Genomic DNA, 57,671 nt, shown 5'->3' with positions numbered 1-57,671 from the left:
GATGGTCGAGCGCAACAATGTCGCCGTCGAGGTGAGGGAGTTGCGCAAGAAATATGGCGAGCAAAGCGTGCTCGATGGATTGGGGCTGACCGTCCGGGTCGGCGAAGTCGTGGCCCTGATGGGGCCGAGCGGCTCGGGCAAGAGCACGCTTTTGAGATGCATCAACCACCTCGAAAACTGGGATTCCGGCACGGTGCGCGTCGGCGGGCGTCGTCTGGGACTGCGCGAAGATGGCCGGCCGTTGTCGCCGCGCGAGATCGCCAATGAACGCGCCAGCGTCGGCGTCGGCATGGTGTTCCAGCAGTTCAATCTGTTCAGCCATCTGACTGCGCGGGAGAATGTCGCCGGGCCGTTGCGCTGGGTGCACGGCATGACTCGCGTCGACGCGGATAGGCGCGCCCGCGAGTTGCTGGAGCGCGTCGGGCTCAGCCACCGCGCAGACGCGTTGCCACGTCATCTTTCCGGCGGCCAGCAGCAACGCGTCGCGATTGCGCGGGCACTGGCGCCCAATCCGAGCGTTTTGCTGCTGGATGAGCCGACGTCCGCGCTCGATCCCGAACTCGTCAACGAGGTGCTGGAAGTGATCCGGCGGTTGGCGGTCGATGACGGGCTGACCATGATTATCTCAACGCATCAAATCAGATTCGCCGATGAAGTCGCCGACCGCGTCGCGTTCCTGTCCGGGGGCAGAATTCTGGAAGAGGGACCGGCGCATGAGGTTCTGACCAATCCGCGCAATCCGGTCACCGCGCGCTTCCTCAGCCTGATGGAAGCCGACAAGATGCCGGAGCGGACGGCATGATCCACTTGCCGACATCTGCCTCGGCAGAAAACGGACCTCATCCTGAGGAGCTTGCGCAGCAAGCGTCTCGAAGGATGGCTGCAACGCACGAACGCGCCGCCATCCTTCGAGACGCGCGTAAGAACGCGCTCCTCAGGATGAGGGCGGTGATACGTCATTCTTTCGCTATTCGCTCGCTTTCCCAGGAGGCACTTGCATGAAGCACTTTACGCTACCGGTCTCGCCGGCCTCCGTTCACTGGGGCTACTTCAGCAAGAAAGTCTCGCCCGCCCTGACGCTGCGCTCCGGCGACCGGGCGACCATCGAGACACTGACCCACCACGCCAATGACGATTACGAGCGCATGATCGCCAACGATCCCGGCGCCGAAAGCGTGTTCCACTGGACCCGCGAGCATAAAGCCGTGGTCCGCCGCGGCGCCGGCCCGACGGAGGGGCCGTTCATTCGTGGCTCGGGCGAGGGCGTCGGCGTTCACCTGTTGACCGGGCCGGTGGCGGTCGAGAATGCCGAGCCCGGCGATGTGCTGGAAGTGCGCATTCTGGATGTGCGGCCACGCCCGAGCTGTCACGCCTGTCACGCCGGACGCTGTTTCGGTTCGAACGCTTCGGCGAATTGGGGTTTTCACTACCACGATCTGATCGAGGAGCCGAAGCCGCGCGAGGTCATCACCATCTTCGAGCTTGATACATCGGGCGAACCCTTTGCGAAGGCCGTCTACAATTATGTCTGGACGCCGCAGACCGATCCCGACGGTATCGTTCATCCCACGATCGACTATCCCGGCGTACGGGTCGATCACACCACGATCAAGAAACGCGAGAATATTCTGACCAACGTCAAGGTGCCGGCGCGGCTGCACTTCGGCACCATGGGGCTGGCGCCCTCGGAGTCGGATTTCGTCAGCTCGATACCGCCGAGCTATACCGGCGGCAACATCGACGACTGGCGGATCGGCAAGGGCGCGCGGATGTATTATCCGGTCGCGGTGCCCGGCGCGTTCTTTTCAGTGGGCGATCCCCATGCGGCGCAGGGCGACAGCGAACTTGGCGGCACCGCGATTGAGACTTCGCTGACCGGCGATTTCGAGTTCATCCTGCACAAGCATCGCGATCTCGGCGGAACCCCGCTGGAAGGGCTGACCCATCCGCTGCTGGAGACCGACAAGGCCTGGTCGGTCTATGGCTTCACCTATCCGAATTACCTCGCTGAATTGGGCGCCGATGCGCAGACCGAAATCGCCAACCATTCCAGCCTCGACCGCGCCATGCGCGATGCCTTCCGCAAGCTGCGCCGGTTTTTGATGACGGTGCACGGGCTGAGCGAGGACGAGGCGATCTCATTGATGTCTGTGGGGGCGGATTTCGGCGTCACTCAGGTGGTCGACGCCAATTGGGGTGTTCATGGCACGCTTCGGAAGAACATTTTCAGGTGCGACTGATGTCATAAAGCGTTTTGGCGGGCATCCCGGGTTGCAGGCCCCCCGGGAGTTGCATCCGGGGGCCGGTGCGACGATGTGGACCGGGCCTTTGGCACGGAGGTTGCTTCGATTCCTGCGCCAGGGGTCGATGTATGAGCTTTCGCCCGTTCACCAGTGAATCCTATTCCGAAAGCGACCGCCTGGAAGCATGGCGGGACGTTCTCAGCGCTGTCGGGCTCGCGCCGTCGGCGGGCTCGGTCCTCCATACCGGCCACGCGACCGCTTCGCGCCGCACGGCGGAGGGCATCGTGCTGGCGCGGTTCGCCGCGGGTGCGCAGGCTGTCTCGCCATTGTCACAGGCCGCCGATGACATGCCGATCGTGCTGTTGCCGATCGAGGACGGCGTCACGTTGCGGACCGGAACCGGCCACCAGATCGTCTCGACCGGGCATCTGCTTTTATTGCCGCGCAAGGGCGACTGGAGCGTGGCGTTCCCACGCGACATGCGCGCGGTGATTTTATCAGTCACCTCGGAAGCCTTTCACGGCCGTAAGGTCGGTAAACCGGTGTTCGACGAGGTTCGCGTGCTGGCGCCCGGTGGCTTTACCGAGGTGTTTTCGCGCACGCTGGAATCCGCCGCGCGCAACATCGAGACGCTGTCCGATACCGAATGGACGGCGGTGGCGCAAAGCCTCGCCGATTTGCTGCCGACATTCATCCGCTCGCCCACGACGGATACCGGTGGCACCGCGACCCAGGCCGCGATACTCCATCGTCTGTGTCAGGTGATCGAACGCAAGCTCGACGACCCCGATTTGACTCCGGCGCGGGTCGCGGAGGCCGAGGGCATATCCGAGCGGTATCTGCAAAAACTGTTTGAAGGTTCCGGCAGCAGTTTCACCCATTATCTGCGCGAGCGCCGGCTGCAACGCACCTCGGCGGAACTGTCGAACCCTGCGGAAGCGCATCATTCGATTTCTGAAATCGCCTATCGCAACGGCTTCAATGATTCAGCGCATTTCAGCCGGGCGTTCCGCCATCGCTTTGGCCTGTCGCCGCGCGAATTTCGTCAGCAGGAAATCGAGCGCGCCACCGCGTCCGCCGCGGCCGCAGGTCAGCGCGGCTGGCCGCAACAGGCACTGGCGCAGTTGCGCAGTCATCATCCCCTTGCGAATGCACGCAAGAGCGTCGCACCGCCGCAACCCGATCTGGCCAGTCCCTGTGCCGAAGGTCAGCATCTTCACCATCATCTTTCGGTCGAATCCGACCGGGTGCATTGGGGATATTTCTCGCGGTCGCTGGCGCCGCAAGCCGAGATCAATTCGGGAGATACCATTACGATCGAAACCCTGACGCAGCATGCATCGGATGATCCGGCGCGGATGATCGCCGGCGACGCCGGCGCCGAAAGCGTGTTTCACTGGACGCGCGACGCCAAGAATGTCGACCGGCGTGGGGCTGGGCCGATGGAGGCCTCGGTCTACGGCCGCGGCGCCGGCGAAGGCTTTGGTGTCCACATCTGCACGGGGCCGGTCGCGGTGCGGGACGCGCAGCCCGGCGACGTGCTGGAAGTTCGCATCCTCGATATCGTGCCGCGGCCGAGCCGGAATCCCGACTTCGAGGGCCAGGTGTTCGGCTCCAGCGTCGCGGCGTGGTGGGGCTATCACTACAACGAACTGCTGGCCGAGCCGAAGCAGCGCGAAGCTGTAACGATTTACGAAATCTTCGCAGGCGGCGAGGGCGATCGCGCCGAGTCATATGCCCGCGCGCTCTATTCCTATCGCTGGGAGCCGCAGACCGATCCGTTCGGCGTCGTGCATCAAACCTACGATTATCCAGGCGTTCCGATCGCGCCTGATACGGTCAAGCGGCGGCACAATGTGCTCGACGGCATTCGCATTCCCTTGCGCCCGCATTTCGGCGTGATTGCGGTGGCGCCGCGCGAGCTGGATTTCGTCGATTCGATTCCACCCTCTTATTTTGGCGGCAATCTCGACAATTGGCGGCTCGGCAAGGGATCGACGGTGTATCTGCCGGTGTCGGTGCCGGGCGCATTGTTATCGGTCGGCGACCCCCACGCGACGCAAGGCGACGGCGAGTTGGGCGGCACCGCGATCGAATGTTCGATGACCGGCACGTTCCAGCTCATCCTGCACAAGAAGGCGGATCTGGCCGGCCGCGTCTTTGCAGATCTAACCTATCCCCTGATCGAGACCGAAACCGATTGGGTGCTGACCGGCTTCAGCCACCCGAATTATCTGGCCGAGTTCGGCGCCAAGGGGCAGAGCGAAGTCTATGCGACATCCTCGCTCGATCTCGCGATGAAGGATGCGTTCCGCAAGATGCGCCGCTTCCTGATGAACATCAAAGGACTGACCGAAGACGAGGCAATCGCGCTGATGTCGGCCGCGGTCGACTTCGGCGTCACGCAGGTAGTCGACGGCAATTGGGGCGTCCACGCCATCCTGAGCAAGCGGCTGTTTGAGGACGTGCGGATTTAGTGGCTTTCATGGTTCGAGACGCGCGAAGACGCGCTCCTCACCATGAGGATTACAGACCTCATCCTGAGGAGCATCGCGAAGCGATGCGTCTCGGAGGATGATGCCACGGAAACGTTAGCTTCGTTGGCCCGCGGCAACACGCCGGTGGCTCAACGTCACTACCATCGCCTTCTTCACCTCGGCGACGTGGCGCTGCATCAGGTCCTCCGCCTTGCGGGGTTCGCGGCACAGAATCGCATCAAAAATATCGTGATGAAACCGATTGCGCGCGATCATTTCATCGAGGCTCAGCACCATGATGTTTCGCGCCGACACCCGCGGGATCTGGCAGCGTGCCAGTACATCGGCGACTACCTGCGTTTCAGACGCGCGATGAATGGTGCCGTGGAACATCTCGTTAACGGCGGAATATTCATCCTGCCGCCGTTCCACCGGGAAATCAGGCGCGATCAGACGGTCGCCACGAACCAGCGATGCCTCCATGCGCTCGCGCGCGGCGTCGGACAGGCCGCGTTCCGCCGCGAGCCGGGCGGCCAGTCCTTCGGCGAGCACGCGCATCTCAAACGTATCGATGATCTCCGTGAGTTCGAATGCGCGCACGGAGAAGCCGCGGTTCGCCGTGTAGATCAGCAGTCCCTCGCCAGCCAGGGTCTGCAGCGCGGCGCGTAGCGGCGTGCGCGATATCGACAGGCTGTCGCACAGATGCACTTCGTTCAGCCGTGCGTTCGGTTCCAGCTCTCCGTCGAGGATGGATTGACGGATACGCCGCGTCGCTTCGCCGGTCAGGGTTTCGGTTTCTCTATCTTCCGGATCGGCGCCGGGACGCGGTTCGAGCGTGATGGTCGTCATGTCGGCTTCCCCGAGAGTCGAGATTTCCTGGCACGGCTTTAGAAATTGGCGGGTCCCGGCTGCTCCTCGGGATCACCCGCGGTCAGATACTCCCACATCCGCTCGCGGATGCGGCCGGCCCAGGTCACACGGGCCTCGATATCGTCGTCGCTGAGGATGCCGACGTCCTGCATGCCAGCGGCCAGGAATTCCAGTTCGACGCGCGCAGCGTCCTCGGCGTACCAGGTCAGCACCACGGCTTCCTCGACGCTGGTGCCGGCTGTAACCAATCCATTGCCGCGCATAAAGATCGCGCTGGCCTTGCCGAGGGTCTGCGCCAGCCGCACCGTCAATTCGTCGGAGCGCAACAGGCGGGGATTGTCCCACAGCGGCGGCTGCGGCGCGAAATAGGCGCCGTAACCATAGCGCGCCTTCGGCGTCAGCCGCATCGCGCCCAATGTCATCGACTTATGCGGCGTCGAGCGGATCACGCCCTTTACATCGGGCCGCAGCCGATAGATTTCGCGATGGATGCGGACCTCGCCCAGTACGCCTTCGGGCAGGGGACCATCCAGCGGCACCACCGCGCAGGGCTCGTCGGGGCCAACCAGACCAAGCGGCTTGGGCGGCGACACTAAAAAACTCTTTTCATCGATGCGCTGGCTGCAATGACCATAGGCGTGCACCAGACCGGCACGGTCCAAGGCGCGGCCGGCCATGCGCACGCGGCGCGACAAATCGGCGATATCGGGCATTTTCTTCTTCTCCACTCAGGAAACAAAATTGTGGCTCTCGCGGAGCGATAGCGTGCTCCGCGAGAGTCATTGGTGTCAGGTCTGTTGAACGGGAACGGCCGTGGGGGCGGTTGCCGGGGCGGTCGCGGGCTGTGGGCTGGCGGCGGCTTGACGGGACAGCATCCGTTCCGGCTTGAGCGCCAGCGAGACAAAGCCCGCGATCAGCGACAATCCGACGATCTGGATGTCGGCTGCGGTCTGCCAGCTATAGGCGTTGACGAGGAAGCCGAGGATGTAGCCGGACGCGGCGCCCGCCGCGTAGAAGGTTGTGACAAACAATCCGGCGGCGCGGCTCGACAATGCCGGCCGCACGGCCTTCACATGGTAGGCAGCGACATTGACGAACAGGATGCCGCCGGCAACAAGACCCCAGACCAGCGTGATCGCCGCCAGCACGGGAAAACTCGAACCGGAGTGAAACAGCAGCCAGCCGAGGCCGGCGGCCGCGAAGAACGCTCCGCCCAGCACCACGCGTGGCGAGAAGCGGTCACCGAGCCAGCCGCCACCGATCGAGGTCAGCGCGCCGATGCCAAAGAAGCTCATCAGCGAACCGGCGGTTGGCGGCGTATATTTGAGCGCCTCGCGCAGATAGGTCGGGTAGAGGCCGAAATAAGCGTAGAGCGTGAGGCCCCACAATACGCTGACCACCGTCAGCACGACGATGTTGTGATTGAACAGTTTGTTTTCGGCGCTGATGTTGCGCTGGTTTTCTTCGGTGCCAAGCGTTTCGCTGAACCACGGCTTGACGAACACGGCGATGAATCCCATCGCGACGATTCCAAACAGCCCGAACACGATCATCGGGAAACGCCAGGTCTGGTAGTACGACAGCAGGAAGCCGGCCAAGGGCGATCCGATGATGGCGCCGATGCCGTAAGTGAAGCTCAGCGTGCCCACTGCGGCCGAGCGATAATTCGAAAAATAATTGGTGCAGATCGCGATCAGAACCGTCACCTGCATCGCCTCGCCGATGCCGGTCACCGCGCGATAAAACAGCATGTCGGTGAAGCCATAGGCCAGAACGGTAGCGGCGGTGCCGACCGAGAAGATCAGGATGCCCAGTTGCAGCACCGATTTGCGTGACATTTTCGTCAGCAGATAGCCCGTGGGAATGCCGGCAACCGCAAGCCCGAGCGTGAAGATGGTCGAGAGCAGCCCGGCATCATAGATCGTGTAGTTGAATTCCTTGCGCACATCGCTCAGCAGCAGCGGAAATATCTGCCGGTCCATCGCGTTGCACATGTACGAGGCCAGCAGAATCGCGAACATCACGATCGCGGTTTTGTATCGACCGTCCTTTTGTGTTTCCATGAAACTCTCCCCGATTTTGATGTGTTGTTCTGATTTTGTTCGATGCGGTGCGCGTCAGCCTGTTTTGGCGCGCCCCGTCTGGTACCAGTCGTAGATTTCACCCGATGTCATGAACACGCCGTGCTGGTGCGACGAGATATAGGCCAGCGTCTCGCGCAGATGCCGCAGGCGATGCGCGACGCCCATGATGAAGGGATGCACGACCATCGCCATCACCCGCGCCGAGCCCTCCGCATCGATCACCAGTTGATCGAACTGATCGATGGCGCGGGCGCAATATTCGGATGCGGTATGGTTCTGGTTGAGCATGATGCCGATGTCGTTGCATTCCTGCGTAAAGGGGATGCTGACGATGGGCTTGGTGCGGGTTTTCAGCTCGACCGGCTGGTCGTCCATCACCCAGTCGAGCAGGTAGCCATAGCCTTCTTCGGCCAGGATATCCGGGGTCTCGTAGGTTTCGGTCAGCCCCGGTCCGACCCAGCCTTTCGGCGCCTGTCCGGTGAAGGCCTTGATGGTCTCGGCGGTCTTGCGGATCGCGGCGCGCTCGTCCTCGACCTTCTGCATGTTCTTTTGATTGTAGCCGTGACCGATGAATTCCCATTTGCGGTCGCGCGCGGCGATGGAAATCGGCTCATAGGCCTTGATCGCCGAACCGTTGATCGCCATCGAGGCGGGGATGTTGAAACTGTCGAGGGTCTGCAGCAGCCGCCAGAAGCCGACGCGGTTGCCGTATTCGTGCCAGGTCCAGTTCAGGACATCCGGCTCCGGCGCGCCGCCGCGCGGCGTGTTGATCGTGCGCGGCATCGGTTCGCGCTCGTCCCATTCCTCGACCGACACCAGAATAAACACCGCGACCCGCTTGCCGCCGGGCAAGGTGAGCTTGGGACGCTGGGTGATCGGTGAATAAGTGAGCCGTTCCGAAAGAAGCATCAATTCCCCCCAAAGTAGTAGCGGCGCAACCAAGCAGCCGTCGCTTGAGCCTTTATACAAACAGGCCTTCTTGCGCCGGATATGTATACATCATGGAAGAAAAATACAGAAGTATATAAAGTAGGGGTGCACGGAGGGGAAAAGCGGCCAAATGACACCGTTTCTTTGTCATGGCCGGGCTTGTCCCGGCCATCCACGTCTTGGTGTCACAAAAGAAAGACGTGGATGCCCGGCAGCGCAGACAAGTTTCCGCAGTCTGCGTAAGAACAGACTGCTATGGCGGGGCATGACGGGCGGCCAGAAAGTCAGCCTCTCAGGAGATCCCCCGTGACCCGCATCGATGCCTGGACGCACATTTTCCCGCCGGCCTATTTCGCCCGGCTGCAGAAGGTCGCCTCGGCGGCCGGTCCGCTCAAGCGCTGGATGGAGCTCACCTCGCTCTACGATCTCGACCAGCGCTTTCGTCTGATGGACGTGTTTGAGGATTATCGCCAGATCCTGACGCCTTCGATGCCGCCGATCGAGGATCTGGCGGAGGGCGAAGCCGCCGTCGATCTGATGCGCCTGATGAATGACGGGTTGGCCGATCTCGTCGACAGGTTTCCCGAGCGCTTTCCGGCCTTCGCCGGCGCGCTCTCGCTGCTCGATCCCGATGCGGCGGTCGCCGAGGTCGAGCGTGCCGCGGCGCTCGGCGCGATCGGCTTTCAGATCTGCACCCATGTGCGGGGCGACGCGCTGGACGAACCGCGCTTCCTGCCGGTGTTCGATGCGATCGCGGCGCGCGGGCTTGCTATCTGGCTTCATCCCGTGCGCGGCCCGTTGCCTGACTATGCCAATGAGCAGCGTTCGCGCTATGAAATCTGGTGGTGTTTTGGCTGGCCTTACGACAGCAGCGTCGCGATGGCGCGGCTGGTCTTTTCAGGCCTGTTCGACCGGCATCCTGACCTCAGGATCATCACCCATCACATGGGAGCGATGATCCCTTATTTTGAAGGGCGGATCGAGCAGGGCTGGGGGCTGGAGATGGGAGCGCGCACGCCGCCCGCGGATGCGCACCTGTTGCCGGGGCCATTGAAGAAAAAGCCGCAGGATTATTTCCGCATGTTCCATGCCGACACCGCGTTGTCGGGTTCGACAGCGGCGACGCGGCTCGGCCTCGATTATTTCGGCAGGGATCACGTGCTGTTTGCCAGCGACTTTCCGTTCGACGCGGAGGGCGGCAAATATCTGGTGCGCGAAACCATCCGCGCGCTCGACGAGCTTGCACTGCCGCCCGAGGTGCGCCGGCAGATCGATCAGGGGAATATCGAGAAGCTGATTGGCAATGCGAAGCGCGGCCCGACGCGAACGTAGGCGCGAGTATTCACGCTCACTTGCGTTTGAGTTGCAGCAGCGATGAAGTCACCGATCGTTGATCGGGCGAGAATGTGAGTTGATACACCGACGGCAGAATAGGCGCTAAGCCGCCAACGCAATTGTTGGTCCACGCCCGTGGCGCAACCCGCCAATGATCAGCCTCCCGGCCCGACATTTATCTGTCATGATTGTCTCGCGTTGAACCATTCGGAGAACAACCCGTGATGTCCGCATCGATCTCGTCATCGACTCCTCCATCTATTTCCTGGCTCGCACGATTGGCCTGCGTCGCAGTGGTTGGCGCGGCGGCATTTGCCGTGGGACGGCAAAGCCAGACGCTCGTCGCGATTTCGCCGTTCACGATCTGCTCGGCAGCGACCGAGGCCGCCTTTCCCGAGGAGACGCCTTATCTGACGGCAAACGACACCGCCATGAACAAGATGATGTCCGGCATGGTGATCCAGCCGACCGGCGATGTCGATCGCGATTTCGTCGCGATGATGACGCCGCATCATCAGGGCGCGATCGAGATGGCGCAGGCGGTGCTGCGCGACGGCCACAACGAACAGATCAGGCGGTTGGCGCAGGAGATCATCGTGACGCAGCAGCAGGAAATCGCGGCGATGCGGCTGGCGATCGGCGATCCCCTGCCGCCGTCGGTGGCCTCGCCAACGCAGGTACCTGCTTCGCCGGGCGTGCTTGCTTCCGTTCTCTCATTCCTCAGATCATCGCGATAGACAGGAGAGCTTCCATGAAGCGCACACTTTTGAATGCAGGTCTTATGAATGCAGGTCTTATCGCGAGCGTTTGCTTTGCCTGGCACACCGCTGCCTTCGCCGGTCAGGCGCCAGGCGCGGCCGGCGATCCCGATATCGCGATCAGCCATCGCGACCGGGTTTATTCCGCGGAGCAGTTCTCCAACACGGTCTCGGTGACCGATCCCGTCGACAACAGACTGGTCGGCGTGATCCGTCTCGGCGATCCGCAGCCCGGCAATTTCACGCCCCTCTACAAGGGGCAGGTTCTGGTCCACGGCATGGGCTTTTCGCCGGACCATAAGACCATCGCGGTGGTTTCGATCGGCAGCAATTCCGTCACCTTCATCGACACCGCCACCAATGCGGTTCGCCATACGACCTATGTCGGCCGCTCGCCGCATGAAGCGTTCTTTACGCCCGACGGCAAGGAGGTCTGGGTCACCGTGCGCGGCGAAGACTACATCGCGGTGCTCGATGGCCAGAGCTTTGAGGAGACCTCGCGGATCAAGGTGCCGGCCGGGCCCGGGATGCAGATTTTCTCGCCCGATGGCAAATACGGCTATGTCTGCTCATCCTTCAATCCCGACACTGTCGTGATCACGGTCGCCGATCACACCATCGTCGGTCACGTCAAGCAGGATAGTCCGTTCTGTCCGAACATTGCGGCCACACCGGACGGCAAGCAGGTCTGGATGACGCTCAAGGACACCGGGCGGACCATGGTGTTCGATGCGCGGCCGCCGTTTTCGATATTGAAATCGTTCGAGACCGGACCGATCTCCAATCACGTCAACTTCGCCCACAACGCCAATGGCACCTTTGCCTATGTGACGATCGGCGGCTTGAACGAGGTCAAGGTATTTCGCACCGACGACTTCTCACAGGTCGCGACGATCCCGGTCGGCAAACTGCCGCATGGCGTGTGGCCCTCCGGCGACGGCAGCCGGGTTTACGTCGGGCTCGAAAATGCCGATGGCATGGCCGCGATCGATACCCTTACCAACAGACTGATCGCGACCAGCCCGGTCGGGCAGGCGCCGCAGGCGATCACCTATGTCCCGAACGCGGTGCCTGACGGAGCAGGCACGCAAAGCTTGCAGCCGCTCGATCTGGCAGGGCAGGCCACGCATCTCGCGTTGGCGCCGTTGGCCGGCGGCAAGGCGAAAGGTAGCGCGGAGAATGCACCGACCAGCGTCTCGCTGTTCGATCAGGGACTGATCCAGGTATTTCAGGCCGCCGCCACCGGCCTGCAGCCGAAGATGCCCTATGTGCTGGCACTCGCCAGCGAACCCGACGGCAAGGGCAAACTGGAAGTGATTGCCGCCTTCATGACCAATCCGGCAGGATCGGCGATCGTCAACACCACCGGCCCGATCCGCCAGATCGTGCAGGGCGAGCAACAAATTCCGCGGCGCTATCTGGTGATCGCGGAGGGGCGCCCGGACAAACCGGGAGCGGTAGTGCAGGTGCAGGTGAAGTAGTTCGTAGGATGGGTGGAGCGCAGCGATACCCATCAAATTGCCAATATCGGCACCGCTCGCAGATGATGGGTTTCGCAAGTGCTCAACCCATCCTACGGCTAATCGAATTTCGGCGCGCTCTTGTTCCAGTATTGGCTGAACTGTTCGGCAACGACTTCCGAATAGGGCACATCCTGATCGAGGATGTTGATCGCGCGGGCAAAGCGATTCATGCCTGCGACGAAGGCGGGGGTGAGATCGGACCGGTAGAACGGCAGATCGCGCCGGACCAGTTCCACGATATGTGCGGAATCCTGCGGAAATAATTTGGCGGCCACGTCTTCCGCCCGTTCGACATTCTTTTGCAGGGCCAATTGCGTCGCGGCGATCGCACGAACCGCGCCGGCGATTTTGTCAGGCTGTTCGGCGATCAATTTGTTGGTCGTGGCGAGCGTGGCCATCGTGTAGTTGAAGCCGGCCTTGGGCCCGTCGCCGCGGCGGGCATCGATCACAAGCGTGCCGACGCCGCTGCGCACCGCGATCTCCGCGCCCATGCCGTTGGCCCAGAAGCCGTCGATAAGACCTTCTTCGAGCGCGCGAGCGGCCGCGACGCCGAAATTAACCTTGTTCTCCAGCGAGCCCGGTGTCGGCATGATGGTGACGCCGTCGCGCACGGGATCGATACCGCTCTCGACCAGCAATTGCCGGAAGCAAAGTCCGACCCAGGGCGCGGCGCCGATCCGCTTGCCCTTGACCACGCTCAAGTCGCCACGCTTCGCGTTCAAATCCGCACGCATGATCAGAAACCAGTACATGCCCTGCGATTGCGCGCAGATCAGCTTGACGCCTTTCCATCGCGGAAACGCCGACAGCGCCGAATGGGCCGATCCGGCGACGATGTCGATCTCGCCGTTGCGCAAGGATTCATACGCCCGCTCGATCGGAGAAATCAGCTCGACCGTCGCGTCGATTCCCTCCTTGGCGAGAAAGCCCATCGTGACGGCAGCTTCGGCGGGAAAGTAGGACGGCGAGATCAGGTCGGGGACGGCGATTTTCACGATGCATTCCTGTCGTTATTTGTGTCCGCTTGCTTGCGCCCGAACAGGCGATCGCGCAGCGATTTCAGCCGGGCCATGACAACGTCGAACACCAGCGTGGTGGCCTTGAGCGACGTCTCAGACGTATCTACCGACTGTGGATCGGTCAGGCTCTGTTGCAGGCGCCGCGAGAATTCCGCCGTGATGCGCCCGACCAGATCCTGCACGATGCTGCTGCGGCTGAACTGGGCGAGGGCGCCGGCGAGAAGCGCGCGTACGGTCACATCGACGCGCGACTGTGTATCGCTTTCGCCAGTAACAGCGTAGCTCACCTCCGCCCGCACGGTCGTGCCGCTCAAACGGTCGCGTCCCGAGCCATAAAGGATGCCGCGGCGGGCCTCCTCATCGCGAACGATCAGGCCGGTGCCGATAAAATTGGTGGCGATGGGACCGATCTTGACCGTGACGCGTCCCGCCAATCGGCCATCGGCCGAATGCTCGGTCAGGCTCGCCCCGGGCATGCAGCGCGCGACGTTTTCAACGTCCGCCAATGCTGCCCATGTTTCATCGGCGCCGTGGGCGACGGTAAAGGACAGGCTGGTTTCGAGATTGGCCGCGCGCGAGCCCAGGCCGAGATCCTTGCCGAGATCTTTGGGGTCGACGCAAGAGACTTCCGGTTTTGGCGCGCTCTGCGGCAAACGTTTCTTTTCGGTGGTGGAAGCGCCCGGAAGATGCCGCGCGCCGACAGGCCCCAGTTTGAAGGCGGTTGAAGTTTCGGGTTTGGCGGCGGCAGCGCGGCGCGCTTCCAAGACACGGCAGATGGCCCGCGCGATGCCGGCGTAACCGGTACACCGACAGAGATTGCCGTTGAGCTCGCGCCGCACCCGCGCTTCGTCGGCGTCAGGCAGCCGCCTGATAATATCTCTGGCGGTCACCAGCATGCCGGGCGTGCAGAAGCCGCATTGCAACCCGTGCTCGATCGAGAACGCAGTGCGCAGCGACTCGATGATCTCATCGTTTTCGAGTCCTTCCAGCGTCACCACCTCGGCGCCCTGGCAGAGCGCCGCATAGGTGATGCACGAGCGCGCCGGAGATCCGTCGATCAGAATCGTACAGGCGCCACAAACACCTTGCTCGCAGCGGATATGCGTCGCCGTGAGGTGAAGCCGGTCGCGCAGGAAATCCGCCAGATGGGTTCTGGGTTCGACAAGTTCCTCGACGCCTTGCCCGTTGATCGTGAGGTTGATCTGCATCATGAATCGAAGACCTCAGCAGCCGCGCGCTGCAGGGCGGCGATATGGGTTTGACAGGCCGCGCCGCCCTCGACGCCGTTCTCTTGCAGGAGACTGAGCGCGCGCTGCGCATCAAAACGAAGTGGCCCGGCGCCGGGCTTTCCGCCGAACAATTCCGTTGCATTGTCGATCACGATCGGCCGGCCGTGGGTCGCGCCGATGACGGCTTTGAGCACCTGCTGCTCGGGATTGTACAAGACCGTTCCGCTGGCGATGGCGAACTTGCCGAACTTCCGGCTCACCTTGTGGTGCGAAAACCGCGTACCAACAGGCACTCTTGGGATCAACATCGCGCGCAGGATTTCACCGGGCGCGAGCTCATTCTCGAACGCGGCGGTAAAAAATTTCTGGACCGGGACGCGGCGTAATTTGCCTTGCGCATCCCTGATCTCGCAGATCGCGGAAAGTGCGGCGAGGGTACTGACCCAATCGGCCGCGGGGTCGGCGTGGCAAACGCTGCCGCCAATCGTCCCGCGATTTCGCACCGCGCGATATGCGATGCCTCCGGCGATCTTTTGCAGCATGGGTGCGGCGGCCAGCGGCAATTTTCCGTCTTCGATATTGGCGGCGGTCACGCAGGCGCCGATCCGAAGTCCCGCATCGTCTTCGCTGACCTCGGACAATTCCGGCAGGCCGGCGATATCGATCAACAGGCTCGGCTGAACCAGACGCAGATTCAGCATCGGGCCAAGCGACTGGCCACCCGCGACAAGCTTGGCATTGCCGTCGCCTTCCAGAAGAAGCGCTGAAGCTTCCGCCAGGCTACCAGGGCGAACATAGTCGAACGGCGCGGGCTTCATGCCACAGAACTTCGAAGATGGTTCGAACCGTTCGCAGCCGTAATCGCGTCGAGAATAAGGTCCGGCGTCAGAGGGAGATCGTATACTTGGGCGCCCAGCGGCCGCAGCGCATCGTTGACCGCAGACACAATGGCCGCCGGAGGGCCGACTGCGCCGCCTTCACCGATGCCCTTGACGCCGAATTCGGTATGAGGCGAGGGCGTCTCCATATGGATGATCCGGATATCAGGCACTTCGGTTGCGCCGGGCAGGATATAGTCGAGCATGGTGGAAGCGAGCGGCTGGCCCTGCGCATCAAACGGCATCGCCTCATAGAGACAGGTTCCGATGCCCTGGGCGGTGCCGCCGGCGATCTGGCCATCGACAATCATGGGATTGACCAGCACGCCACCGTCTTCGACCACGACATAATCAAGAATCTCGATGAGGCCGGTTCCAGGGTCCACTGCGACGGTGACTGCGTGCGCGGCGTAGCTGAACGTTCCGCTGTCGCGCCCCGGTTTATAGCCTGCAGTAACTTCGAGACCGCCGGGATGGACGTCGGGCGGCAGATGCTGCGGCTGCAGATACCAGGCTTGCGCGACTTCGGTCAGCGACACGCTGGCCTGCCCGCCGATAACAGCGCCGCCTTCGATGCGCACCGTGCTGGGATCCGCCTGCATCAGCCACGCGCCGATATGTTTGACGCGTTCGGCCAGTTCGCGCGACGCCTGCGCGACGGCGCCGCCGCCCATCACGATCGAGCGCGAGGCGTAGGTTCCGGTCGAGAAGGGGGCGTACAACGTGTCGCCCTGGAGAATCTTGATGCGATCGAATTTAAGCCCGAGGATCTGGTGCGCGATCTGCGCGAATGTCGTCTCGTGGCCCTGGCCGTGCGAATGGGTCCCGACCCGCAATTCGAGATAGCCGTTTGGTGTCAGTTTTGCGGAAGCCTGTTCATAGCCCGGGACCACCGGCCGGCCCCAACCGGCGAGCACGGAGGTACCGAGCGCGCCCTGTTCGCAAAAGATCGAGATGCCGACGCCGATGCGGCGACCGTCGGGTTCCGCCGTCTTTTGCCGTTGCCTGATCCGCTCCAGCCCAATCGCCTCGACGGCCCGGCGCATGCATTGCGGGTAGTCGCCGCTGTCAAAAAACTTCTTCACGATATTGGTGAAGGGCATTTGATCGGCGCGGACCAGATTGCGCAGCCGCACTTCTGAAGGTTCGAGGCCGGTCTCGACCGCAATGCCGTCCATGACGGCTTCGACTGCGAGACACACGCCGGTGCGTGCAACCCCGCGATAGGGCAGGATCGGGCACTTATTGGTGGCCACCGCCGTCGCGCGGCAGCGGTAGGCGACAAAGTCATACGGTCCCGGCAGCAGGCTGGCGACCTGCGATGCCTCAAGCGCCGAGGAGGTCGGGTAGACCGAATAGGCGCCGGCATCGACCGCGGCGACGCAATCGAGCGCGAGAAGCTTTCCGTCGCGGTCGGCATAACCGATGATGTCGTAAAGATGCTCGCGGCAATCGGCATTGGCGCTGAGATGTTCGCGGCAATCTTCCAGCCAGCGGATCGGCCGGTTGAGACGTCGCGCCAGCCAGGCCACCGCGACTTCTTCGCGCAATAGAAGACCCTTGTAGCCAAAGCCGCCCCCGACATCAGGCGCAATCACGCGGATACTGCCATCGGGAATACCAAGGCAATCGGCGATGCCGTTTTGTACGATATGGGCCATCTGCGTCGACGAAACCACAGTGAGATAGCCGAGCCGCTCGTCGGGATAGGCGATCACGCCGCGCCCTTCCATCGGGAACATGCACTGCCGCGAGGTGCGAAACTTGCGGCTGACCTTGATCGGCGCGGTGCGCGCGATGGCGTCGACATCGCCATCGACCCGGACATCCAGAAAGATGTTGTCGCCCCATTCCTCATGGACAAGTGGCGAATGCGGCTCCAGTGCCGCGGCCATGTCGGTGATGGCGGGCAATTCCTCGTATTCGACTTCAATCATCGCGACGAGATCTTCGGCCTCGGCGCGGGTCCGGGCCCTGCACATCGCGACCAACTCGCCGACATATCGCACCTTGGTGGATGACAGGATCGGCTCATGGGAATGCTTGAAGCCGGCCAGCGCCGTCGCGGCGCGTATCGGCTTCACGTCGGAAAGCTGCGCCGCCGTATAGACCCGATCCTTGATCGAATCCGGAATATGGATCGTCAGGATTTTCGCATGTGCATGCGGGCTGCGCACGAATGCGACTTCTTCCGCGCCGGCCACGCTGATATCGGCGACATACTGCCCGCGCCCGCGCAAGAAGCGATCGTCCTCCTTGCGCAATACCGACGCGCCGACCCCGGCGGAACTGGTGACCATAGACAATTTTTCAAGTCCTGCTTGGGAAGCCGGTAGCGGCCGGCTCCCCTTTGATAAGGTTGTTCAGCTCTTGCGAGGAATATACTTCTCGGACCTTGCTTCGACAGGCTGCCACTCGGCCTCGGTCAGTTTCACCCGCCCGACAAACTGGTTGGTGAACAGTTTGTCGAGTTCGGGCGCGTTTTTGACATCCATGTAGGTCTTCACCGTATTGGCGGTGGTCGCGACCAGCGCCGGGTCCATGTAGCCAAGCCCGTTCTGTTTGACGGAGTCGACCACACCCAGAGCGGTGCCAACGGCCTGGCCGTATTCGACCACTTTCTGATTCAGCGTGCTGCCGCCCTGAAGCTCCTTGACGCTCTTCATGTGCAGTTCCACCGATTTCTCGGGATTCAGGTAAACATATTTGAGTCCTTCAAGCAGGGCGTCGACAAATCCCTGGCAAACTTCCGGCCGCTTTTCGATCGTGGCGCGCTTGCAGGCGACCGCGATGCTGAAGTTCTTCACGCCGTAATCTTCGTAGAAAATGGTGTTCAGCTCCTGGCCCTGGGCCCATACGCTTGGCGCGATGCTGCCGAAGAAGTTGCCTTCCGCCTTCACCTGTTTTTCGACCAGCGATTTGATCAGCGCCGCGCCGTCCATCGTGACCTTCTTCACTTTTGAATCGTCGATACCGGTCGCCTTGACGAAGGCCGGCCAAAGCTGGAAGTCGCCGCTGCCGACGTCGAAAGCGACGGTCTGGCCTTCGAGGTCTTTGGGCTTGGTGATGTTGTTTTCCTTCAGCGAGAAAATGCCGATCGGCGAACGCGGCCAGATGCCCGCAATACCAACGAGGTCGAGACCGCGTCCGACGCAGGTCATCATTACGCTGAGATCGGTGAGGCCGAAATCATACTGGCCCTGGTCGACCGGGACGCAGACCTTTCCCGATCCGAAACCCCGGTCGATGGTGACGTCGAGGCCGTTCTTCGCGAAAAGTCCCAGCTCCTTGGCGACGAAAACGTAGCTGTAGGTGCCGAGCGGCAGCCAGGGCAGCGTGATCTTGATCGGCGTGGCTGCCCGCCCGATGCCTGGCATGGCGATGCCGAGTGAACCCGCGCCGCCGATGATCCCGGCGGTTTTGAGGAGAGTGCGTCGCGTCATTGTCATTGTGTTTTCTCCGATCTGGAATGAAATCCGTGTCTTCGATAACCAAAGCAGGCGGCGCTTCGTGTGCATGCGTATGCATTTAATAGCATAATTCAGCCGCCGGTTTCCGCCAAACTTCCCGCCGTCGATTGCCAATAGATCGCGCGGCGTTCCGCCAGTTCGATGATCCAGTACAGCACGAGGCCGCTGAGGCTCAGCACCGCGATCGCGGCCATCATCAGCGGCGTATCGAGCAGGCCGCCGGCCAGTTTGATCAGGTAACCGATGCCTTCCTGGGAGGCGACGAATTCCGAAACGATCACCCCGATGATGGCCAGCGTGACGGAAATCTTCATACCGCTGAAAATATGCGGCAGCGCAGTGGGCAGGCGGATTTTCCAGAATACCTGCCAGCGCGACGCCATGAAGGTCCGCGCCATCTTGTGAATCTCCTCGTCGATCGACTGAAAGCCCATCGCCGAGTTGATGGTCATCGGAAAGAAGCCGATCAGGAAGGCCAGCAGCAGGCTCGATACGGTGCCGGTCCCGAACCACACGATAAACAGCGGCGCGATCGAGATTTTCGGAATGATCTGGGAGACTACGATCACAGGGTAGAGGCCCCGGCGCATGATATCGGAATAGGTGATCAGGACCGCCACGAGAATGCCGCCGACGACCGACAGCGCAAAGCCCGCGATGGTCAGATAGAGCGACGGCCACAGATGGGTCAGCAGCAGATCGTAACGCGTTGCCATCACGACCGCAATTTCCGACGGCGGCGGCAGCACGATGCTTCGGATGCCCAGATAACGCACGGCGCCTTCCCACGCCAACAGCAAGAGCACGATAAACGCTATCGGCCAGCGCGCGGCATCGAGGAAGGAAGGCTGCTTATCCTTCATGGCTTGCCTCGATCGATTTGCGCAAATGCCGGACGTATCGGTTAAAGCTGTCTTCTTCGGTCATGGCGATATTGCGCGGCCGCGGAAGGTCGATATGGATTTCGTCGACGATTGTCGCCGGCCGCCGGCCCATGGTCAGGACACGGTCGGAAAGAAACGCAGCCTCGCGGATGCTGTGGGTCACAAAGATCACGGTCTTGCGGGTTGCCTGCCAGATGCGCAGCAACTCCACGGCCATGTCATCCCGGGTGATGGCGTCAAGCGCGCTGAACGGCTCATCCATCAACAGGATCGCCGGATCGTGAATCAGCGCACGGCAGATCGATGCACGCTGCCGCATGCCGCCGGAGAGCTGGCGCGGCAAAGCGCCGGCGAATTCCTGCAGCTTGACCATCCTGAGAAGTTCCATGGCCCTGGCGCGATATTCCTCGACCGGCAGCCGCAGCAATTCGATCGGGAACAGGACGTTGTCGAGGACCGAACGCCAGGGCAGCAGAACCGGATTCTGGAAAACGACGCCGACGTCGCGCCGCGGGCCGGTAACCGGCGTGTCGGCCAGCGTCACCTCGCCGGAGGTCGGAAACTCCAGGCCGGCGATCATCATCAGCAGAGTGCTTTTTCCGCAACCGCTCGGTCCCAACAGGCTGATGAATTCGCCGTTGGCGACATCGAGGCTAACGTCGCGGATGGCTTCGAGTTCGTCGAAGATTTTCCTGATGCCGCGGACGCGCACCGCGCAGGGGACACTCGCCTGGTGCGCCGAACGCGCATCAAGCTGCAAGCGGACATCCGGCTTCATGCCGTAATCCGCCTGGCTGAAATCAAAAATGAGAGGGATCGCCGCTGTCGACTTTCACACATCGAAATGTCGCACGGCGACTTCCATACACTCATCTGCCCATCCTGCTGATGGGGCGACTGTAAGCTCAAAGGCGCGGCTCTCAAACAACGCGCGCCCGCCAGTCTGCCGAAATTTCCTACGAATCGTAGGTTTTTTGGCTGAGATAATGGGCAGGGTGGTGATTTATTGGGCTGAAAGCCGGAAAGGGCTTGCCCAAGCGGGCCGCGCCCATCCTGATCGGCGAGACGCGCAATGGCAGATCAGAACCTTCCGCGTTGTGCCACTCACGAGCGCACAGGCGATTAGTTTCAATTCCCGCAAAACATATAGATGAAGGAAAACAGGAACGCCTGCCGTCAGGCCGACTTATCGCGGGTGAATTTAACCCGACGGAGTTACTGATGAAGAAAATTCTTATTGCGACCGCCGCCTTGACCCTCATGTGCGGCTCGGCATTTGCGCAGGGTACAGGACCCACCGGTCAACAAGACAACATGAATAAGCCTGGCATGACCAACGGTTCCATGGATAAGGGCGGTGCCATGGAAAAGGGCACGATGAACAAGGGCACCACCGGTGAGAACATGAAGAAGGACGGCATGACCGACGGCTCGATGTCAAAGGATGGCATGAAGAACGATTCCATGAACAAGGGCGGCATGACCAAGTAATCGCGCGCCTGCCATCATCAACGGCTCTGGGGCTCTGCGCTGGGGCCGTTTTTTTTTGCAACCGCTCCGGTGGTGTCGATCTTGTGTGTTATCTTGCGGCAGTATCAATCGCGCAGCGCCATCAAAGTCGGCAGTTCAAAATGAACTGGTGCAGATCTAAAAAAGATCGCCAACCGAGGCGGCGCTCACAGCGCTGCGATCAAGACCACATAAAGCAGGCTGCAAGCCAGCACGGTGCACCAGGCGACCGAGGCGGCGAGGAGCATGGTCTCGCGGGTTGCTCGTACCGGGCCCATGATCGCTCAACCCTTAAACTTGGGTGGCTGCAATCCCGGCGAGTCGGCCCAATCGTTCAAGTGAGAGGCTGTGTCGGCCTGTCGTTCCTTCTTCAACAGGTCGTCCCGCTCACGGCCGGGTGGCAAGAGATCGGCCTTCATCCGAACCTCATTGGCAAACGAAATCAGTCGATCTCGGAGAGGTACTGATTGTCTGAAACGCCGCCGGTTAAACATGGCGCGCTCCTTTTCCGTAAGAGGAAGGCGGGAGCGCGACCGGGCGTTCTCATCACAGATGGAAGCCATATACCGGGCTGTGACGCACGATAGTGTACGCTTCCCGACATAACGGCGCGAGAACAAAATATTAACAATAGGTTGGAACCAATCGCTAATGCGAAAATTAGAACAGGCCAAGAAGCGGCGGCTATTTCGCTTTGTGCACGAGACCTGACATATAGCGGGTCAAAAGCAACTACTTTCAAGTTCCATGCGATCGCTCGCTTTCACGCGGGGATGGAACCGCCGCGACAATTATGGGATGCCTCATCACCGAGACGTTTGGCCGGGGCTGGTGCGAACACTCTCCAGCAACGAGGTGCGCATTAAAAATGCGCGGTGCCGAACGGGATCGGCCGCGGTCGCAGCGAGATCGGCGAAGTTCTTCTCCCGCACCGCAGGATCTTTTTCCTCGAGGCGCTTCTTGTTCTGAATAGTCTGGCTTTGCACGAATTCGACGTTGAGCGGGCGCCGCACACGGTCATAGGCGTCGAGGCCGGCTTCAGTTCCGCCTTTCAGCACCGCGTCGATTGACGCGGCAAGACTGACAGCATCATGAATGCCGAAATTCATGCCGAGCCCGCCGATGGGATTGTTCACATGCGCGGCGTCGCCGGCGAGCATCACACGACCCCTGCGAAACGACGCGGCCACACGCTGATGCACGTTGTAAATGTTCCGGTGGGTCACCTCATAGGGGCGGCCAAGCGGAAAGAATTTCTGCAGGCGATGCTGGACCGCGGAGTCGGACAATGCCTGCTCGTCGGTCTCGTTGACTCTTGTCGGAAATACCACCCGCCACAAACCACGCAGGTCGTCGCCGGCAACCTTGAACAGATTGGCCCATTCATCGGGATCAGAAAAATAGTTGCGATAGCAAAATCCTTTGTCGGCTTCGAAATCGAACGGGGTCGTCAGCACGATAAACCGCTCGGGATGCGTGAAGCCCTCAAACTCAATCCCTAAGCCTTTGCGGACGAAACTTCGGCCGCCATCGCAGCCCACCAGATACGACGCCGTGACGCGACGTTCCGTCCCGTCGTGCGACGCAAGCGCGAGGCTGACGCGTTCGCCGTCATCGGAAAAGTCTGACGCACGCGTTTGCATCGCGACACTGGCATTGGGCATGGTCCGCAGGCGCGCCAGTCCGAAATTGGCGATCTTGTGCTGTTCGCATTGCACGACGAAAGGGTAGGGCGTGTCCTTTGACAGGATATGGTGATCGAATTGCGCGATCATCCGGCCACTAGGGCGATCCCAGAACTGGAAGTATCGCGCGACCACGCCGGACTCGATGACGTCAGTCACGAGATCGAGTTCGGCGAGCATTTCGAGCGTCGCAGGATGGGTCGTCGCCGCGCGAGGACTGCGATTGACGGACGGTTCCGCCTCGACGAGCAGGACGGAGTGACCAAGCCTCGCCAATGCGAGCGCGCAAATGACGCCAACAGGTCCGGCTCCGATCACCGCGACGTCGAACTCATCCATTCGGTCACCAGGTGATCGCAAAGGGTTTCAAAGGGTCTGAAGTGAATTGACTTAACGGCAGTTGTTCATATTGTCTGATAATATGTCAAGGAATGCCGTGCACCGATCCCGCATTCGCTGCGGGATGATAAAAACAATATTCAGTACGGCGCTCGCGGTGAGTTTTCTCTCGGCTGGCTGTGCTTACGCTGCCGAATGGCCGACGCACACGGTCACAATCGTCGTTCCGTTCGCCGCCGGCGGTAACACCGACGTGATTGCGCGCATCGCCGCCGAACATCTGCAGAAAACCTTCGGGCAGGCCTTTATCGTCACCAATCGTACCGGTGCAAACGGAGCCATCGCCGCGCGCATGGTCGCCCGCGCCGAGCCGGACGGATACACGCTGATGATCGCAGCCGCGCCGCAACTGGTGGTCTTGCCGGCGCTGCAGAAGCTGGACTTCGATCCGGTCAAGGATTTCACACCGATCAAGAATATCGCAACCAATCCATTTGTACTGGTGGTGAGCCGTTCGATTCCCGCGCAGACTCTCCCGGAGATTATCGCCTATGCGCGCGCGAATGGCGGCAAACTCACTTATGCGTCCGCGGGTGTGGGCAGCATCAGCCATCTGTCGGGCGCGATGTTCTTCAAGGCCATCGGTGCCGAGGCTGCTCACATCCCTTATCAAGGCAACGGGCCGGCGCTGAACGACGTGATTGGCGGCCGCGTCTCGATGATGTTCGCGAATCTGTCCGAAGCTTTGGCGCAGTCGACTAACCCGAATATCAGGATCGTGGCCGTCACCAGCAAAGCCCGCGTCGCGCAACTGCCGGACACCCCGACGGTGGCTGAAAGCGGCATCGGGAATTTCGAGACCACGACCTGGAACGGCCTGGTCGGGCCGGCGGGTTTGCCTGAGGAAATCGCCAAGCGGGTGACGGCTTCGCTGACCGATCATCTTCGGGAGCCGGCTGTGACAAAACAGTTCGAGACGCTTGGGGTTGAACCCGATGTCGGCTCAAGCGCCGATTTCGCGGCAAGGATCGGTCGTGATTTGCCGCTGTGGGCCAAGGCGGTCGATTCGGCAGGGCTCAAGCAGCAGGACTGACGCTCGATTGACCTGCGTGCAGGGATCAGGTCCCGGCCTGCCGCATCAACGCGGCTCAAACGGCGCCTGGGATCCCAAATAGGTTTTCGGCAGCGGTGCTGCATATGCCCTGATCTTGGAGGTCTTGAGACCCAGCGCGCCCAGGGCTTCGGCCAGTTTAACCGCGCTCGCGACGCCATCGATCACGGGCAGGCTGTGCTGCTCCGACAGCCGCGCGGCAAGGTCGGCCATCCCTGCACATCCGAGCACGATCACCTCGGCATTGTCCTCGCGCTTGGCGCGTTCGATTTCCGCGCTGATCTGCGCCGAAGCGTTGGAGGCGGGATCGTCGAGCGCAAGCACCGGTACTTCACATGCCCGGACTTTTGCGCAGCGCGATGCCAGTCCGTACTTCAGAAGATTGGTTTCGATCGCGGCAATGGAACGCGACAGCGTCGTGACAACCGCAAAGCGATGACCGAGCATTGACGCTAGATGAAACGCAGCCTCGCCGATTCCGATGACTGGCGCGGACGCCAGGCTGCGCGCGGCTTCAAGCCCGGTGTCATCGAAGCAGGCAATGATGTGGGCGGAAACCCCTGACGCTTCGCCCTTGGCGATTTCGGCCAGCAGTCCCGGCACCGAAAATGCCTCGTCATAATAGCCCTCGATCGAAACGGGCCCGTCCGGCGGATTGACGGCGATGATCTCAGTCCCGGAAGCAGCGACGGCACGCGCGGCGCGACCGATCTTCTCGGTCATCGCGGCCGTGGTGTTGGGATTGACGACAAGGATGCGCATGGCCCCAAGTCTTACACCATTCCCTGGCCGGCGTCCGATCCGTGGCGTCGCTGCCGGGCCTGCAGCACGAGAATAACGATCAACGCAAGGAAGATGACGAGAAACGACACCGCGCTGGTGATCGATCCCAGCGCGTAAATGTCCGGTTTTGTCACCGTCGTCGTCAGCCCCTGCAATTCCAGCGGCAACGTATTGACCGAGCCGATCGCCTGGCTGGAGCGCGCCAGCTCGTCCCACGACAGAGTGAAGCCGAACAGGCCTATGCCGACGACCGATGGCAGGATGATCGGCAGCACGACATGCCGGAAGGTCTGCCACGGTGTCGCGCCGAGATCGCGCGCCGCTTCCTCCAGCCGGCCATCGAACCGGTTGAAGATCGCAAACATGATCAGCAGTCCAAATGGCAATGTCCAGGTCAGATGCGCGCCGAGGCCCGACGTGAAAAGCCCCATCGCGGTGGTCCAGCCTTCGCTGTGCTTGACGATGAAATCGTCCAGCAGCCGGAATTCCAGCGCGATACCCAGCGAGGTGATGATCGACGGCATGATCAGGCTCGCGATCGCGACATAAAACAGGATCGTCGATCCGCGAAAAGCCTTGCGGAACGCCATCCCGGCCGAAACCGAAATCAGCACCGTCAGGATCATGACGACGAGACCAAGCTTGAGCGACCGTTTAAAGGCGGCGCCGATATCGACGATGCCGCCGCCAGAGAACACCTTGCCGAACCACACCAGCGAAACGCCGTTCATCGGAAACGTCAGGCCGCCGTCAGGTCCCTGAAACGACAGAATGTAGATCGCAAACATCGGCCCGTAGAGAAACAGCACATAGGCGATGAAAAACGCCCCGAGGAAATAGAAGGATTTTGATCTCCTGTCGCCCATCTCACAATTCCCTGCGGATATCGACGATCCGGGTCAGCGAGGAAATGATCAGGATGGTGATGCCGAGCAGGATCACCGCATTGGCGGCGGCGGCCGGAAACTGCAACGCATTGAGGCGCGCCTCGATGATCTTGCCCGCCGAGGGAATCTGCTGGCCGCCCATCACGCCGATGGTGACGAAATCGCCCATCACGATCGTGATCACGAAGATCGAGCCGATGACGATGCCCGGTTTGGCTAGGGGGATGATGATGTTCACCAGCGTCTGCCATCCCGTGGCGCCGGCATCGTAGGCAGCTTCGATCAAGCGCTTGTCGATGCGGATCATCGAGTTGAAAATCGGCACCACCATGAAGAAGGTGAAGAGGTGGACGAGGGCCAGTACCACGGAGAATTCGGAGAACAGCAGCCATTCCAGCGGCTGATGAATCAGCCCCATGCCCTGCAGGCCCTTGTTCACCAGACCGTTGCGGCCCAGAAGAGGAATCCAGGCTATCATGCGGATCACATTCGAGGTCCAGAACGGGATGGTGCACAATAGAGTAAGCACGATCTGCCAGGTCTTGGACCGGACATGGAAGGCGAGGAAGTAGGCGACCGTGAATCCGATGAAGAGCGTCAGGCTCCACGTCAGCAGGCACAATTTCACGGTTTTGAGATAGGTCTTCAGGATGGTGCACAGCTCCGGCAGATCGGCGATGCATCCTTCGAACGTATCGGTATAGCCGCGCAGGCTGAACGCGGGGATCATCTCATATTCGTTGTAATCCCACGCGCTTACGATGGTCACAAAGACGAGCGGCAAAAGGAAGAACAGCGCGAAGATCAACATCATTGGCCCGGCCTGCAGCCAGCCAATGAAGGATTTGCGGTCTTGCGTCATGGAGAGGTCGATCTTGCGTCACAGAAAAGGACTTGCCGCACGCGATGTGCGGCAAGTCCGAAGGATGGCGTCAGGCCGCGATGAATTCATTCCATTTGCGGACCATGTAATCGTTCTCGTCCATCACGGCGTTCCAGCAGGCCACGGCACCCATGCGCTCGTCAAAGGAGCCGCCGTCGCGCGTCGCGCCGGCCTTTTCGAGGACGGTACCGTCGGGCGCCTTGATGTCGCCGACAGCCGCCTTGCCCTCCATCCAGTAACCCCATTCGTCGGCGGTCATGTTGGCCTTGGCGGTGGAAAGAACGGCGGAGTAATAGCCTTGGCGATTGAGATAGGCGCCGGCCCAGCCCGAGAGGAACCAGTTGACGAATTCATAGGCGAGGTCGAGCTTCGGTCCTGAAACCGCCTTCGAGACGCAGAATCCGGAAGCCCAGGAGCGATAGCCTTCCTTGAGCGGCTGGAAGGTGCAGGCGATGCCCATCGATCGCACTTTGGTGACGGCAGGGGACCACATCGACTGGATAATCGTTTCGCCCGAGGCCATCAGGTTGACGGATTCGTTGAAGTCCTTCCAGAACGCGCGGAACTGACCGGCTTTCTTGGCTTCGGTCATGATCTTCATGGTGAGATCGATCTCGGCCTTGGTCATGTTGCCCTTGTCTTCGTATTTATGCTGGCCGGTGGCTTCGACGACCATCGCCGCATCCATGATGCCGATCGATGGAATATTCAGGATCGCCGCCTTGCCCTTGAATTCGGGGTTGAGCAGTTCGCTCCACGATGCGATCGGGCGCTTGATGATGTCGGGCCGGATGCCGAGCGTATCGGCATTGTACACGGTCGGGATCAGCGTCACGAACTCGGTGGGTGTGGCCGAGAATTTCTTGGAGTTTGCGCCCTCCAGATAAAGCACCTTCCAGGGAGCGGTGCCCTGCGCGCCGATTTTCTTGCCGTTCGCCAACTGGCCCTTGGTGAAGACCGGCGTGATGTTGTCGAATTCCTTGATCTTCTTGGTATCGAGCGCGAAAATATTGCCGGAGGGGACCAGCTTTTTCAGCGAGAAATATTCGGTATCGAGCACGTCGAACGAGTTCGGCTGCGTGATCACGCGCTTGGTCACATCGTCAGTGGTTGCCGTGATGTATTCGATTTTGATGCCGGTATCTTCCATGCACTTCTTGGCGATTTCGTCGCCCTCATTCACGGCGGTTCCGAGATAGCGCAGCACCTTCGGCTCGGCCGAATGGACATAGGGAAACCCGGTGATGGCGCCTGCGCCCGCAGCGAAGCCAACCGCTCCAGCGCTGGCTTTCAGCAAATTACGGCGGTTGATACCGCCTTTTTTCGAAACCGTGCTCATGTCGCTCTCCTAAATGTCATGCCGCGGTTTTTGACGGCGTGAGGGTTGCAGAACTGGTGGTCTTCAGCAGGCTGGCCTGGGCCGGATCCCAACTGACAAGGACGTGGTCGCCGACTGCATAATTTGCGGTATCGAACTCGCTTTCCGAAAGTTGCGCGGAGATATCGGGGCTGCCTTCGACAGTGATCGCGACGCGGACGTAAGTGCCCTGGTATTCGACCTCGTTGACGATGCCCGGGATCGAAGGGCCGTCGGTGACCGTGGCGACCTTGGCCGGAGCTTTCAGGATGAGGCGATCATTGCGAACGGCGAAGGTGTCGTCGCCCACGGCAATGACATTATGGCCGCCGATGAATTTGGCGGTGAACTCGGTCCGTGGATGATTGAAAATGTCGCGCGGCGAGCCTTGTTGTTCGATCCGTCCGCCATTCATCAGCACCACGATGTCCGCCAACGCCATGGCTTCGTCCTGGCCGTGGGTGACGTGAATGAAGGAGATGCCAAGCTCGCGCTGCAGTTTTTTCAACTCGGTTCGCATGCGCAGGCGCAAAAACGGATCGAGCGCCGAAAGTGGCTCATCCAGAAGCAGAATCTGGGGAGATGTGATGAGTGCGCGTGCCAGCGCCACGCGCTGCTGCTGGCCGCCCGAAAGTTGCGCCGGCAATCTTGCGGCATAGGCCTGCATGTCGACAAGTTCGAGCAGTTTTCGGGCTTCGGCGTGGCGCTCTGCCTTGGCAACGCCCTTCATCTTCAGGGCGAAGGCGACATTGTCGATCACGGATAGATGTGGAAACAGCGCATAGGACTGGAACATCATCGCCGTGCTGCGCTCGGCAGGCGGCAGGTCGGTTACGTTTTTGGGTCCGACGATGATGTCGCCCGACGTTGCATATTCATGGCCGGCGATCATTCGCAGCGTGGATGTCTTGCCGCAACCGGACGGTCCGAGCAGGCAGCAATAAGAGCCGGCCGGAATCTTCAGGTTGATCGCATCGACGGCGGTGACACTGCCGAACATCTTCGTCAGTTGGACCAGTTCCAGTGCCGCCGCCTTGGTCGCCATCCACTATCGCCCGCATTTGCCTGACAGATCCATGGCGGGAAGCGTTCTTCCGCCGTGGCTTTCAAAAATCAGGAAGGAAAATCAGGAAAGAGGATGCAACAGATGTGCCAAAAAATAACCAAATCCCGATTGTTTGATGAAGTTTGCGGCATTTGTTTCGAAGAGGGGCCCTGCCCGTGCAGAGCCCCGGTCCACACCGGGATGACGGTTTTATTCCGCAATCTCCGGGATTGGCGCCATGCGCGCGACATGCCGCCTTCGATGGCATTGGTTGGCGCAAAAGAAGGCTTGCGGAAATCGCGCATCGTTGTGGCTTGCCATATCTTTTCTGCCGATCGAAGATAGGAATCTCACCTGCCGTGGCTATCAGGTCATTGGCGTTTTCCGCGATCATCAAGAGGCGTAGTTTCGCGGGAGCATGTCATCTCCCGTTGTGCTGCGAGGATAACAGCATGCGCACCATATCGGTGGACGTCGTTCGTATTATCACCAGCGGACCCGGCGACGTTTCGGGCCTTCTCAAATTGATCGAGGCTGGCAAGATCGAACCGAAGTCGATCCTGGCGATCCTCGGGAAAACCGAGGGCAATGGCGGCGTCAACGATTTCACTCGGGAATATGCCGTTGCGGCATTATGCGCGGCGCTGGCACCTTATGTCGATCTGCCCGCGCCTCGTGTCGAAGAGCGGATCGCGTTCGTGATGTCGGGGGGCACCGAAGGCGTGCTTAGTCCGCATCTTACCGTCTTCACGCGTCAAAAATCAGATCAGCCATCTCCGGGCATTTCCGGGAAACGCCTCAGCATCGGGATGGCGCAGACCCGGGATTTCCTGCCCGAGGAGCTCGGGCGCCACGCGCAAATCGAGGAAACGGCGAAGGCGGTCAAAGCTGCGATGGCGGATGCCGGTATCGCCGATCCGCAAGACGTTCATTTCGTGCAGATCAAGTGTCCGCTGCTTACCAGCGATCGCGTCGAGGCGGCGTCCGCGCGCGGCAACAAGACGGTGACCACCAGCGCTTACGGTTCAATGGCCTATTCGCGCGGCGCCTCGGCGTTGGGAGTCGCGGTGGCGCTGGGCGAGATCGATGCTGAGGTCGGCGAGGAGCAGGTGCTTCGCAATTACGAACTGTTTTCGTCCGTCGCGTCGACGTCGGCCGGCATCGAACTGATGCACAATGTCGTCATTGTCCTCGGCAATTCGGCGTCATCGGCGTCTCCGTTCGAGATCGGTCACGCCGTGATGCGCGACGCCATCGATTACGCCGCTGTCATCGAAGCGTTGAAGAGTGTGGGGCTGCACCCGGAAGACGGCTCCGAACAAAAGGCAGGCCGCCAACTGGTCAATATCTTCGCCAAGGCGGAAGCTTCGCCAAACGGCATGGTTCGCGGATTGCGCCATATCATGCTGGAAGACACCGATATCAGCGCGACCCGGCACGCCCGCGCCGCCGTCGGCGGTTTGATCAGCGGCCTGGCAGGGACGGGGGCTGTCTACGTTTCCGGCGGAGCCGAGCATCAGGGACCGCCCGGCGGCGGACCCGTCGCGGCGATCGCGCGGGTGGTGTGAGGGATTTCGGGCGAGGGGTGAGGGCGGCTTCAGGCGGCTTTCCGCGTCAACGCGCAATATCAGCGCCGCGCCGCGAGTTGTCGGCTCTCGCAGGGATTATGGAGCTACCGATAATGTCCGGTGATGCGGATCGCCGGTTGCGATGCGGTTGACCTCACGGTTGGCTCCATGCCGATCACCCGGCTGATGTCGCTCCGGCCGCGTCGCAACGCTGAAAATTACCGTCGCACCGATCAAGACCGAATAGGCGATGAGCCATCCATAGGCCCATTTGCGATGGATCACCCGGTCATTGCCGATCATGTCAGCGGAATGGGCAGGCAGATCGGAAAGATCGGTCCTGAGTTTGGTCATCGTCGCATTCTCCGCGGGAAGGCCGTTTGCTATGCGTTATCCGCCGCATTCACGCCCGCCGGTTGCGAGGGACGACACCGAGCATGGGCACCGGAGGTTTGACGCCATCGGCGCGACGGGCCGCCATCAGCCGGCAGAGATTGACCGGGATCAGCGCGCCATGGAGGATCACGATCGGAAGCAGATGCAACGTGCAGGCATAAACTAGAAACGCCACGTTGCTGCACAAGGCAACCAGCCGGAGCGGGATCATGTCCCGCATATAAAACGTCAAGAACACCAGAGAAGACGCAATATAGCCGGCCAAATCCACCCACCGCACGGCAGACCTCCGTCATGTCCATTGCGATCGACCGAATGTTCGCGCGCGCCAGTCAATCGCTTGCGATCCTACGGTAGGACGCAGTCGGGCTGTTGGTCATCACCCGTGCGGGTGATGCGGTTCGTTCGAGGCCAGGGCGCCTCAGGGGGGCGCGTAGGATGGGTGGAGCGCAGCGATACCCATCATCAGCACCTGTGCTGGCAGCGTGATGGGTTTCGCAAGTGTTCAACCCATCCTACGAACTGCGAACTGCTGGGCAACCGCGCCAACACGGTGAGCAGGGGCGGCAGTCAGGGTGAAAGAAGGTTCGCGATGGCCAAGAAAGTGCGCAGGAAAACTCCAACGCTCGCAATAGCCGACCTGATCCGCGATGGATTTTGAAAAATGGTAGTGAACCAGCAATAGATATCTTGGGAACGGCGCGCCTGCGCGCTACGCCAGACCTCGGCAAAATCGTCGTCGTCAAGGCGATGCCGGCCATAGCGCATGGCGTATCCGTCAAAGCGTCTGGAAAATACAATTTTAAATTGTTCTGTCTCGCACATCTGCGAGTCCAACGGTCGACAGGATGTTGCACTGACTTGACGGCGTCATCACCCGAACGGGCGACGTGGCGGGATTGAGCTGCAACGTCTTGAAGTACCGAGCCTTGAACGTCTCTTGATCTCGTCAGTGGTGGTCTGGCCTGCCAGTCGGCGGGAACATGGTGAAGAGGCGCGACAATTCGGCTTGCGAGTGTGTGCCGGTTTTTTCGAAACAGCACCTCAATTGCGTTTTGACCGTCGCGGCGGTGACGCCGAGCAATCCCGGCATTTGCGCTCCGGTTACGCCGCTTGCAAGCAGCAGTGCTACGCGGGCTTCGGCTGCCGTAAGGCCGTAGGCGGCCTGGACCGCCGAGGAAGTGGCGCGCGACTTCGCGGCGGGATCGACAATGACAACCAGGGCTCGTGAGGGCGCGACCAATTCCCAGAAGGGGAAGGATGGCCGTGGCAGTGGCACCGCGATCAACAGCAAGGGGGCGGCACCTGAAGCGCGGCTGATGCGGACGGGCTCGGAAATCGTTGCGTCCGCGCCTGCCGCGACATCGAGCACGCTTTTCAGGGCGCGCGACAGCGCCTGCCGCTCTCCGGAAAGCGTGGAGACGATCTCCAAACCGCCGGTGGAATTGAAGGCAATTCCATCCGATTGTCGCAGCAGGGTTTCGGCCGCCCGGTTTGCCTGGGTGATGCAGCCGCGCCCGTCGAGCATCAGCGCAGCATTCGGCATCAAGTCGAGAATCACCGATATTTGCCGCTTGCCATCGGCATGGCTTCCCACCAGCAAGGATGCTTCCAACGCCCGACAAAGATGCGGCGTCAGCGGATCCAACCGGCGCACATGTTCTTCAGTGCGTCCGGCGCTACGGTCCGACAGGCAGAAGCCGAAGCCGCCTGCAGCTCCGTCGACGGATAATGCCTTGTGGTTGATGTCGATGATGTCGGCGTGTCCCCAGGGCGCGAGCACATCGGCGTAAAACTCGGTTTTCCGAATTGAACCTGGCTCCAGCAAGGAATTGGCACTTACTGCTTTGCCGGTTTGATATCGGGAAATGGCGACCGTCCAGGGGTTCCAGGCATGTCGCTCCCGAAAAATGAGCGACGGCTCTTCTGGCAGCCGGCCGAGTATCTGGGTTGGTGGTCTCCTCGCCGATGGCGGTGGGACGTAGGCGAGCATCCCTCCCAATGCGCCGATATGGTCGGAAACACCGACCAGCACATCCTTCCATCGCAGCGGATCGGCAACGGTGCTGTAAATCAGATCGAGCAGCCGGGCTTCCAACACAATTTTCCCCGCAATAAATCTGAGCTGTATTCCGATGGATCTCTAAAATGCTTGATATATCCTCATCAAAGTGAGGCCGATTTTTTTCAATGGAATGACAGTCAAGCAGGTTGCCGGCAAATTTATGGCGCACCGCACAAACCCGCTGATTTGCCCGACGAGCAAATCACGCGCAGCAATTGCTTCGCGCGTGCGGCGCGCAGGCGTGAAATTCAGTTTCACGCAAAACTTAATTTGCCGAACGAATTCAAGTTGATTTGGGTCGTCCAGTCCTCTTCGAAAAAATAATTCGTTTCTCACGCCGATCAAAACATTTGTAAAACCCGCGCCATCCCGCGCTCACAAGAGGGGCGCTTCGCGGTCGTCACGGACGTCGGGTGCGGGATGCGGTGGACGCGACGGTGTCGGTACACGAAAGTGTGCGGGCGAACGGTACTGAAGCGGACGGCGAAGTCGTGTGGTCCTGACACCCCGACGCTGGTGTCAAGTTCTTGAGAAGCAAGCTTCTCAGGGGCGACGGTGGCAAGAGAGCCCGGTCACCGGGGAGAGCACGAAATAAGCCGTTAAAACCATTGCGCGGGGAAAGCCGGATGTTGCCGGTGAACTCGTGGTGACTAACGCGCGTGCTACCACCACTACACGCGCGGCTGCGGGTGCATCGGACACCCGGCTTTCCCTGCGCCCTCTGTTTGGAGGGGGCGACAATTTCCAGCAAAACTTCGGGCGCATTGCGCCGCGAGAATGCGAAGGTGTGCCGCCACATCTCACATCGTCGTTCCGGCGAAGGCCGGGACCCATACGCCGTGGCCTATCATTGAAGGGATGCTGTTCGACGACTTCTGCGCAAGACAACGTCCTGTGGTTATGGGTCCCGGCCTTCGCCGGGACGACGTTGAGAGAGCACCGTCATTGCGAGCGCAGCGAAGCAATCCATCCCGCGACATAGAGAAAGAATGGATTGCTTCGTCGCTGCGCTCCTCGCAATGACGGAAGGGGCGGAACCGGCCTGAACTATGACGAAAGAAGCGACGTGCCATCGAAGCCCTCAGGCAAAAATAGCCCCCGCCAGATCGCAACGGGACAATAAACCCGTTGCGGCGAACACCCGGGCAGTGCGTTCGTTGCTATTTTTGCGGGGCACTCGACACTTGTTTTGGGCAACTCCATCATTCCCACGCCGGGATGATCGCTGCTTTGCGCCGTTCCGGTCTGGAGATCGTGATGAATCGTCGGGAAGTTCTGAAACTGTCCTTTGGGGCGGCGGCTGTGGCTACGCCGATGCAATGTGCGTTCGCGCAGGCGGAACTGAAGGAAATCCGCATCGGCTATCAGAAGAACGGCGTGCTCGTGATCACGCGGCAACAAGCTGCACTGGAAGCGCATTTTGCGCCAAGGGGCATTGCCGTAAAATGGGTTGAGTTCTCGTCCGGGCCGCCGATGCTGGAGGCGATGAATGTTGGTAGCGTCGATTATGGTGCGGTCGGTGATGCGCCGCCGATCTTCGCTCAATCCGCGGGCGCGGCCATCGTCTATGCCGCGGGCCAGCCGGTCACCAATGGCCAGGGCATTCTCGTTCCACAGAATTCACCGATCCGAAGTATCGCTGACTTGAAGGGCAGGCGCGTCGGTTTCACCAGAGGTTCCAGTGCCCACAGTGTGGTGATGCAAGCCCTCGAAAAAACCGGTCTCACCTACGCCGATATTACGCCGGTCTATTTGACGCCGCCGGATGCAGGGCCGGCCTTCGGCAATGGCAGTATCGATGCCTGGGCAGTCTGGGATCCCTATTTTGCGATCGGGGAGGTCAGGCAGAATGGCCGTATCCTCATCAATGCATCGGACATTATCAAGAACAATGCATTCTTTATCGCCAACAGTGCCTTCGCGAGAAATCATGGGGCGGTGCTGCAGCAAATTATCGATGTGACGTCCGCAACTGCGCTGTGGGCGGAGGCGCATCGTGACGAGGTGGCCAAGTCGCTGAGCGCCGTTACCGGCGTTCCCTTGGACATCCAGACCGTCGCGGCCAATCGCGCGTCCTTTGCCATCGGCCCGATCACCAGTGACATCGTCGCGACCCAGCAGGGCGTTGCTGATCGTTTCTTCAAAATCGGACTGATTCCGCGACCGGTCTCGATCAAGGATGCACTCTGGAAGCCCGTGCAGAGCTGATCAGATGCCGGCGATCTCAATCAAAGAGGATTAGAATTATGCATTGGGTTAAACGATTGATCGCGGTGGCTGTATTGTCGATGAGTACGGCGCTGGCCGGCGTTGGCGCCAGCTACGGCCAGGACAAGGTTGTCCGCATCGGCTTCCAGAAATATGGCAAGCTGGTGCTGCTCAAAAGCAAGGGCAGCCTGGAGCCGAAGCTCAAAGCGCTCGGCTACAACGTGACGTGGATCGAATTTCCGTCGGGACCGCCGCTGCTCGAGGCGGTTAATGTCGGGGCGGTCGATTTCGGCAACACTGGCGAGGCGCCGCCGATCTTCGCGCAGGCCGCGGGAGCTCCGATCCGCTATGTCGCGTATGAGCCGCCGGCGCCCAAGGGCGAAGCGATTTTGGTTCCCAAGGACAGTCCGCTGAAGTCGGTCGCCGACCTCAAAGGAAAGAAAGTAGCCTTGAACAAGGGCTCCAATGTCCACTATTTGCTCGTGAAGGCGCTTGAAAAAGCCGGTGTCAAATATTCCGATATCACGCCAGTGTTCCTGGCGCCGGCCGACGCCCGTGCCGCGTTCGAAAGCGGCTCCATCGATGCATGGGTTATCTGGGATCCGTTCCAGGCGGCAGCCGAAGCCGCGACGCAAGCCCGGACGCTCGCCGATGGCACGGATATCGTCCCCAACTATCAGTTTTATTTTTCGTCGCAGAAATTCCTGGACTCCGACACCAAGGCGCTCGATGCGATTTTGGCTGAACTGCGCGAAGTCGACGAGTGGGCAAAGACCGACATTCACGCTGTCGCGGAACAGCTCAGTCCGTCTGTACGGATACCGGTACCGGTGCTAGAAGTTGCGCTGAAGCGGCAGTCCTACGGCATCAAGCCGATAGATTCGGAGCTTATCGCCGCGCAGCAGAAGCTGGCCGACACGTTCTTCACGCTCGGCCTCATTCCCAAGGCCATCAGCGTGTCTGAATTAGCGAGAAAGCCCGGCTCATGAGTAACGATCAGTCCGCCAAAACCCAATCTTCCAAAGCCAACGTATTGTGGTTCCTGCCGACCCATGGCGATGGACGCTATCTCGGCACCACGACCGGCGGACGTGACGTCAATTTCAATTATCTGCGCCAGATCGCGCAGGCCGCCGATCAACTCGGCTATTTCGGCGTGTTGTTGCCGACCGGGCGTAGCTGCGAAGATTCCTGGGTGGTGGCTTCGGCAGTGGCGCCATGGACGGAACGCTTGCGTTATCTCGTGGCGGTGCGGCCCGGCCTGCAATCGCCCAGTGTCGCCGCGCGGATGACCGCGACGCTCGACCGCCTGACCAACGGACGGCTGTTGATCAATGTCGTGACCGGTGGCGACCCCGTCGAGAACAAGGGTGACGGCGTGTTTCTCGAGCACGACGAGCGTTATGTGCTCACGCGCGAGTTTCTTAACGTCTATAGCGATCTCCTGGCGGGCAAGACCGTCAATGTCGAAGGCAAGCACATCCACATCGAGGATGGACGCTTGCTGTTCAACCCGATCCAATCGCCGCGTCCGCCGCTTTATTTCGGAGGCTCGTCCGATGCCGGTGTCGATGTCGCCGTCGATACCGTGGACAAGTATCTGACATGGGGCGAACCGCCGGCGCAGGTCGCCGAGAAGGTCAACCGCGTCAAGGCGGCCGCTGCAGCACGCGGACGCAAGCTCAGCTTCGGCATTCGTCTGCACGTGATCGTGCGTGAAACCAATGAGCAGGCCTGGAAGGCCGCGGATGAGCTTATTCAATATGTCACGGACGAAACCGTGGCGTCGGCGCAAAAGATATTTTCGCGAATGGATTCGGTCGGCCAGCAGCGGATGTTGCAATTGCATGCCGGACGTCGCGACAAGCTTGAGATCAGCCCGAACCTGTGGGCCGGCGTGGGCCTGGTGCGCGGCGGGGCGGGGACGGCATTGGTCGGCGATCCCCAGACCGTCGCGGCGCGCATCAAGGAATATCAGGATGTCGGCATCGATACGTTCATCATGTCCGGCTATCCGCATCTCGAGGAAGCCTATCGGTTTGCGGAACTGGTATTTCCGCTGCTGTCGCTGGAGAAACCGGATAGCGCCGCGCCGCTGCGCGTCAACACCGGTCCTTTCGGCGAAACCATCGCCAACGAGCATCGTCCGCTGGTGAAGGCATCGCAATCATAGGGGTGATCGGCATCACTCCTTGAATCAAGCATTCGAGGAATCGAAGCGGAACGGCTGACATCGGCGAGAGATTGTCAGACCGCTTTTGTTGAATCACTTTCAACCGATCGTCTCGCCAACAAGCCCGATCAGTCATTCATTCTATTTATCCGCGGTCTGCGAGAAGAGCGCCGTTTCAAATCGGCGAACAAAGAAATTCTGTGAGATTGCCGTCGTCCCCGTTTCGTCGTCATTATTGTTGAACGACGAACGCCGCTGCTGCTCAGCAGCAGCCGGGCGAATGGAGAGATTTCCTCTCCCGCTTCTTGGCCATGGAAGATCTCGCTATGCCGATCCGCAATCCGCAACGCCGCGAATTTCTTCAATTGGCTGGCGCTCTCGCGGGTGCTTCTCTGTTGCCCGGCCTGACCGAAACATCTTTCGCGCAAGGGAGCGGCAGCAAGCATCTTGTCGTCAGCCTGGTTCCGGAACCGTCGGGCATCTACCTGCTCGCCAATAATCCATCTCTTGTCGTGACGCTGAATGTGAACGATGGGCTCGTTACCTACGACAACGATTTCAAGCCTGTCCCGCAGCTCGCCGAATCCTGGACCCAATCGGAAGACGCCAAAACGATCACATTCAAGCTGCGGGCCGGCGTCAAGTGGCACGACGGCAAGCCGTTCACTGCGGCGGATGTGAAATTCTCGGTCGAACTGACCAAGAAAAGCAGTCCGGTCGCGGCGGCGACCTATGCCCACCTGACCGCGGTCGAAACGCCTGATGATCTCACCGTCGTCCTGAAATTCGATCACCCGTCACAGGCGCTGTGGGCCGTGCTCGACGGTGCCAAGACACAGATCCTGCCGCATCATCTCTATGAAGGCACCGATCCGAATACCAATCCCTGGAACAACAAGCCGATAGGGACGGGCGCTTTCATCTTCCAGGAATGGGTGCGCGGCAGCCATATTCGCCTGACCCGCAATCCCGATTACTGGGACAAGGGCAAGCCGCTGCTCGACGAGATTACGTTTCGGATCATTCCGGATGCCGGTGCGCGCGGGATCGCATTGGAAACCGGAGAGGTGCAATATGCGCCGCTGCCTGCCATTCCGCTGGTGGAAGCGCGACGTATCCGCTCCAAGCCGGGCAAGCTGATTGCCGAGTCACGCGGGTGGGAAGCCAACGCGCCGATCTATTATTTCGACTTCAACCTCGAACGCGAAGTGTTCCGCGACATCCGCGTCCGCAAGGCCTTTGCTTATGCGATCGACCGGAAAGTTCTCGCCAATAACGGCTTCTTCGGCTTCGCCAAGCCGGCGACGGGACCGGTGCCGAGCTATCAGCCCAATTTCTATACGCCGGATACCGAGCGTTATCCCTACAGCGTCGAGAAGGCCGAGGCGCTACTCGAGGAATCCGGTCTCAGGAAGGACGCGCAGGGAATCCGGCTGCGGGTCGACAATCTGCCGATCCCCTATGGCGAGGATTACGTTCGCACGGCCCAGCTGATCCAGCAGCAATTAAAGCGCGTCGGCATCGACCTGCAGCTTCGCAATTTCGACGTCGGAACGTGGATCACCAAGATTGCCCGGGAGCGCGATTTCGACACGCTGTCGACTTTCGGCGCATCTTTCGCCGATCCGCAGATTGGCGTCTATCGCCGCTACTGGTCGAAGGCCAGGCAGACCGCAAGCGGAGGCAATAATTCCGGTTATGTCTCGGCGGAAGCCGACAAGCTCATCGAAGCCAGCCTGATCGAGGGCGATGTCGAACGGCGCCGTTCGCTCATTCACGAACTCCAGAAGCTGGTCGAGAGCGAATTGCCGTCCATTTCGTTGCTAGAACTGGAATTCGTGCGCATTCTCTCGGCCGATCTTGCCGGCGCCAATGTAACGCCTTTCGGCGCCTTCGCCTCCTTCACCGATCTCACCTTCAAGGCTTGAACGGATGAGCGAGATCAGCCTCCCAACCGAAGAGAGGAGTGAGCGAGGTCTGGGTCTGCGATGGCTGTCGCTGCCTCGTATCCCCTATTGGGTTCAGCGCGTGCTTCAGGCTGTGCCGGTCGTGCTGTTGATCGTCACGATGAACTTCTTTTTGATGCGTCTGGCGCCCGGCGATATGGCCGACGTGATGGCCGGCGAATCCGGTGTTGTTTCGATGGATTACGTCGAACATCTGCGTCATTCATTCGGCGCCGACCAGTCGGTATTTGCCCAATATATCAGCTATCTCGGCAATATCCTGCACTTCGATCTCGGCTGGTCCTTTCGCAATGGCCAGCCGGTTGCGACGCTTATTCTCGAACGGCTTGCCTCGACCGGGTTCCTGATGGTCACGGCGCTTGCGATCTCCATTCTGTGCGGCTGCACGCTGGGAATGATTGCGGGGCTGACCCGCCGGCGCTCCGTTGATCTTTTCATCTCAGTCGCCTCGACAATCGGCTTTGCCGCGCCGTTATTCTGGCTCGGCCTGATGCTGATCGTGTTGTTCTCCGTCACGCTCGCGTGGTTGCCGGCCGGTGGCATGTCCACGCTCGGCGCGCCGGCAACCGGTATCGCGGGTGTCCTCGATATCGCCCGGCATATGGTCCTGCCGACGCTTTGCCTCGCGATCTATTACATGGCGATCTATACGCGGCTGATGCGCGCTTCCGTACTCGACATCTGCGGGCAGGATTTTGTCCGCACGGCGCGCGCCAAGGGCGCCTCGCGCTTGCGCACCGCCTGGCATCACATTCTTCCCAATTCGTTGTTGTCGATGGTCACATTGACCGGACTTCAGCTTGGCGCTCTGTTCAGCGGCTCGATTACCATAGAGACGGTTTTTGCTTGGCCGGGGCTGGGGCAGCTCGCACTGAGCGCCGTCGCCTCACGCGACCTCAACCTTCTTCTCGGCATACTCCTGGTCAGCTCGATTTTTATCCTGCTCGTCAATCTTTTGACGGACCTCTCGTACGCGCTGCTCGATCCCCGCGTGGAGGCAAGCGCGTGACGGCGCGATTGAGGACATTGGCACGCGTCCCCGGCGCTGTCGTTGGCGCTTTCGTCCTGATGGGCATCATCGGCGTCGCGCTTGCGGCGTCGCAACTCACCGGGCCCGATCCCCTGGAAATAGCCGGACCGCCTTTTCTCTGGCCGGGAGAAGACGCCGCCTTCGTTCTCGGCACCGATATTATGGGCCGCGATATCCTGGCAGGCATCGTCCACGGCGCGCGCATTTCGCTCGAGATCGGACTTGCTGCTGGCCTCGCGGCAGCGGCGGTCGGACTGATCGTCGGTGCGGTCGCGGGCTATTTCGGCAAGTGGGTAGATCAGGTCTTGATGCGCTTTGCCGAGCTGTTCCAGATCATGCCGCCACTGCTGTTCACGATCGTTCTGGTCGTGGTCGTCGGCCCGACGATCGGCGTCATCATCGCAGGCATCGTCGTCACCAGTTGGCCGCAAGTGGCGCGGCTGGTGCGTGCCGAGGCGATGCGGCTCAAGCGTAGCGAATTCATCCAGGCCGCTGTTGTCATCGGCATGAACGATCGAGCGATCCTGCTGAAACATGTCGCGCCCAATGTGCTGTCGCCGGCCGTGGTTATGATCTCGATCCTGGCCGGCAACGCCATTCTGACGGAGTCGGCCTTGTCGTTCCTGGGGATGGGCGATCCGAACGTGATGACCTGGGGCAACATGATCGGCTCGGGCCGGGAAGCGCTGCGCTCGGCCTGGTACATGACGGCCATTCCCGGTTTTGCCGTGCTGGTAACGGTGACGGCGCTCAATCTCTTGAGCAACGGCGTGAACGATCTGCTGAACCCCCGCCGAAGGGCATGGCTATGAACCATTCCCTGGCGCCCGGATCCGAGCCGATCCTGTCTGTTGAGAATCTCACGGTGTCGTTTCGATCCGATGCCGGCTGGCGTCCTGTCGTGCGCGATTTATCGTTCTCCATCGCGCCCGGCGAAACCATCGCGCTGGTCGGCGAGAGCGGTTCAGGCAAGAGCGTGACCGCGCTATCCATCATGCGCCTGCTGCCGGAAGATGCACGCCTTCAGGGCAACGCGCGTCTTGGCGGGCTGGATCTGGCCGCGCTGCCCGAGAAAGCCTTGCAGAAGATCCGCGGCAACGATGTCGCGATGATCTTTCAGGAACCGATGACCAGCCTCAATCCGGTGCGGACGATCGGGTTTCAGATCGCGGAAGCCTTGATGCTTCATCGCGACATGACGCCACCGGAGGCGCAGGCTGAAACCCTGCGTCTGCTCGACAGGGTGCGCATCCCGTCGGCAAAGTCCCGTTTCAAGGATTATCCGCATCATTTTTCGGGCGGGATGCGACAGCGCGTGATGATCGCGATGGCGCTGGCCGGCCGGCCGAAGCTGCTGATCGCGGATGAGCCGACGACGGCGCTCGACGTGACGATCCAGGCGCAGATCCTCGAACTCATCAAGCTCTTGCAGGATGAGGAACACATGTCGGTCCTCTTCATCACGCATGACATGGGCGTCGTCGCAGACGTTGCCGACCGCACGGTGGTGATGTTCGAAGGGCAGGCCGTGGAGACCGGGGAAACCGGCCGAATATTCTCCGCGCCCACACACCCATATACGGGGTCGCTGCTTGCGGCGGTGCCGCGGCTTGGCGCGATGACGGGTCGACACCGGCCCTTGCGTTTCCCGGTGGTCGATCGGGTAACGGGTCTCTCCAATATCCCACGGGGGACGCCCGACACCGTGAAGGCCGATGCGCCGCCGGTACTTGAGGTTTCCAACCTGACGACGCGGTTCGATATCCAGTCGGGCTCGTTCGGACGTGTCACCGGCCGCGTGCACGCCGTCGAGAATATTTCGTTCAGCATCCAGCCGGGGGAAACACTGGCCCTGGTCGGCGAATCCGGTTGTGGCAAGTCGACCACGGGCCGTTCGATCCTGCGGCTGGTCGAGCCGGAGCGCGGCGAGATTCGCGTGGATGGCGAAGACATTCTCCGGCTCCCGAAGAACCGCCTGCGCGATCTGCGGCGGCGCGTCCAGATGATCTTCCAGGATCCCTTCGCCAGTCTCGATCCACGCAGGTCAATCGGCGCGAGTGTCGCGGAGCCGTTGCTTACTCATAAGCTGGCAAGCCGGGCAGCGGCGGCGGAACGGACCGTCGCGCTGTTGCATCAGGTTGGCCTGACGCCCGATATGGCGAGGCGCTTGCCGCATGAGTTCTCGGGCGGTCAGCGCCAGCGTATCTGCATCGCCCGGGCGCTGGCGGTACAGCCCAAGCTGATTGTCGCCGACGAGTCCGTCTCGGCGCTCGATGTCTCGGTGAAGGCGCAGGTAATCAACCTGTTGCTCGATCTGCAGGCCAGTATGGGGCTCGCCTATCTCTTCATCTCGCATGACATGGCCGTGGTTGAGCGGGTCAGCCACCGCGTGGCCGTGATGTATCTCGGCGAAATCGTCGAGATCGGGCCGCGCGCGGCGATCTTCGGCAATCCCCAGCATCCTTATACGCGCCGCCTGCTGGCCGCGGTGCCGGTGCCCGATCCATCCAACCGGCGCGGGGGCCGCCGCCTGCCGGAGGTAGAAACCGTCAGTTCTGTGCGGCCGCTCGGCTATGCCGCGCCTGTCAGGTCGTATCGCGAGATTGGCCCGGGGCATTTGGTCCAGGCATGGGGGCCCGAGTGGGATGTGCCCGAGATCGAAGCCGCGCCGCACGTAGCCATTCAACACGATCGCTTCCAATCCGAACACGTCAATGCAGGAGCATTATCATGACGATTGCCAATGCTGCATCCAGCGATGCATTCGCGACGATCACGGCCCGGGATTTGCGCGAGCGCCTGAAGAACTACGACGAATTGGCGGTGATCGATGTCCGCGACGGCGGCGTCCATTCCAGCGAAGGTCATATCCTGCTGAGCGCTTCCCTGCCGCTCAGCCATCTCGAACTTCGTGCCGCCGCGCTGATTCCACGCCTGGCCACCGACATCGTCATCTATGACGGCGGCAGCGGCGAATTGGCGAAGCGCGCGGCCCATCGGCTCCGCGAACTCGGCTACGGTCATGTCGCGTTGCTGAGCGGCGGCGCGCAGGCCTGGAAGGAGGCGGGCTACGAACTCTTCACCGGTTCGAATGTCGTGGGCAAGGCCTTCGGTGAGTTCGCCGAGCACGTCTACGCAACGCCGCATATTTCCGTTCAGGAAGCCAAAAAGCGGATCGATGCGGGTGAGAATATCGTCGTGCTGGATAGCCGGCCCGAACGCGAATTCCTGAACTTCAGCATTCCCGGCGCCATCGATCTGCCGGGCGCGGAATTGGTCTATCGCTTCCATGCCGCCGTGCCCGATCCCGAGACGCTGGTGGTGATCAATTGCGCCGGCCGTACGCGCAGCATCATCGGCGCGCAGGCGCTGATCAATGCCGGGGTTCCGAACAAAGTGGTGTCGCTCGCCAATGGCACGATGGATTGGCTGATCGAGGGATACGAGCTTCAATCCGGCAAGGCCAATCTGGCACGGCTGCCGACCGGCGCGGCATTGGAAGCAGCAAAGGCGTCGGCTGAACGGCTCAAGCAGCGCTTCGAACTCCAGTTCATCGATCGCGCCGCTTTGGCTGGTTTCCACCAAGAGGCCGCCGAGGGCAGGCGGTCGCTCTATCTGCTCGATGTCCGCGGTCAGGCCGAATACGAGGCGGGACATTATCCGGGCTCGCGCTGGGCGGCGGGCGGACAGTTGGTGCAGCAGGTCGGCGAATGGGTCGCAACGCAAAATAGCCGGATCGTGCTGATCGACAGTCCCGATCACGTTCGTGCGTCGATCACCGCTTCCTGGCTCGCGCAGATCAACTGGGCCGACGTGTTTATCCTGAAGGAGGCGCTGACCGGTGCCGTCGAACTTGGCCCGGAGCCTTCGCGGCCGGCGATTCATCCACCGCAGGTCGATACGATCGACGTCGATGCGCTGCTGCTGCTGGATCCCGGCGGGGCGACCGTGCTCGATCTCGATACCAGCGTCGCCCACAAGGCCGGCCATATTCCCGGCAGTCGTTTCGCGATCCGTTCGCGGCTGGCCGATAGCCTCGCATCGATCGGCGGAAACTGCCCGCTGGTGCTGACTTCGACGGATGGCGTGCTCGCGGCCTTCGCTGCCGCGGAAATCGCCGGCCACACCGACCGCGACGTGCGCGTTCTTGCTGGCGGCTCGGCAGCATGGCGCGCCGCCGGATTGCCGCTTGTCACCGAGATAGCCGAGCCGGTGCACCCGTTCGAGGACCTCTGGCTGACGCCATATTACGCCAAGGATCGGTTCGCAGCGTTCCGCGAATATCTAGACTGGGAGATCGGTCTCGTCGCGCAACTCGAACGCGACGGCACGTCGCGGTTCCGTGTTTTCCCCGCGGATGGGGCGGCGACGGCGCAGGCCGCTGAATAGCGCGCTTCGCAGCATATTTCTCGCCCACGGCCGTACCGGATAGAACATGACTGATATCGTTTCACTTGCCCAATACGCGCTTTCGCCAAAACAGGAAGCGCCAGCCGCTCCCCAAACGAAGGGGCTGGTGCTGGTCGATCTGACACCGCGCGCGCGAACATCCCATCTAAGCGCGGCTTGGCAGGTCTGGCGAGGCAGGCTGCTACGTGTCGGCAGTCCGCTTGCGATCCTCCTCGTCTGGCAAATCGCCTCGGGTTTCGGCTTCGTGGCGCCCGAGGTCCTGCCGTCGCCGCTCGATATCATCGCGGCGTTTCGCGAATTGATTGCCATGGGCGATCTGCAATCGGCATTGCCGGTCTCGCTCTACCGCTCGCTCTCGGGACTGGCCATTGGCGGCACGATCGGCCTGACTATCGGCCTCTTTGCAGGATTGTGGCGGGTCGGCGAGGAGATTTTCGATGCGCCGCTGCAGATGTTGCGTACCATCCCGTTCATCGCGCTGGTGCCGTTGTTCATCACCTGGTTCGGGATCGATGAATCCGCCAAGATTGTCGTGATCGTCGCCGCGACGATCTTTCCGATGTACCTCAATACCTATGCGGGCGTACGCGGCGTCGATCCCAAGCTGACCGAGGCGGCCAAGGTCTTCGGTCTCGATGCCCGCCAGACCACGCTGCATGTCATTCTGCCGACGGCGCTGCCCTCGATCCTGCTCGGCTTGCGTTACGCCGCCGGCGTGGCGCTGCTTGCGCTTGTCGTCGCCGAGCAGATCAATGCCCGCTCCGGCATCGGCTACATCCTCAACAACGCCAACATGAATCAGCGCTCCGACATCATCGTCGCGGGCATCATCGTCTACGCCGTTCTCGGCATCGCCACCGATCTGGTGATGCGCGTGATCGAGCGGATCGCTTTGCCCTGGAGGCCCAAACTTGCCCTTGCCTGACCAACGCGCCTCGTTCGCCCGTCCGGCAGCGCCTGCGGCCGTCCTGCTCAAGGACGTCAGCAGGAGTTTTGCTGATCGCGCGGTTCTCGATCAGATCAATCTCACGATCAGGCCGGGCGAATTCGTTGCCGTGCTCGGGCCGTCGGGTACCGGCAAGACGACGCTGTTACGCTTGCTGGCGGGGCTCGATCAGGTCGATGCCGGTAGCATTATCGTGCCAGCGGTCCGCTCAGTGGTGTTTCAGGAACCGCGGCTCGTGCCGGCCAAGCGCGTCTGGGAAAATGTCGTGCTGGGCCGTCGCGGTGCGGCCGCGCGGGCGAGGGCGGGCACGGCCCTGACCGAAGTAGGGCTCGCCGGACATGCCGATGCGTGGCCATCGACGCTGTCGGGTGGGGAGGCGCAACGCGTCGCGCTCGCGCGTGCGCTGGTACGTGAACCCGGCCTGCTGCTGCTCGACGAACCCTTCGCCGCGCTCGATGCGCTGACGCGCATCAAGATGCACGATCTCGTGCTGCAACTCTGGCAGCGCCATCACCCCGCCGTCGTGCTCGTCACCCACGATGTGGACGAAGCGATCCTGCTGGCCGACCGCATTTTGGTGCTCTCAAACGGCGCGATCGGCGTCGAGCTGCCGGTCGGTCTGTCGAAACCGCGCGACCGGGCCGATCCGCTCTTCGCGGCGCTGCGCGCCCAATTGCTTGCCGAGCTTGGCGTCGGCGCATCAACCGCAGCTCATTGATGTCGAAACATCCGCAGGGAACGTCAACAACACGGAGATGAAAACATGACTCTCACCCGTCGTCAGGTCCTCGCCTCCATCGGCGCTGTTTCCGTCGGTCTCGCATCGCCAGCGATCGTGCGAGCCGCCGGGTCCAGGACCAAGCTCATCGTCGGCACGCAAGACATCGCGATTCAGGAGACGGTGATCGCGTCCGGGGTGCTCGATGGACTGCCCTTCGATCTGCAATGGGCGGTGCTGCCGGGTCCCGCTGCCCAGCTTTCCGGGTTGTACTCGAAGGCGCTCGATGTGGGCTTGATGGGCGATACCTCGCTGATCATCGAGCAGGGACGCGCCAAGCTCGATTGGACCGAGGAGAACGCGCCGCTGCAAATCGTTGCCGGTTGGCGCAATTCCGATCGTGCTTACCCGCCCGTCGTCACCGTGGTGCGCAACGATGCGAAGATCAACGGTCTGGAAGACCTGCGCGGGCGGAAATGGGCCTATAATTTCGGCGGCTTCAATTATCTTCAATACGTGCTGTCGCGGCTCAAGGCAGGCCTCAAGGCCACGGATATCCAGCCCGTTCAACTGACCGATCAGTTCGCCGCCGCCGCTGCCTTCAACGCTGGCCGGACCGACGTCTATTCGGGCGGGCTCGGCGCGGTTCACGCGACGGTCGAAAAAGGCGACGCGCGCATTCTCCTGATCAGCGACGAACTGGATATCCCGTCGCTCACAGTATTCTCCGCGCGCGGCGATGTGATCCGTGACGAGGCGAAGGCTGTGGCGCTGACGGAGTTCCTGGGTCGCGTGCGTCAGCACTGGGAATGGTTTCCGAGCAATCTGGCGACGGTCGAGAAGATCTATATCGAAAAGCTCAAGCAAACGCCGGGTGACGCCAAATTCTTCGCGGCCAATGCGGCGTCGCGCTTCTTTCCGCTCAATGCCGAACTGATCCGGCGCGAACAGCGTATCGCGGACGTCCTGTTCGAGTCCGGCGATCTGCCGAAGAAGATCAAGGTCGACATCGAGTTCAGTCAAAAATTCAACAATGCGACGAGCCCCGCGGCGTGAGCGTGACAAGCGGAGAGGATGACAACATGTCCCAATCCAAGCAGCTTCACCTGAACCTGAATTTCCTCAACGCCGGCACTTTCGCCTCTGCGTGGCGATGGCCGACCTCGCAGGCGACCGACTATGCCGACGTGCAATATTATGTGCGGGTCGCCCAACTGGCGGAAAAAGGAACTTTCGACTCGGTGTTTCTGGCTGACTTTCCGGCTCTGTCGGACCGGCCCGAATATCGGCCGTTCCAGTCGCTGGAGCCGACCATCACGCTGGCGACGATCGCGGCGGCCACCCGGCATATCGGGCTGATCGCGACGGCCTCATCGACCTATAACGAGCCTTATAATATCGCCCGTCGCTTCGCCTCGCTGGATCACGCCAGCGGCGGCCGTGCCGGGCTCAACATTGTCACGACGGCTGACAAGCAGGCGGGTCGCAATTTCGGCATTGCGCAGCCGCCCGCGCATCACGTCCGTTACGAGCGGGCAGCCGAGTTCGCCGACGTGGTGAAGGCGCTCTGGGATAGCTGGGAAGACGATGCATTGGTCGGTGACAAGGAGGCTGCCCGTTTCATCGACACGCGGAAGGTCCATCCGATCCGGCACCAAGGCACCCATTTCTCGGTGGAGGGGGCGCTCAACGTGCCGCGTCCGCCGCAGGGACGGCCGATCGTGGTGCAAGCGGGCGGATCCGAAGACGGCATGGATTTTGCGGCTCGACATGCCGATGCAGTATTCTCCGTCGCGCATTCGCTGCCGGACGCCCTCGACTATGCGCGCGACCTGCGGGGGCGACTGGTCGCGCAAGGTCGCTCCCCGCATGATATCCTGATCTTTCCCGGTCTCGTTACCGTCATCGGCAGTACGGAAGAAGAAGCGCGCCGCCGCGAGGAACAGCTTTGGGAGTTGGTGCCGATCGAGTACGGCCTGCAGCGGCTAGCTGGAATCCTCCAGGTCGATCCGAAATCATTGAAGCTCGACGAACCGCTCCCGGACAATCTGAAACTGCCCGCCGACGGCATGCAGACCTTCTTCAAGGGGGCGCTGACGCTTGCCGAACGAGGGCGGCTGACGGTGCGCCAATTGATCCGCGCGCAGGGTGGCGGCACGGGCCATCGTATCATCGTCGGAACGCCTGAGCAGATCGCCGCTGACATTGAGGAGTGGTTCCGTTCCGGCGCCGTCGCAGGTTTCAACGTGATGCCCGACGTCATCAGTTCTGGCCTGGAAGCCTTCGTCGATCACGTCGTGCCGCTGCTGCGGCAGCGCGGCATTTTCCGGCAGGATTACAGCGGCACCACGCTGCGTGACCATTTTAACCTGGCGCGGCCTGCGCGCCTCGCGGCACCACCTGCCTCCATCGTTCCCAAGCTGCGCAGTGCCGCAGGCGCGTGATTTCAATCAATTCGAGGAGATATCTTCATGGGTAAAATCGATACGAACCTTGTCGCCGATCCGGACGCTTCAATCATTGCACCGGGCTCGCCGGCGTTGACACGGCTGATCGACGCGATTGCCGCGGATGCTGCGGCACGCGACCGCGGCAGCATACAGACACAGGAGGCGATCGATCTGATACGCGCGGCGCGGCTCGGCGCTTTCAGGTTGCCGAAATCGCAAGGAGGCGGCGGCGCCTCATTGCCGCAACTGTTCGAACTCATCATCGACCTCGCCGAGGCCGATTCCAATATTCCGCATATCCTGCGCAATCATTTCGCGTTCGTCGAAAAGGCCCTGCGCACGCGCCATAATGCGAAGTACGCGCGATGGCTGGGCGACGTACGGGAAGGGCGCCTCTTTGGCCTCGGGGCCAGCGAACTCGGCATCCAGAATATCGGCGATGGCGATGGCGCGACACGTCTGGACCCAAAGGGCGGGGATTTTGTGCTGAACGGAACGAAATATTACAGCACCGGAAATTTCTATTCCGATTATATCCTGGTGAACGGAAAGACACCTGAAGGCGAGGCGATCACGGCACGAATTTCCGTAGGGCAGGATGGCGTCAATGTAGATGATGACTGGGATGGCATCGGCCAGCGCTTCACTGCCAGCGGCACCACGACCCTTACTGACGTCGCCGTCAGCAGGGATGACGTCCTCTACATCGCCGACGAAGACGTGAAGCTGCCTTTTCAGGCGACCTTTCCGCAACTTTATTTGACCGCGATCATCGCCGGAATTTTGCGCAGCGTCGTCAAGGACGCCAGCGCTTTGGTGAAGCGGCGGGACCGGAATTACTACCATGCGGTGGCGGCACGCCCCGCCGAGGATCCACTGCTGCTACAGACGATCGGCAGCCTGTCGAGCGCGGCCTATGTCGCCGAGGCAAGCGTGTTGCGCGCCGCCGATGCCCTAGGCGCGGCTTTTCAGTCAGTCATCGACGGCAGGCTGGACACTTCGTTGTTCCAGGAAGCATCCCTGCGGACCGCAAAGTCAAAAGTCGTGGTCGACGAATTGGCATTGAATGCAGCGACGCAGCTGTTCGATGTCGGCGGTGCATCTGCCGCCAAACAGAGCGCGCGTCTCGACCGTCACTGGCGGAACATCCGGACCATCTCGTCGCATAATCCGCGATCCTACAAAGCGCGGGCGCTGGGTGACTACATCGTCAACGGCGCGGCGTTGCCCAGTATTGCGTTTTTCTGAGTAGCGACCATTCAATTGGAAAGGCTGGAAAATATGCCGGTAAAATCCGGGCGGCGGATGCATCTGGCAACGCTGCTGCAACCCAACGGCCATCACACGGCCGGTTGGCGCCATCCCGACGCGCAACTCGGTGGCGATCATGACTTCCGGGTTTATCGGCACCTCGCCGAGACGGCCGAGCGTGGCAAGTTCGATGTGCTTTTTCTGGCCGATGCGGTCGGCCTGCGCGACCGGGAGACATCAGAACAACTCAGCCGTTCGCCGATCACCGCCAATCTCGAACCGCTGGCGTTGCTGTCGGCACTCTCGGTCGTGACATCGCGCATCGGCCTCGCCGCGACCGCATCCACCACCTATAACGAGCCGTATCATATTGCCCGCAAATTCGCCTCGCTCGATCATCTGAGCAACGGACGTGCCGGCTGGAATGTGGTTACGTCGTTCTCGGACGGCGAAGCGCGCAATTTCAACAGGGATAGCCACCCCGATCACACCACGAGATATGGCCGGGCGCGCGAGTTTGTGAGCGTGGTCCGCGGTCTCTGGGATAGCTGGGACGACGACGCCTTCGTTCGCGACAAGGCATCGGGGCGTTATTTCGATCCCGGGAAGCTGCACGTGCTTAATCACCGCGGCGCGCATTTCGCGGTGCGCGGTCCCTTGAATATCGCGCGTGCGCCGCAAGGCCATCCGGTGATTTTCCAGGCCGGCGCTTCCGACGACGGGCTCGGATTAGCCGCTGAAACCGCGGATGCCGTCTATACCGCCGCACAAACCCTGGAGGAGGCGCAGGCCTACTACGCCCGTCTCAAGGGAAAGATTGCGGCTGCCGGCCGTGATCCGCAAACCGTCAAGATCCTGCCGGGAATCCAGCCCTTTGTCGGCCACACCGAAGAGGAAGCAAAAGCCAAGCATCGGGCCTTGCTCGACTTGATCCACCCGGACGCCGGTCTCGGTCATTTGTCCACGCTGATCGGCGTCGATATGTCGGCCTATCCGCTCGACGGCCCGGTCCCCGAGCTTCCGGTGACGGAAAGCCATCGCAGCCGGCAAAAGCTTCTGCTGGATCTCGCCAGGCGTGAAAATCTCACCGTGCGGCAACTGTACGGGCACGTCTGCAACGGCGCCGGCCATCACACGGCTGTCGGCACCCCCGGCCAGATCGCGGATCGGCTGCAGCACTGGTTTGAGAACGGCGCCGCCGACGGATTCAATATCCTGCCGCCTTATCTGCCCGGCGGCCTGGAGGATTTTGTCGATCTCGTCGTGCCGGAATTGCAGCGTCGCGGGCTGTTCAGGACCGAATATGAAGGCGCGACCTTGCGGGATCATCTCGGGCTGGCGCGGCCTGGGCTGGTCAGGGAAGCGGTTCGAATTGCATAAGGACGTGGAGAGGACAGGCCTCATTCGCTGATCGGGCTGGAATGGGCTGCATGACAGAACTGGCGGTTTGCAATGGAGGAGGGACGGTCGCCATTGAGGGTAGGGATATCATCCGAATCCTCGATTGCGGGCATTTCGCGTGGAATCGCGATCAGCCGCGCGATCTGCGACGCAGCCGAGCTCGCATAGGAGCGCGACGTTCTCAAAAAAAAGTCGTCGCTTACAGGACCGTTTTGTTTTTCTGAACTATCGAGTTCACATTATTCATTTTATTGGCCGGTCTGCAGTCCGTAGAAAGTTGCGGTTAGCAACAAGCAGGACGGGCTCATGAAGATCAGACGATATGTTTCAGTCGCGCTTGGAGCGCTTCTCCTCGCGTTCGCCACAGCATTGCCTGTCAGGGCCGAAACTCTCAAGGACCAGTTGGTGGGAGTATGGACTCTGGTTCTGTCTGACAACGTCAATCCAGATGGCAGCCGGATCCATCTCTACGGTTCGGATCCGAAGGGTATACTGACGTTCGATGCGACTGGACACTATACCCTGCAGATCATGTCAAAGGACCGTCCGAAGTTTGCGTCGAATGACAAGAGCAAGGGCACGCCGGAAGAGTATCGGGCCTCTGTCGTGGGAACGCAGTGTCACTTTGGCACCTATACGGTTGACGAGCAGGACAGCTCGATCACTATCCACGTCGAGCACGCAACTTACACAAATTGGGAAGGCTCAGACCTGAAATGGCCGATTACGATAAAGGCTGACGAAGTGAAATTTACGGTGCCTCATCCAACCATCGGCGGGCCGGGGGTTTATGGCGAAATAGCCTATAAGCGAACGCGCTGACGTTATTGGCAATTGAGCGCGGCCCGCTGGGTCGCCATCGTTCGTTCGGGCAGGGGCAATGTGCGGTAGCTTTCTCCGATGTCCGCGCCGGCGAGGCGCGGTGTCTCTTGAAATGATTTAAAAAGAGGGCATCTCTAGCTCAACTGTTCATTCGGACCGAATTGTTATGCCGGTCAATCTCGATATAGATGTTCTGCGAACCCTGGTTGTGGCCCATGACTTGGGAGCCTTCAACCGGGCAGCAAAGACGATTGGACGGTCGCAATCGGCAGTCAGTCAGCAGGTCAGCAAGCTTGAGGATCGGCTGGGCCTCGAACTCTTTCGCAAGGAGGGCCGCGGCCTTATTCCGACAGAGGCCGGTGAAATCATTCTTGGCTACGCCCGACGGATCATCGACCTCAATGATGAGGCTGTCGCGATCTTGAAGAGCAGCAACATCAATGGGAGTGTTCGTCTCGGATTTCCGAGCGACTTTGCAGATCACTGGCTCCCAACCGCTCTCGGACGTTTCAAGCGGTCACACCCGAACGTAAGAATTGAGGCCACGGTTGACCGCAATGTCGTTCTGGCCGACCGGTTGGAAAAGGGGCAGCTCGACCTCATCATGCTTCTGACCGAATCTACCCGGTTTGAGGGTGAGACGTTAGCCGACCTGCCAATGGCCTGGATAGGCCGAGCGAACAGCGTCCGCGGTCCGGCGGAGCCGGTGCCACTTGCCGTTCTGGAAGCGCCGTGCACGTTTCGCGCCGCTGCCATAGCCGCGCTGGATCGTGCTGAAATACCCTGGCACATCGCCTTTACCACCCCCAGCCTTTCTGGCCTGTGGGCTGCTGTGGATGCCGGTTTGGGGATTACCGTGCGTACGGCTGCAAGCGTTCCTGATCATCTTACCGTACTAGGCGAAAGCGCAGAGCTGCCTGCATTGCCGATGGCGCATCTGTTTCTAAGCAGCGCCGGCCGTGAGTTGTCACCCGCGGCGGCCCGCTTCAGAGAGATACTAACTGAAACGCTTCCCGTTCTGTTAAGTTTGAATTGAGATGTTTTGCGCGCGAGCGTTAAACGAGCCGGACAAGCGTTATGCGGCGCTGCGTCGATCTCGCTCCGCCCGGCTCAAGCCACCACGGCCGTAGCTATCCCGGGGCATTTCATGGATCACGATGTACGTCTCTACGCCCAAGCCGGCCCCTAATGTCTCGCTCAGGAGCGACATCATTCCTGCCATGAAGTTGGCTTTCTCCTGCGGCGTGTTTGAGGCCGCACCGATGATGGCATCCACCTCTGCCCCGACTGTAACGTCCTTGCCCCCGATGCGCCACGCGCCCCGTTGTACGTGGTCCACAAGAACGGCGACGCCTTCAAGAGGCTTCCGCATCCCGTCGACCATCAGCGCGGTCGTGCCGCTGTGCAGCCGTTCAATCTGTTGCTGTGATAGCTCGGGCGAAAATACGGTAACGCGAACGAAGGGCATTTGAGGCTCCAGGGCTGACGAGATGCTTCCACATCTGCCCATATATGCCGGTCCCGACGTCCCGAATAATCGATAGTATGAAATACAAAATTCCGTTTTTCTTAACTGCCCGGCTTAGCGGAACGATTGCCGTCGTTGATACTTTGCTGCGTCGGTTCCTGACTGAGACGCTAATTGCTAATCTCACCGGGTAGATAGAGGTAATCCCGCTTTCCGATGGACACGCCCATATGCCGCAGGATGTCGTGCGCTGTAACGAGGTGAAAGTAAAAGTTTGGAAGCGCCCGGGTCAGCAGATAGATTTCTGCAGGGAGGTGCTCCACGCCACCCGACGGGAGCTTGGACTCGATTATGCGTGATGGTGCGCAATCCAGTTGCGGCGGGTTTATCGATCTCAGAAAATCGGACGTCTTATCGATTCTGATTTGGAGTTCCGGAAACGTCCTCTCGATGTCCTCGTAGCGAGGTGGATCAATAGCGGCCAGCCGCGCCGTCGGTCTCTTCGACGTGTCGCTGATCCTCTGAATCTGACCTGCAAACGTAAGCATGTCTGGCGCCAATCGTGCATCGATAAGCGTCGAAGGAGATATTCCGCGTTCAATGCAGAACGCCGAGGCCTTACGGCAGTACTCACCGGCGATGGCCAGCCCACGAAGAAAAGTCGGAATCGACAATTGATAGATCGAAAGAGGCATCTTCGTCCCTCGATTGAATAGAGAGTCCGGTTAATCTTCTGCAGAGTCTGCGTGTTTGCAGTTGATGTTCGCGTATCAGCCCCGATTTGCAGTGGAGATGGGTGCATCGATTGCTGCTTCGAGGGCGCTCGTCAGACACTCGATAGGTCTCACAAGTCTGCCGACCGGTGTCCGGCGTACCACCCAGGCTCGAACTCTCGGCTCGAACTCCTGCACAGGAATGATCTTGAGGGCGTCGCGCAGCGGGCTGCTTTCGATTGCATCCCTTGTCGCCAGAGTAATTCCCATCCCGCGCGCGACGAGTGATAGGCGAAGATCCGAACTTAGGGCCTCTATAGCTATCCGCAGAGGGAGGTTTTCCTGCTCGAAGCGTCGCTGGATCGCACTTCGGAAGCCGCAGCCGTCCTGGTTGATGATCCAGCGAAACGGTGAAAGGTCTTGCAGCGTGGTGGGAGAAGGCAGATCCAGCGACCGCGAGGCGACAACAAATAGCGGCTGAATGTCGAGGGCGTCTGCCTCGATCTCCGTCGGCGGGCTCATTCCATCCGGGAGACAAAACGCGGCGACATCGATCTCACTGCGGCGCAGTTGCTCCAATAACTGTTCGGGCCATCCTGTCGTGATGCGCAGCATGAGATCAGGAAAGCTGCCACGGAGTCGATCGGCGAGTATCGTTATCCCAACCTCCGACAAATACGGCGAAATGCCGAGCCGGAATTCGCCTCGAACCACTCCCTTCGGCGACAATCCCGTTTTGAGATCATCCAACACGCCCAGCATCCGCCGCCCATGAGCGTAGGTTTCGCGGCCCGCCGCGGTTGGCTTCAAGGGCTTTGACTGCCTGTCCAGCAAGGCGACGCCAAGCTGTTCTTCCAAACTTTGGATGCGGCGGCTCACACCGGGCTGCGTGAGATGGAGCCGCGCCGACGCTCCAACGATCGAACCGGTTTCCACCACGGCCAGAAAAGCCTCGAGGTCTCGTGTATTCATGCGAGTCCCGTATAATCTTAATAATAATTACTGAATTGAGTCATACAAGCAAAAGCGTATCTTGTCATCAAATAATATGCGGATTTGATGATATGTTACAGCGCAGTCCTGATCGACAGTCCGAAAGCGGCGTTGCAGTTCCTTACTGGAGGCTCTGGTCGGCCTGCTTCCTTGGCTTCGGTGCGATCGGGATGACGATGCAGGTCATGCCCGCCTATGCCCATGAGCAGTTGGGAGCGAACGCAATCACCGCTGGCCTAGCAGTGACGATCGGATCTCTGGCGACCATGTTCTCCCGCCCGATCTCGGGACGGTTAGCGGATCAAAGCGGTGGACGTCGCGTGGCGATGGCCGGAGCCATCCTCGGTCTGATCGGTGGGATCGGCCATGTGCTGGCAACCAACCTCCCGAGCTTGCTTCTTGCCCGCCTCTTTCTTGGGGCGGGAGAGGGCGCACTGTTCACCGGCTCCGTCGGTTGGATCCTGACGCACACGGAGCAATCACAGCGGGGCAAGGTCGCAGGACATTTTGGCCTGTCGATGTGGATGGGGCTTGCGTCCGGGCCAATGCTTGGAACGGCAATATTATCCATCAGCACTTATCGCAGCGTCTGGATTGCGGCGAGTATCATCCCGACGATTGCCTGGGTGCTGGTTGCATCGACGCGCCCCGAAGATCGTGTCTCGTCGGTCGGGACGAATGTCCGCCGCGCGTTGTTTCCCAGAGCAGCATGGTTGCCCGGCGCGTCCGGCGTATTCTCCAGCATTGGATATGGAGTCATCGCCGCGTTTCTGGTGCCGCACTTTGCGGCGCTTGACTTCGCAGGTCAAAACTTCGCACTCGTCGTGTTCGGCGTCGCGTTTATGATGACCCGCTTTCTGGGCAGCGGATATGCAGATCGTTTCGGCGGGAGGCGGGTGCTTCTGTCGGCCTTCCTCATCGAGTCCATCGGACTGGCCGGCTTATATGTCACGCATATCGAGTGGCTCGCGTTCATCTCGACAGCGTTAGCCGCCGCAGGCCTCTCCCTGCTGATTCCAAGCGTAACGACGCTTGTGACGGAAGCCGCGGATCCGCGCGAACGCACGGCAGCCCTTGGTGCAGTGACGTCCGCATGGGACTTGGGCACCGCTGTCGGCGGCCCACTGGGAGGCCTTGTTGCGGGCACGTTGGACGCCGGGCCGTTCGCACTGGGCGCTGTCGCAGCGCTGATCGCGATAGCGCCTTTGGCGATAAATCCAAAAAGTCAGCGCGCTTTCGTGGCTCCAAAGGAACCATGATTCGATTTCGTACACACTTCAACCCAGGAAGAAAGGAAACCAGATGCCCAGCTACATCGTGACGTGCGAGGAAGGTCGACTGACCGGATCGCAGAAGAGTCAGATCGCCGAAGCTGTGACCCGTGCTCACGGGGACGCGACCGGCGCGCCCTACTATTTCGTTCGGATCACATTCAATGAAGTGAAACCCGGCAACTATTTCCTGGGCGGAACGCCACTCGATTCCGACCAGATATTCGTGCACGGCTCGATTCGCGAAGGTCGGCCCACGGAAATGAAGGATACGTTGATGGCCTGCCTGGCGGCTGACGTCGCGATAGCTTCCCAGATGCAGCCGAATTGCGTCTGGGTGTATCTGTCGGAGATACCGCCGAACCAGATGATCGAATTCGGTCGGGTTCTGCCGTTGCACGGGAAGGAAGCAGAGTGGTCGGCGGCGCTTCCGCAAGCCGAGAAGATGCGCCTCGACAAGATTGGCATCCGTAAGGAAGTAGCCGCCTGAGCCGGCTGCATCGGCGCCCACACTATCCATCG

Annotated in this window: 51 protein-coding genes (1 of these 51 running past the window's edge); 27 read left to right on the top strand and 24 right to left on the bottom strand. The window is 60.8% G+C overall.

The features are described 5' to 3' along the window. The 3 genes from HB676_RS10545 to HB676_RS10535 all read left to right on the top strand — a co-directional run. On the top strand, positions 1-802 hold the final stretch of the coding sequence (locus HB676_RS10545; RefSeq protein WP_213737726.1) for an amino acid ABC transporter permease/ATP-binding protein. The gene continues 818 nt to the left of window position 1, outside the view; the window shows 802 of its 1,620 coding nt (coding positions 819-1,620); its start codon lies beyond the left edge, outside the window; the stop codon is at positions 800-802. Positions 803-998: 196 nt separating this feature from the next. Further along, on the top strand, positions 999-2,240 hold the full coding sequence (locus HB676_RS10540; RefSeq protein ID WP_213737725.1) for an acetamidase/formamidase family protein: 1,242 nt from the start codon (positions 999-1,001) through the stop codon (positions 2,238-2,240). Between the two features lie 131 nt (positions 2,241-2,371). Beyond that, on the top strand, positions 2,372-4,720 hold the full coding sequence (locus HB676_RS10535; RefSeq protein WP_213737724.1) for an acetamidase/formamidase family protein: 2,349 nt from the start codon (positions 2,372-2,374) through the stop codon (positions 4,718-4,720). A 114-nt stretch (positions 4,721-4,834) separates the two neighbouring features. Here HB676_RS10535 and HB676_RS10530 read toward each other — a convergent pair whose 3' ends face one another. The 4 genes from HB676_RS10530 to HB676_RS10515 form a co-directional block, all read right to left on the bottom strand. Continuing rightward, positions 4,835-5,569: a GntR family transcriptional regulator gene (locus tag HB676_RS10530; RefSeq protein ID WP_213737723.1), complete on the bottom strand. Its 735-nt coding sequence runs from the start codon at positions 5,567-5,569 to the stop codon at positions 4,835-4,837. A gap of 38 nt (positions 5,570-5,607) precedes the next feature. Further along, positions 5,608-6,303, bottom strand: a complete 696-nt coding sequence (locus tag HB676_RS10525) for a class II aldolase/adducin family protein (RefSeq protein WP_213737722.1) — start codon at positions 6,301-6,303, stop codon at positions 5,608-5,610. Between the two features lie 75 nt (positions 6,304-6,378). Continuing rightward, positions 6,379-7,653: an MFS transporter gene (locus HB676_RS10520; protein WP_213737721.1), complete on the bottom strand. Its 1,275-nt coding sequence runs from the start codon at positions 7,651-7,653 to the stop codon at positions 6,379-6,381. Positions 7,654-7,707: 54 nt separating this feature from the next. Next, the gene (locus HB676_RS10515) at positions 7,708-8,583 is read right to left on the bottom strand and encodes a polysaccharide deacetylase family protein (RefSeq protein ID WP_213737720.1); all 876 of its coding nucleotides are present in this window, start codon (positions 8,581-8,583) and stop codon (positions 7,708-7,710) included. A gap of 327 nt (positions 8,584-8,910) precedes the next feature. Between HB676_RS10515 and HB676_RS10510 the strand changes: the two genes are divergently transcribed. The 3 genes from HB676_RS10510 (at position 8,911) to HB676_RS10500 (ending at position 12,178) form a co-directional block, all read left to right on the top strand. Further along, positions 8,911-9,936, top strand: coding sequence for an amidohydrolase family protein (locus HB676_RS10510; protein WP_213737719.1), 1,026 nt, complete (start codon positions 8,911-8,913; stop codon positions 9,934-9,936). Positions 9,937-10,163: 227 nt separating this feature from the next. Further along, complete coding sequence (locus tag HB676_RS10505; RefSeq protein WP_213737718.1) at positions 10,164-10,676, top strand: DUF305 domain-containing protein; 513 nt, start codon at positions 10,164-10,166, stop codon at positions 10,674-10,676. Between the two features lie 14 nt (positions 10,677-10,690). Beyond that, positions 10,691-12,178, top strand: a complete 1,488-nt coding sequence (locus HB676_RS10500) for a YncE family protein (protein ID WP_213737717.1) — start codon at positions 10,691-10,693, stop codon at positions 12,176-12,178. A gap of 98 nt (positions 12,179-12,276) precedes the next feature. On the opposite strand, the gene HB676_RS10495 is transcribed toward HB676_RS10500, so the two are convergent. From HB676_RS10495 to HB676_RS10465, 7 genes are all read right to left on the bottom strand, one after another. Further along, positions 12,277-13,215 (bottom strand): ABC transporter substrate-binding protein, encoded by a 939-nt coding sequence (locus HB676_RS10495; RefSeq protein ID WP_213737716.1) that lies wholly within the window; start codon positions 13,213-13,215, stop codon positions 12,277-12,279. Beyond that, complete coding sequence (locus HB676_RS10490; RefSeq protein WP_213737715.1) at positions 13,212-14,450, bottom strand: 2Fe-2S iron-sulfur cluster-binding protein; 1,239 nt, start codon at positions 14,448-14,450, stop codon at positions 13,212-13,214. The genes HB676_RS10495 and HB676_RS10490 overlap by 4 nt, the downstream gene beginning before the upstream one ends. Further along, entirely contained in the window at positions 14,447-15,286 is an 840-nt protein-coding gene (locus HB676_RS10485; RefSeq protein ID WP_213737714.1) for an FAD binding domain-containing protein, read from the bottom strand. Before HB676_RS10485 ends, HB676_RS10490 begins: the two co-directional genes overlap by 4 nt. Beyond that, complete coding sequence (locus HB676_RS10480; protein ID WP_213737713.1) at positions 15,283-17,646, bottom strand: xanthine dehydrogenase family protein molybdopterin-binding subunit; 2,364 nt, start codon at positions 17,644-17,646, stop codon at positions 15,283-15,285. The genes HB676_RS10485 and HB676_RS10480 overlap by 4 nt, the downstream gene beginning before the upstream one ends. Before the next feature lie 63 nt (positions 17,647-17,709). Next, positions 17,710-18,795 (bottom strand): ABC transporter substrate-binding protein, encoded by a 1,086-nt coding sequence (locus HB676_RS10475; RefSeq protein WP_213737712.1) that lies wholly within the window; start codon positions 18,793-18,795, stop codon positions 17,710-17,712. A gap of 92 nt (positions 18,796-18,887) precedes the next feature. Continuing rightward, positions 18,888-19,679: an ABC transporter permease gene (locus HB676_RS10470; protein WP_213737711.1), complete on the bottom strand. Its 792-nt coding sequence runs from the start codon at positions 19,677-19,679 to the stop codon at positions 18,888-18,890. Then, a complete protein-coding gene (locus HB676_RS10465; protein WP_213737710.1) occupies positions 19,669-20,478 on the bottom strand; it encodes an ABC transporter ATP-binding protein in 810 nt (269 codons plus the stop codon). Before HB676_RS10465 ends, HB676_RS10470 begins: the two co-directional genes overlap by 11 nt. 443 nt (positions 20,479-20,921) lie before the next feature. Between HB676_RS10465 and HB676_RS10460 the strand changes: the two genes are divergently transcribed. Then, on the top strand, positions 20,922-21,191 hold the full coding sequence (locus tag HB676_RS10460) for a pentapeptide MXKDX repeat protein (protein WP_213737709.1): 270 nt from the start codon (positions 20,922-20,924) through the stop codon (positions 21,189-21,191). 824 nt (positions 21,192-22,015) lie between these two features. On the opposite strand, the gene HB676_RS10455 is transcribed toward HB676_RS10460, so the two are convergent. Then, entirely contained in the window at positions 22,016-23,233 is a 1,218-nt protein-coding gene (locus HB676_RS10455) for an NAD(P)/FAD-dependent oxidoreductase (RefSeq protein WP_213737708.1), read from the bottom strand. A 157-nt stretch (positions 23,234-23,390) separates the two neighbouring features. On the opposite strand from HB676_RS10455, the gene HB676_RS10450 reads away from it, so the two are divergent. After that, entirely contained in the window at positions 23,391-24,326 is a 936-nt protein-coding gene (locus HB676_RS10450) for a tripartite tricarboxylate transporter substrate binding protein (RefSeq protein WP_213737707.1), read from the top strand. A 45-nt stretch (positions 24,327-24,371) separates the two neighbouring features. Here HB676_RS10450 and HB676_RS10445 read toward each other — a convergent pair whose 3' ends face one another. The 5 genes from HB676_RS10445 to HB676_RS10425 all read right to left on the bottom strand — a co-directional run bounded on the left by HB676_RS10445 (position 24,372) and on the right by HB676_RS10425 (position 29,299). Then, positions 24,372-25,106 (bottom strand): aspartate/glutamate racemase family protein, encoded by a 735-nt coding sequence (locus HB676_RS10445; protein WP_213737706.1) that lies wholly within the window; start codon positions 25,104-25,106, stop codon positions 24,372-24,374. 11 nt (positions 25,107-25,117) lie between these two features. Further along, on the bottom strand, positions 25,118-25,993 hold the full coding sequence (locus tag HB676_RS10440; protein ID WP_213737705.1) for an ABC transporter permease: 876 nt from the start codon (positions 25,991-25,993) through the stop codon (positions 25,118-25,120). A gap of 1 nt (position 25,994) precedes the next feature. After that, positions 25,995-26,876 (bottom strand): ABC transporter permease, encoded by an 882-nt coding sequence (locus HB676_RS10435; protein WP_249780161.1) that lies wholly within the window; start codon positions 26,874-26,876, stop codon positions 25,995-25,997. Between the two features lie 70 nt (positions 26,877-26,946). Then, positions 26,947-28,236, bottom strand: a complete 1,290-nt coding sequence (locus HB676_RS10430) for an extracellular solute-binding protein (protein ID WP_213737704.1) — start codon at positions 28,234-28,236, stop codon at positions 26,947-26,949. Positions 28,237-28,252: 16 nt separating this feature from the next. Continuing rightward, positions 28,253-29,299, bottom strand: a complete 1,047-nt coding sequence (locus HB676_RS10425; protein ID WP_213737703.1) for an ABC transporter ATP-binding protein — start codon at positions 29,297-29,299, stop codon at positions 28,253-28,255. A gap of 452 nt (positions 29,300-29,751) precedes the next feature. On the opposite strand from HB676_RS10425, the gene HB676_RS10420 reads away from it, so the two are divergent. Then, entirely contained in the window at positions 29,752-30,867 is a 1,116-nt protein-coding gene (locus HB676_RS10420; RefSeq protein WP_213737702.1) for a ring-opening amidohydrolase, read from the top strand. A gap of 96 nt (positions 30,868-30,963) precedes the next feature. On the opposite strand, the gene HB676_RS10415 is transcribed toward HB676_RS10420, so the two are convergent. The 4 genes from HB676_RS10415 to HB676_RS10400 all read right to left on the bottom strand — a co-directional run bounded on the left by HB676_RS10415 (position 30,964) and on the right by HB676_RS10400 (position 33,361). Next, positions 30,964-31,221: a hypothetical protein gene (locus tag HB676_RS10415; RefSeq protein ID WP_213737701.1), complete on the bottom strand. Its 258-nt coding sequence runs from the start codon at positions 31,219-31,221 to the stop codon at positions 30,964-30,966. Positions 31,222-31,270: 49 nt separating this feature from the next. Then, entirely contained in the window at positions 31,271-31,543 is a 273-nt protein-coding gene (locus HB676_RS10410; RefSeq protein ID WP_213737700.1) for a hypothetical protein, read from the bottom strand. 290 nt (positions 31,544-31,833) lie between these two features. Then, entirely contained in the window at positions 31,834-32,088 is a 255-nt protein-coding gene (locus HB676_RS10405) for a hypothetical protein (RefSeq protein ID WP_213737699.1), read from the bottom strand. A gap of 124 nt (positions 32,089-32,212) precedes the next feature. Continuing rightward, positions 32,213-33,361 (bottom strand): hypothetical protein, encoded by a 1,149-nt coding sequence (locus HB676_RS10400; RefSeq protein WP_213737698.1) that lies wholly within the window; start codon positions 33,359-33,361, stop codon positions 32,213-32,215. Positions 33,362-34,585: 1,224 nt separating this feature from the next. Between HB676_RS10400 and HB676_RS10395 the strand changes: the two genes are divergently transcribed. From HB676_RS10395 to HB676_RS10320, 16 genes are all read left to right on the top strand, one after another. Beyond that, on the top strand, positions 34,586-35,536 hold the full coding sequence (locus HB676_RS10395; RefSeq protein WP_213737697.1) for a sulfonate ABC transporter substrate-binding protein: 951 nt from the start codon (positions 34,586-34,588) through the stop codon (positions 35,534-35,536). Between the two features lie 80 nt (positions 35,537-35,616). Then, on the top strand, positions 35,617-36,525 hold the full coding sequence (locus HB676_RS10390) for a sulfonate ABC transporter substrate-binding protein (RefSeq protein ID WP_249780184.1): 909 nt from the start codon (positions 35,617-35,619) through the stop codon (positions 36,523-36,525). Then, positions 36,522-37,709 (top strand): FMNH2-dependent alkanesulfonate monooxygenase, encoded by a 1,188-nt coding sequence (gene ssuD, locus HB676_RS10385; RefSeq protein WP_213737695.1) that lies wholly within the window; start codon positions 36,522-36,524, stop codon positions 37,707-37,709. The genes HB676_RS10390 and ssuD overlap by 4 nt, the downstream gene beginning before the upstream one ends. 311 nt (positions 37,710-38,020) lie before the next feature. Beyond that, positions 38,021-39,637: an ABC transporter substrate-binding protein gene (locus tag HB676_RS10380; RefSeq protein ID WP_213737694.1), complete on the top strand. Its 1,617-nt coding sequence runs from the start codon at positions 38,021-38,023 to the stop codon at positions 39,635-39,637. Between the two features lie 4 nt (positions 39,638-39,641). After that, positions 39,642-40,685 (top strand): ABC transporter permease, encoded by a 1,044-nt coding sequence (locus HB676_RS10375; RefSeq protein ID WP_213737693.1) that lies wholly within the window; start codon positions 39,642-39,644, stop codon positions 40,683-40,685. Beyond that, positions 40,682-41,518: an ABC transporter permease gene (locus HB676_RS10370; protein ID WP_346347310.1), complete on the top strand. Its 837-nt coding sequence runs from the start codon at positions 40,682-40,684 to the stop codon at positions 41,516-41,518. Before HB676_RS10375 ends, HB676_RS10370 begins: the two co-directional genes overlap by 4 nt. Then, positions 41,515-43,440: an ABC transporter ATP-binding protein gene (locus HB676_RS10365; protein ID WP_213737692.1), complete on the top strand. Its 1,926-nt coding sequence runs from the start codon at positions 41,515-41,517 to the stop codon at positions 43,438-43,440. Before HB676_RS10370 ends, HB676_RS10365 begins: the two co-directional genes overlap by 4 nt. Continuing rightward, a complete protein-coding gene (locus HB676_RS10360; RefSeq protein ID WP_213737691.1) occupies positions 43,437-45,095 on the top strand; it encodes a rhodanese-like domain-containing protein in 1,659 nt (552 codons plus the stop codon). The genes HB676_RS10365 and HB676_RS10360 overlap by 4 nt, the downstream gene beginning before the upstream one ends. A 46-nt stretch (positions 45,096-45,141) precedes the next feature. Then, a complete protein-coding gene (locus tag HB676_RS10355; RefSeq protein WP_213737690.1) occupies positions 45,142-46,041 on the top strand; it encodes an ABC transporter permease subunit in 900 nt (299 codons plus the stop codon). Next, positions 46,028-46,780, top strand: coding sequence for an ABC transporter ATP-binding protein (locus HB676_RS10350; RefSeq protein WP_249780160.1), 753 nt, complete (start codon positions 46,028-46,030; stop codon positions 46,778-46,780). The genes HB676_RS10355 and HB676_RS10350 overlap by 14 nt, the downstream gene beginning before the upstream one ends. A gap of 45 nt (positions 46,781-46,825) precedes the next feature. After that, positions 46,826-47,836: a PhnD/SsuA/transferrin family substrate-binding protein gene (locus HB676_RS10345; RefSeq protein WP_213737689.1), complete on the top strand. Its 1,011-nt coding sequence runs from the start codon at positions 46,826-46,828 to the stop codon at positions 47,834-47,836. Between the two features lie 26 nt (positions 47,837-47,862). Beyond that, entirely contained in the window at positions 47,863-49,224 is a 1,362-nt protein-coding gene (locus HB676_RS10340) for an LLM class flavin-dependent oxidoreductase (RefSeq protein WP_213737688.1), read from the top strand. Between the two features lie 27 nt (positions 49,225-49,251). Continuing rightward, complete coding sequence (locus HB676_RS10335) at positions 49,252-50,478, top strand: acyl-CoA dehydrogenase (protein WP_213737687.1); 1,227 nt, start codon at positions 49,252-49,254, stop codon at positions 50,476-50,478. Positions 50,479-50,511: 33 nt separating this feature from the next. Next, on the top strand, positions 50,512-51,861 hold the full coding sequence (locus HB676_RS10330) for an LLM class flavin-dependent oxidoreductase (protein WP_249780159.1): 1,350 nt from the start codon (positions 50,512-50,514) through the stop codon (positions 51,859-51,861). A 327-nt stretch (positions 51,862-52,188) separates the two neighbouring features. Then, a complete protein-coding gene (locus HB676_RS10325; protein ID WP_213737686.1) occupies positions 52,189-52,704 on the top strand; it encodes a lipocalin-like domain-containing protein in 516 nt (171 codons plus the stop codon). A gap of 166 nt (positions 52,705-52,870) precedes the next feature. Further along, on the top strand, positions 52,871-53,740 hold the full coding sequence (locus HB676_RS10320; RefSeq protein ID WP_213737685.1) for a LysR substrate-binding domain-containing protein: 870 nt from the start codon (positions 52,871-52,873) through the stop codon (positions 53,738-53,740). Between the two features lie 39 nt (positions 53,741-53,779). Here the strand turns inward: HB676_RS10320 and HB676_RS10315 are convergent, their stop codons facing one another. From HB676_RS10315 to HB676_RS10305, 3 genes are all read right to left on the bottom strand, one after another. Next, positions 53,780-54,172: a tautomerase family protein gene (locus HB676_RS10315; protein ID WP_213737684.1), complete on the bottom strand. Its 393-nt coding sequence runs from the start codon at positions 54,170-54,172 to the stop codon at positions 53,780-53,782. 170 nt (positions 54,173-54,342) lie between these two features. Next, entirely contained in the window at positions 54,343-54,867 is a 525-nt protein-coding gene (locus tag HB676_RS10310) for a DUF1993 domain-containing protein (RefSeq protein ID WP_213737683.1), read from the bottom strand. 75 nt (positions 54,868-54,942) lie between these two features. Beyond that, a complete protein-coding gene (locus HB676_RS10305) occupies positions 54,943-55,857 on the bottom strand; it encodes a LysR family transcriptional regulator (protein WP_213737682.1) in 915 nt (304 codons plus the stop codon). Positions 55,858-55,949: 92 nt separating this feature from the next. Between HB676_RS10305 and HB676_RS10300 the strand changes: the two genes are divergently transcribed. Together HB676_RS10300 and HB676_RS10295 are read left to right on the top strand one after the other, a co-directional pair. After that, a complete protein-coding gene (locus HB676_RS10300) occupies positions 55,950-57,137 on the top strand; it encodes an MFS transporter (protein WP_213737681.1) in 1,188 nt (395 codons plus the stop codon). Between the two features lie 43 nt (positions 57,138-57,180). Further along, the gene (locus tag HB676_RS10295; protein WP_213737680.1) at positions 57,181-57,639 is read left to right on the top strand and encodes a tautomerase family protein; all 459 of its coding nucleotides are present in this window, start codon (positions 57,181-57,183) and stop codon (positions 57,637-57,639) included. Positions 57,640-57,671: the final 32 nt, after the last annotated feature.

Origin of the sequence: Bradyrhizobium sp. dw_411 (assembly GCF_018449695.1) — a bacterium.
GTDB lineage: Bacteria > Pseudomonadota > Alphaproteobacteria > Rhizobiales > Xanthobacteraceae > Bradyrhizobium.
This window is presented reverse-complemented; position numbering and strand designations above follow the sequence as displayed.

Excerpts from the sequence above, each read along its gene's own strand:
- HB676_RS10540 (WP_213737725.1), top strand. The coding sequence starts at position 999 with ATGAAGCACTTTACGCTACCGGTCTCGCCGGCCTCCGTTCACTGGGGC.
- HB676_RS10535 (WP_213737724.1), top strand. The coding sequence starts at position 2,372 with ATGAGCTTTCGCCCGTTCACCAGTGAATCCTATTCCGAAAGCGACCGC.
- HB676_RS10530 (WP_213737723.1), bottom strand. The coding sequence starts at position 5,569 with ATGACGACCATCACGCTCGAACCGCGTCCCGGCGCCGATCCGGAAGAT.
- HB676_RS10525 (WP_213737722.1), bottom strand. The coding sequence starts at position 6,303 with ATGCCCGATATCGCCGATTTGTCGCGCCGCGTGCGCATGGCCGGCCGC.
- HB676_RS10520 (WP_213737721.1), bottom strand. The coding sequence starts at position 7,653 with ATGGAAACACAAAAGGACGGTCGATACAAAACCGCGATCGTGATGTTC.
- HB676_RS10515 (WP_213737720.1), bottom strand. The coding sequence starts at position 8,583 with ATGCTTCTTTCGGAACGGCTCACTTATTCACCGATCACCCAGCGTCCC.
- HB676_RS10505 (WP_213737718.1), top strand. The coding sequence starts at position 10,164 with ATGTCCGCATCGATCTCGTCATCGACTCCTCCATCTATTTCCTGGCTC.
- HB676_RS10500 (WP_213737717.1), top strand. The coding sequence starts at position 10,691 with ATGAAGCGCACACTTTTGAATGCAGGTCTTATGAATGCAGGTCTTATC.
- HB676_RS10490 (WP_213737715.1), bottom strand. The coding sequence starts at position 14,450 with ATGATGCAGATCAACCTCACGATCAACGGGCAAGGCGTCGAGGAACTT.
- HB676_RS10485 (WP_213737714.1), bottom strand. The coding sequence starts at position 15,286 with ATGAAGCCCGCGCCGTTCGACTATGTTCGCCCTGGTAGCCTGGCGGAA.
- HB676_RS10480 (WP_213737713.1), bottom strand. The coding sequence starts at position 17,646 with ATGGTCACCAGTTCCGCCGGGGTCGGCGCGTCGGTATTGCGCAAGGAG.
- HB676_RS10475 (WP_213737712.1), bottom strand. The coding sequence starts at position 18,795 with ATGACAATGACGCGACGCACTCTCCTCAAAACCGCCGGGATCATCGGC.
- HB676_RS10470 (WP_213737711.1), bottom strand. The coding sequence starts at position 19,679 with ATGAAGGATAAGCAGCCTTCCTTCCTCGATGCCGCGCGCTGGCCGATA.
- HB676_RS10465 (WP_213737710.1), bottom strand. The coding sequence starts at position 20,478 with ATGAAGCCGGATGTCCGCTTGCAGCTTGATGCGCGTTCGGCGCACCAG.
- HB676_RS10460 (WP_213737709.1), top strand. The coding sequence starts at position 20,922 with ATGAAGAAAATTCTTATTGCGACCGCCGCCTTGACCCTCATGTGCGGC.
- HB676_RS10455 (WP_213737708.1), bottom strand. The coding sequence starts at position 23,233 with ATGGATGAGTTCGACGTCGCGGTGATCGGAGCCGGACCTGTTGGCGTC.
- HB676_RS10445 (WP_213737706.1), bottom strand. The coding sequence starts at position 25,106 with ATGCGCATCCTTGTCGTCAATCCCAACACCACGGCCGCGATGACCGAG.
- HB676_RS10440 (WP_213737705.1), bottom strand. The coding sequence starts at position 25,993 with ATGGGCGACAGGAGATCAAAATCCTTCTATTTCCTCGGGGCGTTTTTC.
- HB676_RS10435 (WP_249780161.1), bottom strand. The coding sequence starts at position 26,876 with ATGACGCAAGACCGCAAATCCTTCATTGGCTGGCTGCAGGCCGGGCCA.
- HB676_RS10430 (WP_213737704.1), bottom strand. The coding sequence starts at position 28,236 with ATGAGCACGGTTTCGAAAAAAGGCGGTATCAACCGCCGTAATTTGCTG.
- HB676_RS10425 (WP_213737703.1), bottom strand. The coding sequence starts at position 29,299 with ATGGCGACCAAGGCGGCGGCACTGGAACTGGTCCAACTGACGAAGATG.
- HB676_RS10420 (WP_213737702.1), top strand. The coding sequence starts at position 29,752 with ATGCGCACCATATCGGTGGACGTCGTTCGTATTATCACCAGCGGACCC.
- HB676_RS10415 (WP_213737701.1), bottom strand. The coding sequence starts at position 31,221 with ATGACCAAACTCAGGACCGATCTTTCCGATCTGCCTGCCCATTCCGCT.
- HB676_RS10405 (WP_213737699.1), bottom strand. The coding sequence starts at position 32,088 with ATGTGCGAGACAGAACAATTTAAAATTGTATTTTCCAGACGCTTTGAC.
- HB676_RS10395 (WP_213737697.1), top strand. The coding sequence starts at position 34,586 with ATGAATCGTCGGGAAGTTCTGAAACTGTCCTTTGGGGCGGCGGCTGTG.
- HB676_RS10390 (WP_249780184.1), top strand. The coding sequence starts at position 35,617 with ATGAGTACGGCGCTGGCCGGCGTTGGCGCCAGCTACGGCCAGGACAAG.
- ssuD (WP_213737695.1), top strand. The coding sequence starts at position 36,522 with ATGAGTAACGATCAGTCCGCCAAAACCCAATCTTCCAAAGCCAACGTA.
- HB676_RS10380 (WP_213737694.1), top strand. The coding sequence starts at position 38,021 with ATGGAAGATCTCGCTATGCCGATCCGCAATCCGCAACGCCGCGAATTT.
- HB676_RS10375 (WP_213737693.1), top strand. The coding sequence starts at position 39,642 with ATGAGCGAGATCAGCCTCCCAACCGAAGAGAGGAGTGAGCGAGGTCTG.
- HB676_RS10365 (WP_213737692.1), top strand. The coding sequence starts at position 41,515 with ATGAACCATTCCCTGGCGCCCGGATCCGAGCCGATCCTGTCTGTTGAG.
- HB676_RS10360 (WP_213737691.1), top strand. The coding sequence starts at position 43,437 with ATGACGATTGCCAATGCTGCATCCAGCGATGCATTCGCGACGATCACG.
- HB676_RS10355 (WP_213737690.1), top strand. The coding sequence starts at position 45,142 with ATGACTGATATCGTTTCACTTGCCCAATACGCGCTTTCGCCAAAACAG.
- HB676_RS10345 (WP_213737689.1), top strand. The coding sequence starts at position 46,826 with ATGACTCTCACCCGTCGTCAGGTCCTCGCCTCCATCGGCGCTGTTTCC.
- HB676_RS10340 (WP_213737688.1), top strand. The coding sequence starts at position 47,863 with ATGTCCCAATCCAAGCAGCTTCACCTGAACCTGAATTTCCTCAACGCC.
- HB676_RS10335 (WP_213737687.1), top strand. The coding sequence starts at position 49,252 with ATGGGTAAAATCGATACGAACCTTGTCGCCGATCCGGACGCTTCAATC.
- HB676_RS10330 (WP_249780159.1), top strand. The coding sequence starts at position 50,512 with ATGCCGGTAAAATCCGGGCGGCGGATGCATCTGGCAACGCTGCTGCAA.
- HB676_RS10325 (WP_213737686.1), top strand. The coding sequence starts at position 52,189 with ATGAAGATCAGACGATATGTTTCAGTCGCGCTTGGAGCGCTTCTCCTC.
- HB676_RS10320 (WP_213737685.1), top strand. The coding sequence starts at position 52,871 with ATGCCGGTCAATCTCGATATAGATGTTCTGCGAACCCTGGTTGTGGCC.
- HB676_RS10315 (WP_213737684.1), bottom strand. The coding sequence starts at position 54,172 with ATGCCCTTCGTTCGCGTTACCGTATTTTCGCCCGAGCTATCACAGCAA.
- HB676_RS10310 (WP_213737683.1), bottom strand. The coding sequence starts at position 54,867 with ATGCCTCTTTCGATCTATCAATTGTCGATTCCGACTTTTCTTCGTGGG.
- HB676_RS10305 (WP_213737682.1), bottom strand. The coding sequence starts at position 55,857 with ATGAATACACGAGACCTCGAGGCTTTTCTGGCCGTGGTGGAAACCGGT.
- HB676_RS10300 (WP_213737681.1), top strand. The coding sequence starts at position 55,950 with ATGTTACAGCGCAGTCCTGATCGACAGTCCGAAAGCGGCGTTGCAGTT.
- HB676_RS10295 (WP_213737680.1), top strand. The coding sequence starts at position 57,181 with ATGCCCAGCTACATCGTGACGTGCGAGGAAGGTCGACTGACCGGATCG.